Origin of the sequence: Candidatus Pantoea deserta (assembly GCF_003813865.1) — a bacterium.
Classification (GTDB): Bacteria; Pseudomonadota; Gammaproteobacteria; order Enterobacterales; family Enterobacteriaceae; genus Pantoea; species Pantoea deserta.
This window is the reverse complement of record NZ_RMVG01000026.1, coordinates 1-54,652: the sequence shown is the minus strand read 5'-3', so window position 1 is coordinate 54,652 and position 54,652 is coordinate 1. Positions and strand designations below refer to the sequence as shown.

Annotated in this window: 50 protein-coding genes, 2 tRNA genes and 1 pseudogene; 10 read left to right on the top strand and 43 right to left on the bottom strand. The window is 57.6% G+C overall.

What is annotated here, in order from left to right:
* Positions 1 to 11 precede the first annotated feature (11 nt).
* From truA to BBB56_RS21730, 4 genes are all read right to left on the bottom strand, one after another.
* Positions 12 to 818 (bottom strand): tRNA pseudouridine(38-40) synthase TruA, encoded by an 807-nt coding sequence (gene truA, locus BBB56_RS21745; protein ID WP_369409923.1) that lies wholly within the window; start codon positions 816 to 818, stop codon positions 12 to 14.
* Positions 818 to 1,828: an aspartate-semialdehyde dehydrogenase gene (locus BBB56_RS21740; RefSeq protein ID WP_123803004.1), complete on the bottom strand. Its 1,011-nt coding sequence runs from the start codon at positions 1,826 to 1,828 to the stop codon at positions 818 to 820. The genes truA and BBB56_RS21740 overlap by 1 nt, the downstream gene beginning before the upstream one ends.
* Before the next feature lie 104 nt (positions 1,829 to 1,932).
* Entirely contained in the window at positions 1,933 to 3,066 is a 1,134-nt protein-coding gene (gene pdxB / locus BBB56_RS21735; protein WP_123803003.1) for a 4-phosphoerythronate dehydrogenase PdxB, read from the bottom strand.
* A gap of 57 nt (positions 3,067 to 3,123) precedes the next feature.
* Positions 3,124 to 3,903, bottom strand: coding sequence for an AraC family transcriptional regulator (locus tag BBB56_RS21730; RefSeq protein WP_123803002.1), 780 nt, complete (start codon positions 3,901 to 3,903; stop codon positions 3,124 to 3,126).
* Positions 3,904 to 3,997: 94 nt separating this feature from the next.
* On the opposite strand from BBB56_RS21730, the gene BBB56_RS21725 reads away from it, so the two are divergent.
* Both BBB56_RS21725 and flk read left to right on the top strand, forming a co-directional pair.
* Positions 3,998 to 4,894 (top strand): DMT family transporter, encoded by an 897-nt coding sequence (locus BBB56_RS21725; protein WP_123803001.1) that lies wholly within the window; start codon positions 3,998 to 4,000, stop codon positions 4,892 to 4,894.
* Between the two features lie 101 nt (positions 4,895 to 4,995).
* Positions 4,996 to 6,015, top strand: a complete 1,020-nt coding sequence (flk, locus tag BBB56_RS21720) for a flagella biosynthesis regulator Flk (RefSeq protein ID WP_123803000.1) — start codon at positions 4,996 to 4,998, stop codon at positions 6,013 to 6,015.
* 1 nt (position 6,016) lies between these two features.
* On the opposite strand, the gene BBB56_RS21715 is transcribed toward flk, so the two are convergent.
* Entirely contained in the window at positions 6,017 to 6,460 is a 444-nt protein-coding gene (locus BBB56_RS21715; RefSeq protein ID WP_123802999.1) for a rhodanese-like domain-containing protein, read from the bottom strand.
* 87 nt (positions 6,461 to 6,547) lie between these two features.
* Here BBB56_RS21715 and pdxR point away from each other — a divergent pair, with 87 nt between their 5' ends.
* Together pdxR and BBB56_RS21705 are read left to right on the top strand one after the other, a co-directional pair.
* The gene (pdxR, locus tag BBB56_RS21710; RefSeq protein ID WP_123802998.1) at positions 6,548 to 7,969 is read left to right on the top strand and encodes a MocR-like pyridoxine biosynthesis transcription factor PdxR; all 1,422 of its coding nucleotides are present in this window, start codon (positions 6,548 to 6,550) and stop codon (positions 7,967 to 7,969) included.
* Between the two features lie 178 nt (positions 7,970 to 8,147).
* Positions 8,148 to 8,723 (top strand): hypothetical protein, encoded by a 576-nt coding sequence (locus tag BBB56_RS21705; RefSeq protein ID WP_123802997.1) that lies wholly within the window; start codon positions 8,148 to 8,150, stop codon positions 8,721 to 8,723.
* A 50-nt stretch (positions 8,724 to 8,773) separates the two neighbouring features.
* On the opposite strand, the gene BBB56_RS21700 is transcribed toward BBB56_RS21705, so the two are convergent.
* The 7 genes and pseudogenes from BBB56_RS21700 to BBB56_RS21665 all read right to left on the bottom strand — a co-directional run bounded on the left by BBB56_RS21700 (position 8,774) and on the right by BBB56_RS21665 (position 12,817).
* Positions 8,774 to 9,319, bottom strand: a complete 546-nt coding sequence (locus tag BBB56_RS21700) for a hypothetical protein (protein ID WP_123802996.1) — start codon at positions 9,317 to 9,319, stop codon at positions 8,774 to 8,776.
* Positions 9,320 to 9,595: 276 nt separating this feature from the next.
* Positions 9,596 to 10,186, bottom strand: coding sequence for a hypothetical protein (locus BBB56_RS21695; RefSeq protein ID WP_123802995.1), 591 nt, complete (start codon positions 10,184 to 10,186; stop codon positions 9,596 to 9,598).
* Positions 10,187 to 10,210: 24 nt separating this feature from the next.
* Entirely contained in the window at positions 10,211 to 10,441 is a 231-nt protein-coding gene (locus BBB56_RS21690; protein WP_123802994.1) for a hypothetical protein, read from the bottom strand.
* Positions 10,438 to 11,119, bottom strand: a pseudogene (locus BBB56_RS24015) (hypothetical protein); the annotation flags it as partial. The pseudogene BBB56_RS24015 and the gene BBB56_RS21690, both read right to left, overlap by 4 nt.
* 270 nt (positions 11,120 to 11,389) lie before the next feature.
* Complete coding sequence (locus BBB56_RS21675) at positions 11,390 to 12,091, bottom strand: adhesin (RefSeq protein ID WP_233593087.1); 702 nt, start codon at positions 12,089 to 12,091, stop codon at positions 11,390 to 11,392.
* A 20-nt stretch (positions 12,092 to 12,111) separates the two neighbouring features.
* Positions 12,112 to 12,330 (bottom strand): hypothetical protein, encoded by a 219-nt coding sequence (locus BBB56_RS21670; protein ID WP_123802992.1) that lies wholly within the window; start codon positions 12,328 to 12,330, stop codon positions 12,112 to 12,114.
* 148 nt (positions 12,331 to 12,478) lie between these two features.
* Positions 12,479 to 12,817, bottom strand: a complete 339-nt coding sequence (locus tag BBB56_RS21665) for a hypothetical protein (RefSeq protein WP_123802991.1) — start codon at positions 12,815 to 12,817, stop codon at positions 12,479 to 12,481.
* Between the two features lie 57 nt (positions 12,818 to 12,874).
* On the opposite strand from BBB56_RS21665, the gene BBB56_RS21660 reads away from it, so the two are divergent.
* Positions 12,875 to 13,069 carry a SymE family type I addiction module toxin gene (locus BBB56_RS21660; RefSeq protein ID WP_199756288.1) on the top strand — a complete coding sequence of 65 codons (195 nt, stop codon included), beginning with the start codon at positions 12,875 to 12,877 and terminating at the stop codon, positions 13,067 to 13,069.
* Positions 13,070 to 13,113: 44 nt separating this feature from the next.
* Here BBB56_RS21660 and imm45 read toward each other — a convergent pair whose 3' ends face one another.
* The 4 genes from imm45 to fabB form a co-directional block, all read right to left on the bottom strand.
* Entirely contained in the window at positions 13,114 to 13,434 is a 321-nt protein-coding gene (gene imm45, locus BBB56_RS21655; protein ID WP_123802989.1) for an Imm45 family immunity protein, read from the bottom strand.
* Positions 13,434 to 22,886: a hemagglutinin repeat-containing protein gene (locus BBB56_RS21650; protein WP_158673956.1), complete on the bottom strand. Its 9,453-nt coding sequence runs from the start codon at positions 22,884 to 22,886 to the stop codon at positions 13,434 to 13,436. Before BBB56_RS21650 ends, imm45 begins: the two co-directional genes overlap by 1 nt.
* 69 nt (positions 22,887 to 22,955) lie before the next feature.
* Positions 22,956 to 24,668, bottom strand: coding sequence for a ShlB/FhaC/HecB family hemolysin secretion/activation protein (locus BBB56_RS21645; protein WP_199756287.1), 1,713 nt, complete (start codon positions 24,666 to 24,668; stop codon positions 22,956 to 22,958).
* A 269-nt stretch (positions 24,669 to 24,937) separates the two neighbouring features.
* Complete coding sequence (fabB, locus tag BBB56_RS21640) at positions 24,938 to 26,158, bottom strand: beta-ketoacyl-ACP synthase I (RefSeq protein WP_123802988.1); 1,221 nt, start codon at positions 26,156 to 26,158, stop codon at positions 24,938 to 24,940.
* A 155-nt stretch (positions 26,159 to 26,313) separates the two neighbouring features.
* On the opposite strand from fabB, the gene mnmC reads away from it, so the two are divergent.
* Positions 26,314 to 28,326, top strand: coding sequence for a bifunctional tRNA (5-methylaminomethyl-2-thiouridine)(34)-methyltransferase MnmC2/FAD-dependent 5-carboxymethylaminomethyl-2-thiouridine(34) oxidoreductase MnmC1 (mnmC, locus tag BBB56_RS21635; RefSeq protein ID WP_123802987.1), 2,013 nt, complete (start codon positions 26,314 to 26,316; stop codon positions 28,324 to 28,326).
* A gap of 31 nt (positions 28,327 to 28,357) precedes the next feature.
* Here the strand turns inward: mnmC and BBB56_RS21630 are convergent, their stop codons facing one another.
* Genes BBB56_RS21630 through prmB form a run of 6 tightly spaced genes read right to left on the bottom strand, consistent with a single transcriptional unit; the run spans position 28,358 to position 32,949 of the window.
* Complete coding sequence (locus BBB56_RS21630) at positions 28,358 to 28,639, bottom strand: YfcL family protein (RefSeq protein ID WP_033750596.1); 282 nt, start codon at positions 28,637 to 28,639, stop codon at positions 28,358 to 28,360.
* A 31-nt stretch (positions 28,640 to 28,670) separates the two neighbouring features.
* Positions 28,671 to 29,216, bottom strand: coding sequence for an elongation factor P hydroxylase (locus BBB56_RS21625; protein WP_123802986.1), 546 nt, complete (start codon positions 29,214 to 29,216; stop codon positions 28,671 to 28,673).
* A 51-nt stretch (positions 29,217 to 29,267) separates the two neighbouring features.
* Entirely contained in the window at positions 29,268 to 30,065 is a 798-nt protein-coding gene (locus BBB56_RS21620; RefSeq protein ID WP_123802985.1) for a sulfite exporter TauE/SafE family protein, read from the bottom strand.
* A gap of 9 nt (positions 30,066 to 30,074) precedes the next feature.
* The gene (gene mepA, locus BBB56_RS21615) at positions 30,075 to 30,899 is read right to left on the bottom strand and encodes a penicillin-insensitive murein endopeptidase (RefSeq protein ID WP_123802984.1); all 825 of its coding nucleotides are present in this window, start codon (positions 30,897 to 30,899) and stop codon (positions 30,075 to 30,077) included.
* 4 nt (positions 30,900 to 30,903) lie between these two features.
* Complete coding sequence (gene aroC / locus BBB56_RS21610) at positions 30,904 to 31,989, bottom strand: chorismate synthase (protein ID WP_123802983.1); 1,086 nt, start codon at positions 31,987 to 31,989, stop codon at positions 30,904 to 30,906.
* Between the two features lie 27 nt (positions 31,990 to 32,016).
* Positions 32,017 to 32,949 (bottom strand): 50S ribosomal protein L3 N(5)-glutamine methyltransferase, encoded by a 933-nt coding sequence (prmB, locus tag BBB56_RS21605; protein WP_123802982.1) that lies wholly within the window; start codon positions 32,947 to 32,949, stop codon positions 32,017 to 32,019.
* Between the two features lie 160 nt (positions 32,950 to 33,109).
* Between prmB and smrB the strand changes: the two genes are divergently transcribed.
* A complete protein-coding gene (smrB, locus tag BBB56_RS21600) occupies positions 33,110 to 33,658 on the top strand; it encodes an endonuclease SmrB (protein ID WP_123802981.1) in 549 nt (182 codons plus the stop codon).
* Between the two features lie 32 nt (positions 33,659 to 33,690).
* Here the strand turns inward: smrB and sixA are convergent, their stop codons facing one another.
* The 4 genes from sixA to BBB56_RS21580 all read right to left on the bottom strand — a co-directional run bounded on the left by sixA (position 33,691) and on the right by BBB56_RS21580 (position 38,263).
* Positions 33,691 to 34,173, bottom strand: coding sequence for a phosphohistidine phosphatase SixA (gene sixA / locus BBB56_RS21595; protein ID WP_123802980.1), 483 nt, complete (start codon positions 34,171 to 34,173; stop codon positions 33,691 to 33,693).
* Between the two features lie 204 nt (positions 34,174 to 34,377).
* A complete protein-coding gene (fadJ, locus tag BBB56_RS21590) occupies positions 34,378 to 36,495 on the bottom strand; it encodes a fatty acid oxidation complex subunit alpha FadJ (RefSeq protein WP_123802979.1) in 2,118 nt (705 codons plus the stop codon).
* The gene (gene fadI / locus BBB56_RS21585; RefSeq protein WP_123802978.1) at positions 36,495 to 37,805 is read right to left on the bottom strand and encodes an acetyl-CoA C-acyltransferase FadI; all 1,311 of its coding nucleotides are present in this window, start codon (positions 37,803 to 37,805) and stop codon (positions 36,495 to 36,497) included. The genes fadJ and fadI overlap by 1 nt, the downstream gene beginning before the upstream one ends.
* A 161-nt stretch (positions 37,806 to 37,966) precedes the next feature.
* Positions 37,967 to 38,263, bottom strand: a complete 297-nt coding sequence (locus tag BBB56_RS21580) for a YfcZ/YiiS family protein (protein WP_123802977.1) — start codon at positions 38,261 to 38,263, stop codon at positions 37,967 to 37,969.
* Positions 38,264 to 38,624: 361 nt separating this feature from the next.
* On the opposite strand from BBB56_RS21580, the gene fadL reads away from it, so the two are divergent.
* Positions 38,625 to 39,908 carry a long-chain fatty acid transporter FadL gene (gene fadL, locus BBB56_RS21575; RefSeq protein WP_123802976.1) on the top strand — a complete coding sequence of 428 codons (1,284 nt, stop codon included), beginning with the start codon at positions 38,625 to 38,627 and terminating at the stop codon, positions 39,906 to 39,908.
* Positions 39,909 to 40,216: 308 nt separating this feature from the next.
* On the opposite strand, the gene mlaA is transcribed toward fadL, so the two are convergent.
* The 10 genes from mlaA to ccmA are packed head-to-tail and all read right to left on the bottom strand — an operon-like array spanning position 40,217 to position 47,976.
* On the bottom strand, positions 40,217 to 40,981 hold the full coding sequence (gene mlaA, locus BBB56_RS21570) for a phospholipid-binding lipoprotein MlaA (RefSeq protein ID WP_123802975.1): 765 nt from the start codon (positions 40,979 to 40,981) through the stop codon (positions 40,217 to 40,219).
* A gap of 35 nt (positions 40,982 to 41,016) precedes the next feature.
* Positions 41,017 to 42,228 carry a c-type cytochrome biogenesis protein CcmI gene (ccmI, locus tag BBB56_RS21565; protein WP_123802974.1) on the bottom strand — a complete coding sequence of 404 codons (1,212 nt, stop codon included), beginning with the start codon at positions 42,226 to 42,228 and terminating at the stop codon, positions 41,017 to 41,019.
* The gene (locus tag BBB56_RS21560; RefSeq protein ID WP_123802973.1) at positions 42,225 to 42,686 is read right to left on the bottom strand and encodes a cytochrome c-type biogenesis protein; all 462 of its coding nucleotides are present in this window, start codon (positions 42,684 to 42,686) and stop codon (positions 42,225 to 42,227) included. The genes ccmI and BBB56_RS21560 overlap by 4 nt, the downstream gene beginning before the upstream one ends.
* Positions 42,683 to 43,237 (bottom strand): DsbE family thiol:disulfide interchange protein, encoded by a 555-nt coding sequence (locus tag BBB56_RS21555; protein WP_123802972.1) that lies wholly within the window; start codon positions 43,235 to 43,237, stop codon positions 42,683 to 42,685. Before BBB56_RS21555 ends, BBB56_RS21560 begins: the two co-directional genes overlap by 4 nt.
* Positions 43,234 to 45,192 (bottom strand): heme lyase CcmF/NrfE family subunit, encoded by a 1,959-nt coding sequence (locus BBB56_RS21550; protein ID WP_123802971.1) that lies wholly within the window; start codon positions 45,190 to 45,192, stop codon positions 43,234 to 43,236. Before BBB56_RS21550 ends, BBB56_RS21555 begins: the two co-directional genes overlap by 4 nt.
* Positions 45,189 to 45,674 (bottom strand): cytochrome c maturation protein CcmE, encoded by a 486-nt coding sequence (ccmE, locus tag BBB56_RS21545; protein WP_123802970.1) that lies wholly within the window; start codon positions 45,672 to 45,674, stop codon positions 45,189 to 45,191. The genes BBB56_RS21550 and ccmE overlap by 4 nt, the downstream gene beginning before the upstream one ends.
* Positions 45,671 to 45,904 (bottom strand): heme exporter protein CcmD, encoded by a 234-nt coding sequence (gene ccmD, locus BBB56_RS21540; RefSeq protein WP_123802969.1) that lies wholly within the window; start codon positions 45,902 to 45,904, stop codon positions 45,671 to 45,673. Before ccmD ends, ccmE begins: the two co-directional genes overlap by 4 nt.
* Positions 45,901 to 46,641, bottom strand: coding sequence for a heme ABC transporter permease (locus tag BBB56_RS21535; RefSeq protein ID WP_123802968.1), 741 nt, complete (start codon positions 46,639 to 46,641; stop codon positions 45,901 to 45,903). The genes ccmD and BBB56_RS21535 overlap by 4 nt, the downstream gene beginning before the upstream one ends.
* A gap of 58 nt (positions 46,642 to 46,699) precedes the next feature.
* Positions 46,700 to 47,359, bottom strand: coding sequence for a heme exporter protein CcmB (gene ccmB, locus BBB56_RS21530; RefSeq protein WP_123802967.1), 660 nt, complete (start codon positions 47,357 to 47,359; stop codon positions 46,700 to 46,702).
* Positions 47,359 to 47,976 (bottom strand): cytochrome c biogenesis heme-transporting ATPase CcmA, encoded by a 618-nt coding sequence (ccmA, locus tag BBB56_RS21525; protein ID WP_123802966.1) that lies wholly within the window; start codon positions 47,974 to 47,976, stop codon positions 47,359 to 47,361. Before ccmA ends, ccmB begins: the two co-directional genes overlap by 1 nt.
* Before the next feature lie 243 nt (positions 47,977 to 48,219).
* On the opposite strand from ccmA, the gene BBB56_RS21520 reads away from it, so the two are divergent.
* Both BBB56_RS21520 and BBB56_RS21515 read left to right on the top strand, forming a co-directional pair.
* On the top strand, positions 48,220 to 49,137 hold the full coding sequence (locus BBB56_RS21520; protein ID WP_123802965.1) for a formate/nitrite transporter family protein: 918 nt from the start codon (positions 48,220 to 48,222) through the stop codon (positions 49,135 to 49,137).
* Between the two features lie 75 nt (positions 49,138 to 49,212).
* Positions 49,213 to 49,287, top strand: a tRNA-Arg gene (locus BBB56_RS21515).
* Positions 49,288 to 50,218: 931 nt separating this feature from the next.
* Here the strand turns inward: BBB56_RS21515 and BBB56_RS23555 are convergent.
* From BBB56_RS23555 to BBB56_RS21480, 7 genes are all read right to left on the bottom strand, one after another.
* A tRNA-Arg gene (locus tag BBB56_RS23555) sits at positions 50,219 to 50,280 on the bottom strand.
* A 119-nt stretch (positions 50,281 to 50,399) separates the two neighbouring features.
* Positions 50,400 to 50,732, bottom strand: coding sequence for a hypothetical protein (locus BBB56_RS21505; RefSeq protein WP_123802964.1), 333 nt, complete (start codon positions 50,730 to 50,732; stop codon positions 50,400 to 50,402).
* Positions 50,733 to 51,151: 419 nt separating this feature from the next.
* Positions 51,152 to 52,531 (bottom strand): VasL domain-containing protein, encoded by a 1,380-nt coding sequence (locus BBB56_RS21500; protein ID WP_123802963.1) that lies wholly within the window; start codon positions 52,529 to 52,531, stop codon positions 51,152 to 51,154.
* 262 nt (positions 52,532 to 52,793) lie between these two features.
* Positions 52,794 to 53,192: a YdcA family protein gene (locus tag BBB56_RS21495; protein ID WP_123802962.1), complete on the bottom strand. Its 399-nt coding sequence runs from the start codon at positions 53,190 to 53,192 to the stop codon at positions 52,794 to 52,796.
* 106 nt (positions 53,193 to 53,298) lie between these two features.
* Entirely contained in the window at positions 53,299 to 53,763 is a 465-nt protein-coding gene (locus BBB56_RS21490) for a hypothetical protein (protein WP_123802961.1), read from the bottom strand.
* 14 nt (positions 53,764 to 53,777) lie between these two features.
* Positions 53,778 to 54,227 carry a type VI secretion system baseplate subunit TssE gene (gene tssE, locus BBB56_RS21485; protein ID WP_123802960.1) on the bottom strand — a complete coding sequence of 150 codons (450 nt, stop codon included), beginning with the start codon at positions 54,225 to 54,227 and terminating at the stop codon, positions 53,778 to 53,780.
* A partial coding sequence (locus tag BBB56_RS21480; RefSeq protein WP_255420559.1) for an Imm72 family immunity protein occupies positions 54,184 to 54,652 on the bottom strand: 469 nt, incomplete at its 5' end. The genes tssE and BBB56_RS21480, both read right to left, overlap by 44 nt.

Genomic DNA, 54,652 nt, shown 5'->3' with positions numbered 1-54,652 from the left:
GCCCGCCATATTTAACCCGCCAGGACAGGTGGCCCCCAGGGGTGTGGGGGTGACTCAAAAGGCGCGGTGAACCCCGCCGCCACTAAATAGAGTCCTTCCGCTCTGGCTGTCGCCGCCGCCAGCGTGCGATCTTTCGCCGCCAGCAGTGTCGCCATCCAGTCTTCCGGCTGATTTCCGCAGCCGATTTCCATCAAACTGCCCACGATATTGCGCACCATGTGATGCACAAAAGCGTTGGCCTTAATATCCACAATGACAAATGCGCCCTGACGCGTGACGTTAAGGTGCATCACGTTGCGCCACGGCGTGCGCGACTGGCACTGCACGGCGCGAAACGAGGTAAAGTCGTTTTCGCCCAGCAGACACTGTCCGGCGCGGTGCATCTTCTCTGCGTCCAGCGGGTGATAAAAATGCGTCACGCCGCGTCCCAGAATAGCCGGGCGCAGCCGCTGGTTGTAAATCAGATAGCGATAGCGACGCGCCGTCGCGCTAAAGCGCGCATGAAACTCGTCCGGCACCGCTTTCACCCAGCGCACCGCGATGTCTTCCGGCAGATTGGCGTTTACGCCCAGCGTCCAGGCGCCGTCGGCGCGCGGCGAGGTGGTTTCAAAGTGCACCACCTGGCCTGTGCCGTGCACGCCCGCGTCGGTACGTCCGGCGCAGAACACGCTTACCGGATGGTTCGCCACCTTCGAAAGCGCTTTTTCCAGCTTTTCCTGCACGCTGCGAACTTCCTGCTGGCGCTGCCAGCCATAATACCGGCTGCCGTCATACTCAATACCCAGCGCCAGTTTATGCGTCTGACCTTCAGGCAACATTAATAGAAGTACTCCTGCACCAGCTTCTCGGCGGTTTTGACCGCCATCAGCGCGCCGCCGAAGCGGATGTTGTCCGCCACTGACCAGAACTGCAACAGCTCAGGAATACCGTAGTCGTTGCGCACGCAGCCGATGCTGAGCTGCTCGTTGCCTGACGCATCGCCGACTTGGGTCGGGTAGTCGTCCTCGTCGCTCAGGTTGATGTCGGCCGCCTGCGCCAGTTCAGCTCGCGCCTCTTCCGCCGACAGCGGGCGCAGGCTTTCCAGATGTACGATTTGCGCGTTGCCGTAAAACACCGGCGCCTGCACGCTGCTGACCGCAATCGGCAGCCCGTCGTCCTGCAATACCTTACGCACCTGCTCAACCAGACGACGCTCGCTGGCTACGCTGCCCTCCGCGTCCGGCAGCTGCGGCAGCAGGTTAAACGCCAGCTGACGGCCAAAGTAGTGCTCGTCCGCCGGGACGCCGTTAAGCAGTCGCGCGCTTTCGCCCGCCAGTCCATCCACCGCGCTTTTACCGTGGCTGGAGGCCGAGATCAGGCTGGTGACCTGCAAACGCCCTAAACCGGCCGCGTCCACCAGCGGTTTGATCGCGCTCAGCAGCTGACTGGTCAGGCTGTCGGCCACGCTGACCAGATTACGGTTGCGATAGTCCGCCAGCACGTGCGGGTTCACATCCGGCACCACCAGCGGCACATCCGGAGAGAGCGCAAAGAGATCGCTGCTGTCGATGACCAGACAACCCGCGTTGGCGGCCTCTTCGGCGTAGCGCGCCGAGGCGTCGCGCCCGGCGACAAAAAAGGCCAGCTGCGCCTGCGACCAGTCGAAATCCGCCGCATTTTCCACGCGCACCGAGCGCCCGTCGAAACGCAGGATTTCACCGGCGCTGTTTTCGCTCGCCAGCAGATACAATTCACCAACCGGGAACTGGCGTTCCGCCAGCAGTTCCAGTACAGCGTTCCCTACTGCGCCGGTCGCGCCCAGTAGCGCAATATTCCAGCCGTCAGACATGTTGGTTTACTCCAGACAATGACATAAAAACAGAAGGCGGTGATATTCACCGCCCAGGATTCGGAATTATCCCTCGCCATAGCTGGCACGGCGAGAGAATAAATTTAGCTGTTGTTAAGACGCGCGCAAAAGCCGAGGGCATTAAGCAGACTGGCGGTCCCGGCATCGTTGCAGATCACCTCCAGCGATGACCACTCGCGCCGCTCTTCATACTCTTTGCGCAGCCGGTCAAATTCACCGGGTTTCGCGGCCCCTTTACGCAGCGGCGCGTCGTCGCGGCGCACATCATACACCAGATGCGCCAGACGTTTCAGCGTCGGCTGATCGAGCGGGCCATTCAGCGTGACGCTGCTGAACTCCGGCGTCGGCAGCAGCGTGCTGAGCGGCACCTGCTGCGGCTGGCCGAGAAAGTCGCACCAGGCCTCGAACACCTGCGTCGTGCCGCGCGCCTTGCCTTCCAGCGTGTAGCCTGCGATATGCGCCGTGGCGACATCCACCTTCTCCAGCAGGTCCAGCGATAGCGCCGGCTCCGGCTCCCAGACATCCAGCACCACGCTCAGATCATGGCGCATTTTCAGCACCTCCAGCAGCGCCGCGTTATCGACCACCGGGCCGCGACAGGCGTTGATCAGGATCGTGTTGGGCTTCAGCGCCATCAGCAGCGCCGCATCGGCCAGGTGCCAGCTTTTATAAGGGCCGTCTTTAAACAGCGGGGTATGGAAAGTAAGGATATCCGCGTCGGCCACCAGCTCATCGAGGGAGCGGAAATCGCCCGCGTCGCCGCGATCGGCGCGCGGCGGGTCGCACAGCAGCGTTTTGACGCCCCAGGCTTCCAGCCGCTTTTGCAGCCGCCCGCCGACGTTGCCTACGCCGACGATGCCCACGGTGCGGTCGCGCAGATCAAAGCTGTCGCGCTCTGCCAGCATCAGCAGGGCTGAAAAAACATACTCCACCACGGCGATAGCGTTACAGCCCGGCGCGGCGGAAAAGGCAATGCCCGCCTGCTGCAGCCAGGCTTCATCAATATGGTCGGTCCCCGCCGTAGCGGTTCCGACAAATTTCACCGGCTTGCCGGCGAGCAGCGCTTCATTTACCTGCGTGACCGAGCGCACCATCAGGCCGTCGGCATCGTCCAGCGCCTGCTGCGGCAGCGGACGCCCCGGCACCGCCAGCACGCTGCCGGTACGACTGAACAGCTCTTGCGCATAAGGCATATTTTCATCGACAAGAATCTTCACCACGGCTTTCCTGCTGGTTGCATTATTGAGGCCGCTATTCTGGCACAAACAGAAAAATTAGCCCAGGCGCGCGCGGTAGCGATCTGGCGTCGTCCCCGCCTGCTGCTGAAACATGACGATCAGCGCGGAGGCGGAGCTGTAGCCCAGGTCATGGGCAATGGCCTGCACGCTTTTGCCCTGCCCCAGCTGGCCGATGGCGTGCAGAAAACGCAGCCGCTGCCGCCATTCGCTGAATGACATATGCAGCTCCTGACGGCAGCGGCGCGCCAGGGTGCGTTCGGTGGTAAAGACGCGCGCCGCCCACGCCGCCAGGGTGGTATTGTCGCCGGGCTGCGCTTCCAGCGCGTGCAGCACCGGGGCCAGAAACTTGTCCTGCGAGGTGGGCAGATAGCTCTCCTGCACCGGCGCCAGCCGCAGCCGATCGCGCAGCACGTCACACAGCCGCCATGCTTCAGGCGTCTCTGGCTGCTCCAGCCCGGTGCGCGCGAACTCATCCATAATGGCGTGCGCGATCGCGTCGACGTTCAGCAAACACGCCTTCTGCGGCAGGCCATCGCACAGCGCGGCGGCGAGATTAAAGGTACGGATCTGCGTCTGCTGGCGGTTATAGCTGGCGTGCCGCTGGCGCGGCGGGATCCAGACCGGGATGCTGGCCGGGGTGAGCAGCCGCTCTCCCTCAACGTTTATCTCCAGCACCTGACCCGAAACGAAGATCGCCTGTCCCCATTCATGCGCGTGGGAAAGGTATTCGGTTTTTGCGTTGGTTTGTTCGTAGCGCATAAAGTAGCGCAGCTGCCGCGCGTGTTCAGGCGGCTGATAGTTTACCTGGAAATGCATTCTGTCCGGTCTTGGCAAATTTTTGTCTGAATTTAACTATCTCCTTAAAACCGGTCAAACATAAACTGGGCGCACGACTTTTCAGGAGTTCGCTATGAATCTGTTTTTTCCGCTGCTGGCAGTGCTGATCTGGTCGGTGAACACTATTGTCAGCAAACTGTCCGCTGGCAGCATCGATCCCGCCGCTATCTCTTTTTACCGCTGGCTGCTGGCGCTGATGGTGCTGACGCCGTTTGCCCTGCCGGGCGTCTGGCGCCACCGCCAGACTATCCGTGCCAGCCTGTGGCGTCTGCTGATCCTCGGCCTGCTCGGCATGGTGCTGTATCAGAGTCTTGCCTACTACGCCGCGCACAGCGTGTCGGCGGTGATGATGGGCATCCTTGGCGCGACCATTCCGCTGCTGACCATTCTGCTCAGCCTGCTGGTGCTGCGGCTGGCGCCGACGCGCGGCATTCTGTTCGGCGGCGTGCTGTCGTTTGTCGGGCTGGTATGGCTGGTGAGCGAGGGACATCCGGCGCAGCTGCTGAATCAGCGTCCAGGCAGCGGCGAGCTGATGATGCTGGCGGCATCCACCTCTTACGCCCTGTACGGCGTACTGACTAAACGCTGGGCGATTCCGCTGCCGAACTGGCAAAGTCTGTATGTGCAAATCGTTTTTGGCGTGCTGCTGCTGCTGCCGGGCTTTTTACACGCGCCGGACGTGACGCTGACGGCGCGTAATATTCCGCTGGTGCTGTTTGCCGGGCTGTTCGCCTCGATCATCGCGCCCTTTATGTGGATCCTCGGCGTGCAGCGCCTGGGCGCCAGCACCACCAGCATTTTTATGAATTTCGTACCGGTCTTTACCGCGCTTATCGCGGTGCTGTTTCTGCAGGAGCAGCTGCATCTCTATCATCTGATCGGCGGCGGCATGACGCTGGTGGGGGTGATCCTTGCCCAGCGGCTTAAGACTCCGCTTAGCCGTCGCAGCGCAGCGCCCGCTCACGACTGAATATGCACAGCTCCCCGTGGGATTTCGCGGGGGCTTTTGCTATCATGTCGCATCATTTTTTCCGGCGCACCCCACGCTGTTCTGTTTTCAAGGATTCCGCCATGCAACCTCTTAGCGGCCCCGGTGCGCCGATGGGCGATCGTTCTGTTGTCACGCCGTCAGGCGGCGCGCCCCGTCCGGGCGATCAGCCTCTGTCTCCCGTTCAGCGCACCACGCTGGAACGCCTTATCGTCCGCATTATGTCGCTCAGCACGCTAAAAGCGCCGGAGCTATGGGCGGGCGTTCAGCGCGAGGTCGGCGTAAAAAGCGAAGCGGAATTGCAGTCGCGCCATTTTCCCGCGGCGGAGCAATATCTGAGCAACCGTCTGACGCAGGCGGAGAATGGCCGCGCCACGCGCCAGCTGCTGACTCAGCTCACCGATCTGCTGCCGCAGGGCAATAATCGTCAGGCGGTCAGCGACTTTATTCGCCAGCAGTTTGGCCAGACGGTGCTCAGTTCGCTGTCACAGGATCAGCTGCGTCAGGTGCTGACCATGCTGCAAAACGGCCAGATGGCAATCCCTCAGCCGCAGCAGTCGCGCGTCACCGATCGCACGCTGCTGCCTGCGGAGCATCAGACGCTGAATCAGCAGGTGGCCCGACTGGCCGCCGCCACCGGAGAGCCAACCGGCAAGATCTGGGCCTCGGCGCTGAAACTGGCGAACCTGACCAGCGGCGACCCGATTCCCTCGCGTCACTTCCCGCTGTTGACCCAGTATCTCCAGGTGCGCCAGACGCTGAGCCAGCACAGCGCGCCGACGCTTCAGGTGCTGGAAGCGTCGCTGAAACAACCGCTGCATCACAGCGAGCGTCAGCTGCTGGAGGATTACAGCCAGCAGCGTTTTCAGGCAACGCCGCAAACTGTCCTCACCCCGGCGCAAACGCAGGATCTGCTTAATCAGCTGTTTGCGCGCCGCGCGGAAAAACATCAGGAACAGCCGCTGGCCGACAGCGAACTGCGGCCGCAGCCCATCTGGGCGCCGTTTGTTGCCTCTCTGCCGCAGCCGCTGGCGCAGCGTCCGGTGCTGAGCGCCGTTGCGCTGCTCGCCGTCTTCGTTTTTCTACTGTGGCTGTTTCTCTGAACTAGCAGCCGCACTGCGCGCCGGACGCGGACTCAGGCCATTCGCCCGGCGCATCGCCCCATGCCATTGGATGGCCATCCCGCTGCCAGAAATCCAGCCCGCCGATTAACTCTTTGACCCGAAAACCCAGCGCCGCCAGTTTGTATGCCGCTTTCGTCGAGCCGTTGCAGCCGATACCGTCGCAGTAGGTGACATAGACTTTGCTGCGGTCCAGCCGCGCCGTGCTCTCCGCGTTCATCGTGCGATGAGGAAAATTTATCGCGCCGCAGAGATGCCCGGCACGATAATGCTCCGGTGAACGCGCGTCTATCACCACAATCTCCCCAATCTGATGCGCGAGATCCTCCGCCACATCCCAGGCATCGGCATAGTACGCCAGTTTGTTTTGCAGATAGTCGAGACTCTGCTGAGGTGACGGCGGCGGAAACTGTAAGACCTGTGACATAGTGATTCTCCTGTTGTGGTGTCCGGCCAGTTTACGGCAAAGTGGACTGCGCGATCAGACCCATATCAATAGTGAGATAAGACCATTATGAGCACGCCGCTGCTGACCCTTTTTAGCCATCATGCCCAGGGCGGCTTGCGGGAACGCCTGTGCGCCACGCTGCGCCAGGCAATAGCTGGCGGTCACCTCACGTTTGGGCAAAAAGTCCCCTCGACGCGCCAGCTGGCGGGCGATCTCGGCCTGTCTCGCGTGACGGTTGAGGCGGCCTACGCGCAGCTGGAAAGCGAAGGCTATTTACAGCGGGAAACCGGACGCGGCACCTTTGTCGCTATCGTGATGCCGGCGCAGACGGCGCGCGCCGCGACCGTGGATCGGCCGCGCTTTTCCGCACGCGGCGACACGGTGATCGCCACGGGTGGCTGTCAGGATCCCCCTTTTCCGCACGCGTTCGCCGCAGGTTCGCCGGAACTGCGCGCCTTCCCGCATCAGCTGTGGCGACGGCTCTACGCCAGCGTGCAGCGCAGCTACGGCAGTCAGCTCATGGGCTACGGCGATCCGCTCGGCTATCTGCCGCTGCGCGGCGCGATAGCGGACTACCTGGCGCTGTCGCGCGGTATGCGCTGCCGTCCGGAGCAGGTCATTATCCTGACCAGCTCGCAGCAGGCGTTGCAGCTACTGGCAATGATGTTTCTCGATCCTGGCGATGAGGTATGGCTGGAGACCCCCGGCTATCCTGGCGCGCGCAATGCCTTTCTCGCGGCGGGGGCGCGCTGCCGCGGCGTCCCGCTGGACGACGAGGGCGCCATAGTGCAGCGCGGCGCGGCCAGGTTGCTTTATCTGACGCCCTCGCACCACTATCCCACCGGCGTGGCGATGAGTCTGGCGCGCCGCCTGGCGTGGCTGGCGTGGGCGCAGCGCCACGGCAGCTGGATTATTGAAGATGACTATGACAGCGAGTTTCACTACGACGAGCGCCCCACGCCTGCCATGCAGGGGCTGGATCGCTATGGTCGGGTTATTACGCTGGGCACCTTTTCCAAGTCGCTTTTCCCCTCGCTGCGTCTGGCCTGGATGGTGGTGCCGCCCGCGCTGATAGCGCCGCTCGGTCAGGCGCGCAGCCTGATGGACGGACACAGCGCGCTGCTGCCGCAGGCGGTGACCGCGGCGTTTTTGCAGCAGGGTCACTTTGCCAGCCATTTACGGCTGATGCGCCAGCTCTATCGCAGCCGACGTGATTTATTGCTGGCGCAGCTGCACCCCCTGTCGCCCTGGCTGACGCCGATCGCCACGCCCGGCGGTTTACAGTTAACGGTGACGCTAAGGGAAGGTGAAAACGAGGCGGCGCTGAGCGCGCAGGCTGAGAGAGACGGACTGGCGCTGCCGCGCCTTAGCCCGCTGGCGACAGAGGCGCCTGGGCAGGCGGGCTGGATACTGGGCTTTGCCGCGCTGTCGCCCGGCGAGATCGCTACGGGCTGCGCGAAAATGGCGAGTTTATTCAGAGATAACTAAGCGGACTGCGTCAATCTGAGGCGCTATTTTCTGGCGGTGCTGAATATGTTGCTAAATCAGACAGGGCAATATTAAAACCTGTGGCGCGTATATTTATTCTCCGCCCTCTCTTTATCCCGCCTCAGCGTCTTCTCCCGATAAGTGACATGCTGTATTATCGCGCTTTAATTCAATGGAGATGAATATCTTGAAACCCTGTTTTATTCCGGCAATTTTACTTAGCGCTGCGACATTATGCTCCTGCACCACCTTTGATAAGTATGCCAACGCACGTTTTTATGAAATTTATCAAACTGACGGACTTTCCGCCTGCAATTACAAACCCAAATTTACCGATTGCGCTGAAAAAATGGATTTCGACATTAAGATATCCGATGACAACAATAAAATCGCGCTATCAAAGTACATCAACCATAACGACGAGGTGAGCTATGTCGGTTTCACCCGCGATAACTATATTGAACAAACGAAACCGATACGTGATTTTTTAGACTGGGCAAAGAGTCACTCCACCCAGAACCAACATATCGTGATGAAACGCCCGGCAGGGAATATTGCTGGCTATTTGTTTGAAAACAGACAGGTTGATTACGTGTTTGATTTTGTGCACACGCGAGCAGAGGTGCCGATGCTGGTTATCAATGTCGCGCAAAGCACGCGCTATTACGGCTTCACCGTGCAGGAAGCGACAGCGCTGCTGGAAACCCTTGATGCCTGGTACGGCAAGCGCTTTACCGGCCAGCAGTTGACCTGACGCCGCTTGCCTGCGAACCTCGCTGCTGACAGCGAGGTTCGCCTGCTACATCAAAAGTGTTGTAAACGGAAAGAGCCGTCGTCGCAATTCTCCAGCTTTAAATCTTCTACCGGTTTGCGATCGTAGTAGCCTTTGTCCGTTTTATAGACCTCAACTACAGACAGGCTGCGCGGCGAATACTGACTGGTAAAAAGGCCGGTCACGTAATAGTACGAGCCAACTTTAGGGCGGAATGAGACGGTTTGATAGGCGCCATTTGGCTGAATCATGCGGATAGCGATATTATCTTTCGCACTTATCCAAAATTCACGACGCAGTTCAGGGGTCTCAGGGATTTCAGGGAAGCCCATAAGCTTATTATTTAATTTCGTCTGGAAACCAATTGCATTGTTTGTATAGCCGTTATCTTCTGCATCCAGGTTGATACAGCTTTTGGTTTCAGGATAAACGCGAATATAATCCAGATTGCGGTTATCAAAGGTGATGCCAACGCGATCGCCGGTTGTGACATCCTGAAGTTTATGACTATAGGTCGCGACCGAACAACCTGTTAAGTTTACAGCCAACCCCACGGCAAACAGCCATTTTTTAAACACATCAACTCCTTTAATTAATTAAAAATCAATATAAGTCAGGCCAGGCAGGCCTTTGAAATAATAAGGAAGAGATTTATAAATGAAAATTAGCAACAATTCAACAACAAAGGGATTTTACAAATAAAGCGCATGTAAACCGCCGACTTCACAGAAGACAGCGTTGGCTGCGTCCCAGAGAGGCGCTTTGAATTGGGATTCAGACAGCCCTGGCCCCGGATACGGCTCATTCATCACCAGCTGCGCTATCAGTTCGCCGCCTTCAGCGGGTTCTGCTCTTTACTCCCTGTCAAATATCGGACTAATGCTTCTGTCATTCGTGTGCGCCACCTCCCGGCTCAGCACATCTATGGCATGCTGGGTCAGCGCATCCTTCACTTGCTGCTGATTTTGTGCATCAACGCTGGTGATATTCAGCAGGTTTAGGATCTGCCCGTAGGCACCGCCCTTAGGTTCAACGGGCTTAACAATAACTTTTGCCGTCGAGCTTCCGGAAGGAAGGAGCTTCGCTGGTATCGAAGCGCCTGATAATACCCCTGCAACATTCTCTAGCGCCTTTTGATTGCCATTAGCCGCCTTAATAGCCGTAGATTTGATCCCTTCCCACGCATCGCCATTTATGATGCCGTCCAGCACTTTCGCCGCTGCCGCATCTTTTTTAGCGATATCACTTTTCGCCTGGCTACAGTAACTGCCCTCGGTGGCACAGGTAGCCAGCGCCGCTATCAAATCAAACGCCGTATCGCCGGTTTCACTAACCAAACCATTGACAAGCTGTGAAGCAGTGTTTTCTCCCAGCTTCTCCCTGATTTGCTCTTTCCACCATTCCTTGCTTTCTTTAACCGACTCGATGGCCTTATCACCGGCCATCGAGTTATTCTCAACAACAAATCCTTAAAATCCTTTTATACCAAGCAAGCGAAACAAGACTATGCCAAAACCTAGAATTCCCCCTCCCCCACATCCTATCCTTAAACCTCTTAAAACCTCGGACCATCTAAAATCAACTTCCTCATACGCTAAGTATTTAATGATAAGCAATATGAAATAAGACAATTCAGCAATTGTAATTCCTGAAAGCATGGAAACAACCATGAGGAAAAGACTGCAAATAAATAATTTCATTCATGCTCTCTTTTCTTAAGTTTATCATTAATGACTTTTTGTAGTTCAGCCCCCGTCATTTCTGATGTAATAGAAGCCCCCCATATTACCCACAGCGCCAGGGATCTTACTCGGTACCAATTCTTTAGATAGACCTGGCTGCCCTTTGACCTCAGTATATTTTAGTAGAGTAGGATCGAATTTAGGATTCCAGCCACCGGTTATCCATTTACCAACTGTAGTTGCAGCAGGCTTCACCACATAATTGCCAACCCCATATCCAAACCCGGCCCCGGCTCCATTTGTTATTGCCCCTGTAAGGGGATCATCTCCGTTTATGGCGTTGGTTAATGCTCCACCTGCCGCATTCCAGGCTATTGTCCCTTTCCAGCCCAGCCCCATGGTTATCACATTTATCCAGCCTGCTGCCACTGAGTTGACCGGGTTTATTTCACCTCCATCTGCATACTGCATCCCGGCATTTGTCCCGGCACCGAGTAACCATATAGCCTGAGCACCACCCGGTAACAGCGCAACGCTACCTGTCGCTAATGCGGCTGCATAAGCTTTATTTTCAGCCTGCCCCCGCTTACAGGCTTCACCGGAAGGATTATCACGACAGGAGAGAACATCAGCACCATGCTCCCTTGCCTTTTCCGCCTGGAGCCATTCACTGCCACCTGGCAGATTATTCTCAACAACAACCCCGGCAGCAAAGACTGAGATTGTTGTTAATTTCAGTCAGGGGCCGAGGGTGGCTTTTTACGTACGGTAAACTTATCTATCAGATTAAATACTATTGTGGCCAGAGTAATCGCAGAGCCAGCTATACACCCAAAAACAAAAATCCTTTCCACATGGTAGACAGGAAAAAAAAAGCACCCTTTTGCTAAATAGATAAAAAATGCCCCCCCACCAATAAGTAGGAAACCGAGTGCAATACAAAAGACACATGAATATATAAGCAACTTAATATAGGCAATCACTCTCCCACCCCTTATTTTTCTCGGAATATGGCTGTGTGCCATTTACTGCATCTTTTATATATTCACCTAAAACTTCACTACCAAAGGAACCTGTCGCGTCAAATATAAAGCCAGGTATTTCTTTACCAGTTAATGAATTTACAATGCCTGGTGCATATTCCCCAAACATTCCACCGGCCCATGTTCCAGCAGTAGCCCCACCAATAGATCCTGTATCAGGTTCATCGGTGAAAAATGCGCTGCCAGCCGCTATTCCGACGTTTTGTCCGATAGTCCTTCCCGGAGCAAGCATACCCGCAATGCCTGCACTGGCGCTGCTTTTCCAGTCCCAGCTTTTGTTTTCATTACCCGGCTGACTCAGGTCAAACCATTGGTTGCTCCCGTTGGCAATTTCTGCAATGACTCCACCACCAATCACCTTACCAGCTGAGGCTGCTGGTCCCAGATACCATGCTGCTCCAATCATCACGCCATCCTGATAACCTTCTACAATAGCTTTAGTGATATTGACACCTTCCGGTAATTCACCTGTTACAAGTTTATCAGAAGCATACTTAATTTCCTCTGGTGTTGCCGGATTCAGTACTTTGCCATTTTCATCAGTAAGATTGGTATTATTTACCACCGAACCCTGAGCCTGGACATTCTTCTGGAAGCCAGTGCCAAACCCTTCCAGTCCAGACATTTCATTATTCTCAACAAAAACTACTTACGATAACGCCTTCGTATTTGCAGATAAAATATTAGCCAAGTGCCAGCTCCTCCCCACAACCCGACAATAGCACCAATAATCCCATATTCTACATACACATCTAAAGGGATTGATTCTCGAGTGATAAGCCAAATGCTAATTACTATTCCTATAGAAAATGTAACTGCCATAAAAAACATTATTTTCATAAGCTCTAATATAGGATGTTTCATTTATCACCTTCAATTGCTTTTTTTTGAGTCACACTGCTTGCACCTTCGGATATTAATGAACCACCAAATCCACCAAGTGTCCCAGGTAATGGACTCATTTCACCGCCTTTCAGTAAATATCCATGACCATATGACGATTCAGAATATTTTAGGCATTTTTACTAGCGTCCGTTCCCAGCTGGTTTTTGATGTATTGCGATTCAAAATTATTAGTAATTGTTCCGCCTACACCATAGCCTAATGCAGTACCAGCCATACTTCCTGGCACGGCTACTTTACTATCCTGACCAGTTATCTGACTTGTCATGTAGGCGCGACCCGCCCCCAGTAATTGACTTGTATAATAGGATTTTCCGGCAGTTGCCACTCCAGTTGGGCCAGACGCCAAGAATCCAATGTAATCAAATTTATCACCAGTATTACCAGAGATTATCTGTACGGCCCCATTTGCCCCGAAGCTTAAGGAAGCTCTAATCAATTTTTTCACTGTTTGTGGCCGTTTACCCCGCGCGACACGCACCATAAGTCAGAGACATACACACCCATAACCGCCGCCAGCGGATCGCGGGCGCATTATTACAAAGCGGGATACCGGCCTAACAGAGGCCAGCCGAATCTGCTGCCACAGCTCACGATCAAAGGCCGCTGGCTGGAAGCGCTGGGCTTTACGACCGGACAGAAGATCGAGGTGATCAGCGGGCCGGGACAGCTGATCATCCGGCTGGCGACTGAAGGGTAACTGACTGATAAAAGTAAAGTCCCAGCCGGTTGGCTGGGATTTCTTTACTCAATGGGCGTTGCTACATATTCAGCGAGGATATGAACATCTTCAATATTGCATTCAGGATAAATCCATTTAGCCCAATTATTGATAACCCATCGGGTACTTAATCCATGACTTTCATCTGAAATACTTTCAATAGGCAACTTGACTAAAAGCAGCCCTGCTTTATATCCAGATGAAACAATTAAACCATATGGTCGTTCATCGTCTTGAGTTTCAAACAACATAAAATCAACCCATTTTTCATATGGCCAAGTCGCAGGTAATCTAAAAACTGCCCCTCTCGATATAACAGTTTCTTTGTAATCAATGAGCTTCATTACTTCACCTTCAAGTTATGACCGCCAGATGGATCAGCAGGTTTTCTCACTTGCATAGAGAAATCAACTTCACCGAGATGCTTACCTTTCGGACTGACGACTTCAAATCGCCCATGCTGCGTATCAAGCGCATAAAGATTGCCATCCTGCCCACGATACACATCACGGCCACCATTCTTTTTAGTCAGTTGATTATCTTTAACCATGCCGTGCTCTGCGGCCACCTTCGGAGCTGTTTGTTTTATGATGGCTATACGTTCTCCGGGAGGCAGGTTAGCAAGGCTTTTCTCAAAGACCCCTACGGCTTGCCCCGTTGCAATCTTAATCGTCGGATCAACAGCCTTCAGGGTACCTGGCACTTTCTTGCCCGGTAATATAATTCCGGCCAGCATCCCACCCGTGGCTTCCAGCGCCACCTGATTCCCTTCGGATGCCTGTTTGATGGTATCAGCAACCGCAGACCAGGTATCGCTACTCATCAGCGCCTTAACGCTGTCTGCCACCGCCTGATTCTTCCCGGCAAGGTCTTTCAGAGCCGTATCACAGTAACCGTCTCTGGCAGCACATGACGCCAGTGCCATTGCCGCATCAGCAGCGTAATCAGCTCCGCCTAACGCCGCATCGCCGGTATCAGCAAGGCCATTAATTATTGCGTTCGCAATAGCAGAAGTAGTGCCTTCACCCAGCTTTTCTCTGACCTGATTCTTCAGGAATTCTGCGGCCTGCTTCGCCGTTGCCCGCGCCTGGTCACCGGACAGCGAGTTATTCTCAACCGCATTCCGCCCCGCCTGCGCCCCGGCCACCGCGTCTGCTGCGCCGTCGCCCGCTACCGCACCCGCCAGTCCCGCTGCCAGCGTCCCCAGCGCGCTGACAGTCTGCCTTTGCGTCTCTGACAGGTCTCCCGCCGCCTTACCCGGATACAGCTCCTTCATCACCAGCTGCGCCATCAGCTCGCCGCTTACCGCGCCCGCGGCACCCGCCAGCGCAGCGTTGCCCGACGTGTACGACGCTACCGCCCCGACGACCGCATGGGCCATCGCCTTCGCTTCCGGATTGTCTGCCGTATAAATATGTATCTGTTCGGCCAGATACGGCGCGGCCGCGCCGCTCACTGCCTGAGCGATATTGCCGCCCGCCAGCCCCTGCACCGCCGCCGTGGCCGCCTGAACCGCCCGCTGAACGGCGCTGCCCGTACCAAACGGCTTCAGCGCCGTGTCGTACGCCAGCTTTTCTACGTCCCTGTCCGTAAATGCCTTTCCTTCTCTTTCCAGCTGCGCTCTGGCGTCGGCCAGTTTATTCGGGTCGCGCTTCGCCTTTTCTCCTGCGATTTCCCCTTCCGACCGCGCGATGTCCGCCGCCTGCATCCCCGCTTCCGCTATCAGCTGCGCCGCCTTCAGCCGGTTCTGCTCTTTCTCCCGGTCAAATATCGGGCTAATGCTGCCGTCGTTAGCGTGCACCACGTCCCGGCTCAGCGCCGCTACGTCCTGCTGCTGATTGTCCGGATCACGGATAACTATCGTTCCCTCGCTCACCGCCGCGCGCGTGGTGCCTGATGCCTCTCCGCCGCTATTTACGCCCGACAGCACCCCGCCCGCCATGCCCGCCAGCAGGTTCGCTCCCACCGGTCCACCAGTGCTGAACGAGCCGCCGCTATGCTTCGCAGTGTACTCAGCCTGATTGTGAATTTCATTCCAGCCCAGCGTCCCTGTCTCAAGCCGGTTTTTATCCGCCATGGCCGTCGAGCCGATAACCCCGCCGTCCAGCTGCGTGTGCCCTTCCACCCGGATATTATACCCGCCCGCGCCCGCAAACAGCCCGCTCTGCTCTTTGACCGAATCAAAGTTGCTGTGCAGTGCGTCCTTTGTCACGCTGATGTTTGCCGATCCCGAACCAGCTCCGATGGGGATACTAATCCCGCCGCTGACGCTGCTCTGCTTAGCATCATATCGCTCGCTGTCCTGAAGACTCTGCACCGTCAGGTTACGGCCTACGTCGGCAGTGACCGTTTCCCCGCTCACCTGCGCGCCTGACAGCACGGAATCTCGCCCGCTGTGCAGTCTCACCTCCCCGCCGCTGTCCAGTGTGGTCTCGTTCCAGAAGGTGCCATTGCCCGACTCGCTGCCCCGGCTCGCGTTGCCGCTGGCGAACACGCTGAAGCCGCTGTTTTGTCCCACGCCGAGGCTGACGCCTACGCTACCGCCGTGGCTGCTGTTGCTGCCCTCTGTTTGCTGCGTGTCGGCCGCGGCAGACAGACGCAGGTCGCGCGCGGCGTCAAGCGTGGCATCGCCTGCCGCTTTCAGCTGGCTGCCGGTAATATCAATATCGCCGCTGCTGGCACCGCCCTGACGGCCGGTTGCCGTAATGTTCAGATGATGACCGGCGGTCAGGGTCGAGCCGGATGACACCGACTGTTCCTGCCGTTGCGTTGAGGCAGAACTCTGCGCCCCGATGGAGATGCTCACGCCAAAGGTGCTGCCGCTCTCCTGACCGGACGCATCCGCTTTTCTCTGTGCCTGCAATGCCTGCGCACCGGAAAGCCCCGCTTTAATATTTTGTAGCGCACTGAGGCGGCTGTCGCTCTCTTTTCTCGCCTGCTGCGCCGTGCCGACGGCCGTGTTCAGCGCACTGCCTGCCGTACCCGACAGCGCCACACTGACGCCGCTCTGTTTTGATTCAAAGGTTTCAGTGCGGGTGCGCTGATCAAAGCCTGGGTCGATCTTCACGCTGTCCCCTGTGAGGCTCAGATCCCTGCCCGCGATCAGGTCAGCGCCTCCGATGTGCAGCTGATTTCCTGCCGTAAAAGAGACGCTGCCCTGGCTGCTGCCAATCGTGCTGACGCTCTGGCTCTGGGTCGTGTCCTTTTCGTCAACCTCATGTCTTTCCGACCGCGTGCCGATGGTAAAGCCGATACCGCCGCTGCTCAGCAGGCCGCTTTTTTTCTTTTCCTCCAGCAGGTAGTGAGACTCAGTTTCTGTCGCGGCGCGAATATCCACGTTATTGCCCGCCTGGAGACGGACATCCTGGTCGGCGGCGACGGCCGAGCCGTTCACGGTCAGATCGTGACCAGCGAGAACCGTCACGCTTTCACCACTGAGCAGCGATCCTTTTTCTCGCGTGCTGCGGTCGTCGGTCAGAGTGTGGCTGCTGCTGCTGCTCAGACCACCCTTCTTACTGGCATGCGACTCACTGAATTGCATCTCACTTTCTGTTGCGCTGGCCAGCAGGACATCATTTTTTGCCTGTAGCGCAACGGCGCCCTGTTCGCTGTGCAGCGTACTCCCGGTGAGCGTAATATCGCCTTCACGGGCAATCGCCGTAACGCCCTGCCTGCTGCTGAAGGTGCTACCGGTGCTGGATTCACGCGTCGCCAGGCTTTCACGACTGCTTTTCGTTGAGCCTTCGCGCTTCTGCTCGCTGTCTTGATCAGACACAAACTGACGCGCATCGCCAATGTGAATGTCGTTTGCGCTTATGCCAACAGCGCCCTGCTGGCTGTCAACCTGCGCGCCTTTAGCCTCCAGCTGCTGACCTGCCACCAGGCGCACGCCTCTGTCGCCGCTCAGCGTGCTGAGCAGCAATCGATCTTCTTCCCGGCTGTTGCTGACCGACGAGGTGCTGCTGTCGGCCTCAAGATGCGTGCGGTTGGTGGTCGTCTCAGCCATCAGACGAATATCGCCGCCCGCCTGAAGCTGAGCCGTGCCGCCTGCGCTGGCCTGGCTGCCGCGCAGGGTAATATCCTGTCCGGCAGTCAGGGAAAGGTTAACGCCCGCTTTCAGTTCGCTGCCTGACGCCTGCTGCCACTCGCCGCTGATGTGCGCCATGCGCGAACCCGCTTCTTCCATACCGCTGTTGGTACGGTTGCCCATCGCGCCGGAGATGACCTCCAGATCGGCGCTGCGACTGCTTGTCGCAGCCAGAATATCAAGACTGTTGCGCGCACTCAGGTTCAGATCGCCCGTAGCGTCGAGCTTCGCCCCAACCAGTCGAATATCCGTTCCGCCAAGAGTAATATCAGCGGCGTTCATGGTCGCCTGACGTAGCGCATCCTGAAGGTTGGTACTCATTGCCAGCGTGTCGGCCTGCACGCTTATGCTGTCAGCGCTGATATCGCCGCCCTGGTGCAGGAAAGACCCGGCATCCACGGAAAGGGCTTTGTCGGCAAAAAGATTTCCCGCATTCGTCACGCTTTCCGCTGAAAGTTGCAGATTGCCGCCACCGATTACCGCCCCGTCGCCAGTCAGGCGCAGCGTGGTCGGGGCCAGATAAACTTTCGGCAGCCAGACTGTCTGTGAGCCGCTGGCAGTGTCCACGGTTTCGCTCACCAGCCAGACAATATCCTGTTGCAGAGCCGCGATCTGTTCAGGCGTCAGCGCCACGCCAGGCTCCAGATGAAAATCCTGTGCAACCTTGCTGCCGTTATTCATAAGCTGCTGGTACTGCTCCATTGCATCCCATCCTTTAACGGAGGGCTTGCCGGTAAGCGCCAGTACCTGTTCACGCACCAGGCGCTGCTCATAGAAACCGTCCCCCAGGCGTTTATGAGCCTGAGATGGGTCATAACCGACACGACTGAGCAGATAATCGCTGCTGATAAATTTATCGCGGCTGGTGAAACGTTCATCGGTGACCACCAGGAAAGGACTACCCGGCGCTATCTGCTGGCGGAACAGGCTATTATCCGGAATCGATGTCGCCACTTTGTCCAGATGCTGTAACGCTGTCAGCGCCAGCTCGGCGGGCAACAACGGATGTCTGAGGGGAGAGATCGTACCGCCTGCGCCGAATTGCATGTCACCCGTCTGATAAGCCGCCTCCTCTGCCGTAAAGGCCAGCGGATTACGCTCATATTCTGCCCTTTCAGCATCCACGGCTTGCAGGGCTGCTTCAAGCTGGCTGATTTGCGCCTGACTATCCGTGGTGTTGGTAATGCTGGCGCCGTTAATCGCAACATTGCCGTTGCCAGTGATGACGCCGTCTATAGTGGTCAGCGCCGTGGTCTCATCGAGGTTGAACGTGGGGTACCAGTGTTGCGTATCTTTATCATAGTGATCGACAATCACTTCCTGACGTCGTTCATTAACGGAGTAGCCGCGATTCTCAACCTGCCCGCCGCCGCTCTGCGTAAGATTGCCGTTCGCCGTGATGACGCTGGCGTCGTTCAACAGTTGTCTGGAAGTATGCAGCGTCATATTGCCGCCCGCCAGAATACGGGCGCCGACGCCTTCACTCACCAGCCGATCGCGGGCAAGCGTGCCGGTCACAGTACGTTCACGAAAATTGCTGTAGTCGGTAACGAATGGCGCATTGTCGATATCGATATGCTTATCAGGATCCCACTGTTCAAGACGGCCAATATTATGCTCACGCCATACCGTATTTTGGTAAGGTGTTGGGACGTTACGCTGTCGAAAGCCACGAGTCTCATAAAACGTCATAGCATAGCTGCCATCCTCGCTGGGCTTCAGAGCCAGGTAATTAATCCACAGATCGATCATCTGACCCTGAATGTTTTTAACGCGGACTTTGGCGCGCTTACCAGGCTCGTCGATGGCAAGTAGCGTGCCATAGGGGTTAGCTTGCGCCGCGATGTCATCCTGGAAGGTTAGCTGCTGGGTAGTTGACGCCATACTGCTCTTATCTGTATTTACTGCTGAACCATATGAACGCCAGTAGTAGTTATAACGATGCCATTTGTAATCGCTCTGCTCAGCTTCGCGCTCGATAACCAGCCCGGTACGAAGGTTCTCCAGACGCGCGGCTTCTATCGTGACATCCCCATCGGCCTCAATAGAACTGGCCCGGTTTTCAATCAGGTCGTCACTGTGCAAATTCAGGCGATCGCCGCTGTAGAGCAGCGCGCCGTCACGGTTGAGCAACTGTTCCCCAGCCCGTAGCGTCAGGCTGTCGGTAGCGGCAATAACGGCTGCTGCACCGTGGTTATCAATAACGCGACCCTGGACAGTAATGTGATCGCCCATCAGCGCAGCCGCATTGTCCAGAGTATCAACATTCAGCGTCAGCTTGTCCGCTTCAAGCCGTCCGCTGTTTCGCATAAGAGCGGTTGTCAGCGCGACGGTTTTGCCCGCCAGCGTAGCCGGGTTAATAATGCTGGCAGCCGTGAGATTCAGGTTGCCCGGCAGCAGCCAGTCAGCCAGGTTGCTAAAGACGCCGCTGACAGAGAACGCGACTGTGCCGTTGCTGCCAATAGTTTCACCCGCGCTGCGGCTATAGTCCTGCTGCGCACTCAGCGTCAGTGACCGCAGCCCAAGCAGCGTACCGTTCTGGTTATCCAGGGTGCGGGTGCGCAATGTCAGCGCATCACCACTTCTAATCTGGCCCTGCTGGTTGAGCAAAGAGAGCAGTGAATCCGTTGCTGACCATTCAGCAGCAATATTGAGCGCGCCGTTTGCGAGAATCTGCCCCTGACGGTTATCGAGTTGCACCACACCCGAAATCGTCATAGCGCTGGCGCTTTGCATCCGCCCGCCTCTGTTATCTATGTTGCGCGCGGTGACTGAGGTGTTATCAGTGCCCAGTATCAGGCCGCCGTCTCGATTGGTGAGGTAGTCACTCTGCATATCCAGCGTTGTCTGGCTGCTGATCTTTCCCTGTTCACTGTTGTCGAGCGACGCTGTTTTGAGCGTCAGTATCCCACCGCTGTGTACTTTTCCCTGATGATTATGCAGGCTTGCCGCACGCACCCGCGTGTTGCCCTTACCGACAAGCGTGCCTCCGCTGTTATCCCAGTCGCCTGCCAGATCGAGCGAGATGGTCTGCTGGCTCAGCACCAGCCCGGACTGGCGATTGTTGAGCTGTCCTCCGCGTAGTGATAAATCGCTGCCGCTTTGCAGCGATCCGCCATCATTATCCAGTAAATCTGTTGCCGCCCAGTTGACCACCAGCCTGTTCTGCGCGGTGATTTTTCCCGTGCGGTTAATGATGTCGCCTGCGCTGTCGAGCGTCAGGTTGCCAGCGGACTGTAACCGACCGCCGGTGTTATTAAATTCGCGCGCAGAGGCGCTCACCTCACTGCCGCCCTGCGCGGTTCCCTCGTGATTATCCCAGTCGCCCTCGCTGCGCGCGTTCAGGATGCTGCCCGCTTCCAGCAGGCCGCCAGCATTGTTCAGCGACTGCTGCGCAGTAAGGCTCAACGCCTGCCGGGCAATGACTTTCCCCTGCGCATTATTCATCCTGCATGTGGTTAGCGTTAACCACTCACCGCTGATTTCACCGCTGCGGTTATCAAGCCGCTCTGATGCCGTGAGCCTGAGTTGCTGACCGCTAAGTATCTTGCCAGCCTGGTTACTGACGCCTTTTGCCGTAAGCGTGGCCTGTCCGCTTCCCTGAAGCGTGCCGCCGTCGTTGAGGAGTTCGCCTTCGGTATTCACGTTCAGATTTTCACCGGCAATCAGAATGCCCTGCGTGTTGTCGATGTCCTGACGCGCCTTCAGCGTCAGCGCTTTTGCGGAAGATAATGTTCCCTTATTATTATTCAGTCGCTGCGCGCTCAGCTGGATCCTGTCGCCGGTAAGCGTACCGGATTGATTATTCAGCATACCGTCTGCGCTGATGCGCAGAGCCTGACCAGCCAGCAGATTACCCGATGCGTTGTCGAGGTCGCCGCCGGTTATGAAAGCAAGAGACGAACGGCTTTGTATCGTGCCGCCCTGATTGTTGAAACGACTGGCTTCAAGCGACAGATCGCCGTTGCTGCCCAGCTCGCCATGACGGTTATCCAGCAGCCCGCTCACTCGCCAGTTTTGCGCCGCGCCATCGAGTGCCACCAGCCGACCGCGTTGGTTATTCAGCGCCCCTGATGTCAGCGTCAGCGTCTGAGCCTCCACAGTGCCGTCGCTGTTATCCAGCAGGCCGGACAGCGCGAAGCGACTCACCTCACCGCCCGTCTGCGTCCAGACGGCTTGCTGATTGAATAGCTGACTCGCGGAGACATCCCATCGGGCGCTCCTGACCTGCGCCTGTCGCGCATCAACGTCGCCAGCGGCATTAATCAGCAGCTCGCGGCTATCTACTACTGCCTGACGCAGCACCACGTTCCCCTGACGCGCGTTCAGCGTTATGCGGCCGGCGCCAGGCGGCGCGCCGCTGACATCCACCTGCGCGCTGCCTGGCTGAACCTGTTTTTTACTCAGCAGCGCGCCGCTCGCCTGAATATCCCCCTGACTCTCCAGTAGCAGATCGGCATCGCGTACAAGCTGGCCGGTAACATCGCTGCCCGCCAGTAAATTCCCACGGCTTTCAATGCCGCTGGCGGCAGTCAGCTGAACATTGCCGGCTGCCGCCAGCGTGCCGGAGTGGGTAATCTTACCGTTACGGCTCTTAACGCTGAGCATACCGCCGCTGTAGAGTTTGCCCTGATGGTCAATATCATCTCTGGCGGTTAACTGGATATCGCCGCCTGCCTCGGTCATGCTCTCCTGCGCGCCTGGCTGCCAGCTGAGTTTGCCTTCGCTGGTGACAATCAGCGTTTTTGCCGCTTGCAGATGCCCGCCCTGGTTACGTACCCCGATGCCCGCTTCAGTCCCCACCATGCGGATATGGCCGCTGTACATGCCGCCCATCTGCCCCATATCTATCGCCACTTCAGGCCTGGCGCTGCCGTCACTCGCCAGAGACGTCGCCGTCACGCCATCGGCGCTTACCCGGTTGCGACCAGCAACTACCGATACCTGTTCTTTCGCCCAGACGCCCGCGTTAATCTCAACCGCACGCGCCAGAACATCGACATATTCAGTATCGTGGCGCGCATCGCCATTGAGACCGCCGCCTTCGACACGAACGACACCACGCTCAACCTGGTAGCCTGCCAGGCTGCCATCTGCATTGAGCTGTGGTTTGCCGGTCGTCAGCGTCATGCGGCCTGCATTGATGGTGCCGCAGCCGTTACAGACAATCCCTGCCGGATTAGCCACAATCACCTGCGCCCGTCCGCCTGCCACCTCCATAAAGCCACGCAGCTGGCTGGGGTTGTTACTGTTGACTTCGTTGAGAATAATCTTCGCCGGTGCGGCGTCAGGACGCAGGTTAGGGTTACCCTGAATCATCCCCGCCATCTGCGTGGAGGTCATCCTCGCTGAGTTGTTGAGGATGGCGCCTTTCTGATCAACATCGAACTGCTGATACTGGTTATGCGACACACCGGCCTGATTCGGGGCGACAATATTGACCTGGGGTAAACCATTCTGCGTCGCTATCACCTCTGGTCTCTGGCCTGGCGCGGCGCGTCCATCAGCCACAATGCCTGCTGTTGCGGGTCCAGCAAACATCGCCAGACCGAGTAGCCAGACCGTTCGGCGCAGCGTCACCCAAAGACGCGGCGCGCCGGTGCCGCGACGTTGCCCCGGTTCGGTACTGCAACTGCGCGCCAGCTCAGACACGACGCGCAGTTCTCCATGAGTACGGCTGAAGATCAGGCGATAGCAATGTTTGTTCATTTATTACATCCGTGTAAAAAATTCATCCGTTAACCCCACGACAGCAGTGGGCCGCCGCGCGGTTTAAGATTAGATTTCCAGACTGAGGCTAAAGCCCGCCGTGGCACCTGAGGTGTGAAACCCTTCTGGCTTAGAGAGCGGGACGCCAGCAAAAAGGTCATAGCTCAAGTGGCCCCACAGCGCGCCGCGCACGCCCAGCGCGCTCCCCGCCAGATGGCGGCCCGGCAGATAGCGTGTTCCCGGACCATTTACCTGGCCGTAATCCGCAGCCAGATAAAGTTCTTGCCCGCGCGACAGCACATTCCAGGCAATTTCATTGCGCCAGAGCAGCCCTTTTTCGCCAGACAGCATCTGCTCACCGTCAAAACCGCGCACCGTGTAGCGTCCCGCAATCGCCATGCGATCCTGCGGCGTCAGCGCCTGCTTGCTCCACTGACCGCGTAGCGCGGAATAGATTCGCCACGGCTGTTCTGCCAGGGTGAAGGGCTGATTTACACTCACATCACCGAGCAGCATACCGGCTCTCGCGCTGCCGCTATGGGTGTCCTCTTCCGGCGCGCGTAAGGCATTAAACGCGCCAGTGCCGCGCCGCCAGTTGACAGCGGCATCCAGCGTGGCCTGACTAAAATAGCTACGCTGGCTTAGTCCCAGCTCCCAGCCCGCCGTACGGCGCTTTTGCTGGCTTATATCGATACCATTGACTGAATTAGTAGAGTGCTGACGATAGACACGCGCATTAAGCGTGGTTTTGTGCGACTGGTCGCGGTAGAGCAAGCGGGAAAGCGTTAGCTGAAAACTGTCGCTTTTGCCGTTATAACGCAGGACTTCGTTAGCGTTGGGGATGTTCTGATGATAGGTATAGTCGTTGTAACCTGCGGAAACTGCCCAGTAACCCCAGGGAAAAAAGTAGTTAAGCACGTGCGAACGGTTGCCGTAGGGACCGCGATCGAACAGGCTTTTACCCATGTTCACATAAAAGAGATCGTTCTGTGCCAGCGGGGCATCAACCGCCAGCGTAGCAGAGCTAAGATAGCGCCCTGTGCTGGTGGAGCCGCTGTCGTCCAGCCCCAGGTTCAGCCTTACCGGGCGTTTTTCCTGCCAGCTGACCTGTAAATCACTGGTGGCGTCGTGCTCGCCGGGAACAATGCTGATATCGGCGCTGGCGCTGGGAACGCGTTTCAGGTTTTCCAGCCCCTGTTCAATATCACGCAGGTTGAGAATATCCCCCGAAGAAACAGGAATGGCGTTCCACAGACGTCCGCGCCAGGAGACCGGCTCTTTAAAGCGAATGGCGCTGATGCGTCCGGGCTGTAAGGTAAGCGTGAGGACGCCTTGAGTCAGATCCTGCTCCTGCGCCATGACGCGCGTGGTGACGAAGCCTCGCGCCAGGATAACGTTTTGCACTTTGTTAATCGCGAGCCTGATCCCCTTGCCGCCCAGGCAGCGGCCTTGCGCATCTGCCGAGGCATCAAGCGCCCACTGAAATCGCTCGGCTGATTCGCCCACCAGAGACAAGTGATTGATAATAAAGCAAAGCTGCTCATCGGCTGGATAACGAGGTTCTGTCTGGTCTGGACGCGGAAGACGCACATCGGCCTGCGGAGCACGTTGCGCTTGCAGAGCACGTTCACGCGCCTGCTGGCGTAGCTGTTCATTCGCATCCAGAGAAACGGCGTCGACAGCCGCCGCGCCAGATAAGACGGCGGCCAGGGCCGGGCATGCACAGGTTATCAGCAGCGCCAGCATCAGGCAGGGAGAGCCAGATAAAAAAGTCCTTTCCATGGAGGGTGTCTGTCCGTGAATTGCAATATTTTGTAAAATTTTGCGTATTATTCCTTCACGAAAGAATAATGCAAGAACGCCATGCGTTTGCGTTAAACACGAATAGCTCCATCCTGGAATTCATGTAACATCATGAATATTAACAATAATATATCATGCATTTTGCAAACAGAATGACCATCGCTAAAACGGGGAGAAGAGAGCGGGGAAACGAAGGCAGGAAATAAAAAAGGCCGGATTAACCGGCCCTTAAAGAGATCTGACGTAGATTACGCCTGAAACTTACGCATCGTCAGCGTGGCGTTGGTGCCGCCGAAGCCGAAGCTGTTAGACATCACGGTAGTCAGCGCTTTTTCCGTCGGCTTAGTGACGATATTCATGCCTTCCGCCGCCGGGTCCAGCGATTCGATGTTGATGCTCGGCGCGATAAAGCCGTGCTCCAGCATCAGCAGGGTGTAGATGGCTTCCTGAACGCCCGCCGCGCCCAGCGAGTGGCCGGTCATCGCTTTGGTGGCGGAGATAGCCGGGGTGTTGTCGCCGAAGACTTCGCGGATCGCGCCCAGCTCTTTCACGTCGCCTACCGGCGTGGAGGTGCCGTGGCTGTTGAGGTAGTCGATAGGGGTATCAACGCCATTCATCGCCATTTTCATGCAGCGCACCGCGCCTTCGCCCGATGGCGCCACCATATCCGCGCCGTCAGAGGTCGCGCCGTAGCCAACGATCTCGGCATAGATGTGCGCGCCGCGCGCCAGCGCGTGCTCCAGCTCTTCGACCACGACCATGCCGCCGCCGCCAGCGATAACAAAGCCGTCGCGCTCGCTGTCATAGGTACGGGACGCTTTTTCCGGCGACTCGTTATATTTGGTAGAGAGCGCGCCCATGGCGTCGAACTCGCAGGCCATTTCCCAGCACAGCTCTTCGCCGCCGCCGGCGAAAACGATGTCCTGTTTGCCCAGCTGAATCTGCTCGACCGCGTTGCCGATGCAGTGCGCAGAGGTCGCGCAGGCAGAGCTGATCGAGTAGTTGACGCCGTGGATTTTAAACGGCGTGGCGAGGCAGGCGGAAACGCCAGACGCCATCGCTTTGGTCACCACATAGGGACCTACCGCTTTCAGGCCGCGCGGGCTGCGCATGGCGTCAGCGCCGAACACCTGGAAGCGCGGCGAACCGCCGCCGGAACCGGCAATCAGGCCCACGCGCGGGTTGCTCTGATACTGCTCGTCAGTCAGACCGGAATCTTTAATGGCTTCTTCCATCGAGAGGTAAGCATAGATAGACGCATCACTCATGAAACGCACAATTTTGCGATCGATAAGGCCGGTAGTATCCAGTTTGACGTTACCCCAGACGTGACTACGCATGCCGGAATCTTTCATCTCCTGAGAGAAAGTAATACCGGAACGGCCTTCACGCAGAGAAGCCAGCACTTCCTGCTGGTTATTACCAATGCTGGAAACGATCCCCAGGCCAGTAATCACTGCACGTTTCATTCAGTTGTCCTCATTCCACTTCTTTTGGATTGACGTGCACTCTAGCTTACACTTGTACGCCGAACAAGTCCGATCAGCCATTTCCTTTTGTAAATTTGCGTCATGTGACCCTGGTCGCTAAAATCGCGCCACTGCCTGAAAAACGAGCCTTTACCGTGAAATCAACGCCAGTTAAACACGCCCAGCTAAGCTGGAATGAACAGGGTACACCTGTTTCCCGATCCTTTGATGACGTCTATTATTCCAGCGACAACGGTCTGGAAGAGACGCGCTACGTGTTTCTGGGCGGTAACGATCTACCGGCGCGTTTCACGCAGCATCCGCGCGATCTGTTTATTGTGGCGGAAAGCGGCTTTGGAACAGGCCTCAACTTCCTGACGCTGTGGCAGGCGTTTGACGCCTTCCAGCGCGCACAGCCTGACGCCACGCTGCAACGGCTGCACTTTATTAGCGTGGAAAAATTTCCTCTGACTCAGGCCGATCTCATCGCGGCGCACCAGCGCTGGCCAGAGCTTCATCCCTGGGCGGAACAGCCGCAACAGCAGTGGCCCGTCGCCCTGCCCGGCTGTCAGCGTCTGCTGTTTGACGGCGGCCGCGTCACGCTCGATCTCTGGCTGGGCGATATTAATACGCTGATTGACACCTTTGATGACAGCCTGCATCGCCAGGTAGACGCCTGGTTTCTTGACGGCTTTGCCCCGGCTAAAAATCCCGATATGTGGACGCCGTCGCTGTTCCGCGCGATAGCCCAGCTGGCGCGGCCGGGGGCGACTTTCGCTACTTTCACCGCCGCTGGCTTTGTGCGACGCGGTTTGCAGGAGGCGGGGTTTGAAGTCACGCGCCGCAAAGGTTTCGGCCACAAGCGCGAAATGCTGTGCGGCGCCCTCGCCCACGCGCCGGATTTACCCACCACGCGTCCCTGGTATGCGCGTCCGGCAGCGCGGGATGCGGAGGTAGCGATTGTCGGCGGCGGCGTAGCCAGCGCGACCCTGGCGCTCGCTCTGCTGCGGCGCGGCTGGCGCGTTACGCTCTATTGCGCCGATGAGGCCGCCGCGCTGGGCGCATCAGGCAACCGCCAGGGCGCGCTCTATCCGCTGCTCAATCAGCACGATCCGGCGCTGGCAACCTTCTTTCCCGCAGCCTTTTGCTTTGCGCGTCGCCTGTATGACGCGCTGCCGGTCAGCTATGAACATCACTGGAGCGGCGTGTTGCAGCTCGGCTGGGATGAAAAAAGCGCCGACAAAATCGCGCAAATGCTGGCGATGGCGCTGCCAGAAGCCGTTGCGCGCGGCGTCGATTGCGCGGAGGCGGAGGCGCTGGCTCAGGTTAAACTCGGCATGGACGGCATTTTCTATCCGCTCGGCGGCTGGCTGTCGCCTGCGGAGCTGACCGCCGGTCTGCTGGCGCTCGGTGAAACCCAGGGATTGCGCATTCACTGGCTGCATCGTCTGACGCAGCTTACTGAGGATGATCAGAGCTGGACGCTACGCTTCGCCGACGGCAAAACCGCGCGGCATCGAAACCTGGTGCTCGCCACCGGTCATCAGCTCAGCGCGCTGCCGCAGAGCGACAGACTGCCCACCTATGCGGTATCCGGTCAGGTAAGTCATGTGCCCAGCACCCCTGGCCTGAATGCCTTACACACCGTGCTCTGCTATGACGGCTATCTGACCCCGGTCAGTCCGCAGTTCGGCACTCACTGCATCGGAGCCAGTTATCATCGCGGCGACACCGCGACCGCCTACCGCGAGGACGATCAGCAGCAGAACCGGGCGCGTCTGCTTCACTGTCTGCCCGACAGCGGCTGGCCGGAAAAGGTGGACGTCAGCGCGGGCGAAGCGCGCATTGGCGTGCGCTGCGCCACGCGCGATCACCTGCCTATGGCCGGAGGCCTGCCTGACTATGCGGCGACGCTGGCCCAGTACGCGCATCTTCCCGACCAGCGCGCGCGCGGCGAAACCATCGCTGACGCGCCGCACTATGCCGGATTGTTCGTCCTGGGCGCGCTGGGTTCGCGTGGCCTGTGCAGCGCTCCGCTCGCCGCCGAGGTGCTGGCAGCGCAGATGAGCGGCGAACCGCAGCCGCTGGATGGCGCAACGCTGGCCGCGCTCAGCCCAAACCGCTACTGGGTGAGAAAGCTGCTGAAGGGAAAAAAGGCGGAGAAATAGCACGCGGGCGGCATCACGCCGCCCGGCTGGCTCAGGCGGTCTGACGCGCCTGGAGGAACAGGTTGTCCCACATGCCGACCACCAGCACCTGATCGCGCGGCGACAGCTCGCCGGCGGCAATGGCGTTTTGCAGGCTGTTGGCGACCTGAATCTGTAATGCTTCTGGCGTATGCTCGCCCGACTGTTCAATTTCAGCAACCGCGAGCGTCAGGTGACCGCGCAGATAGCCGCTGGCGAACAGCTCGTCATCGCTGGCGTGATCGACCATATCGTCAATCAGGGCCAGAATACGCGCTTCAAATTCTGCGATCATCTCTCTTCCTCTTTAATAGTGTCTGCACTCATCACAGATCGTCTGGCCAGGGAAACTGTGCTGACGTCAGTGCAGGCGTGCCGTAAAAGTCCGCCAGAGCGGTAATAAAACGCGCGGGCCGCGCAGGAATGCCCTTGTCCAGATAGGCCATAACCTGAGCATGCACCTTGCGCTGAAACGCGATGCGATCCGGTTCACAATCTCCGTCGAGATTGTCACAGCTAACATTAAACGGGAAGCCCGCCGCGACGCAGAACATCCACTCCAGCGCCTGCGGCTTGATTTCCACTGATTCAAACTGGCCTTGCGTTTCGGCATCACGCCCGTCCGGGCAGTACCAGTAACCAAAATCGACCAGCTTGCGTCGCGCCTCGCCGGCGATACACCAGTGAGAAATCTCGTGCAGCGCGCTGGCGTAAAAGCCGTGCGCAAACACGACGCGATGCCACGGCGAGCTTTCATCTGCCGGAAGATAGATGGGTTCGTCATCGCCTTTAATTAGACGGGTCTGAAACTCGTCGCGAAAGCAGCTATCGAAAATGGTAATCAGTTGTTCGTAATGGTGCGTCGTGTTCATGGTGTCATCGTAAAAAACGGCGTCATGATGGCAGCGCCGTGAATGAATGTATTACAGCGTGGCGATCCACGCCAGCAGCGCGCTGCCGTGAGCGTCCCACAACAGCTTCGCGCTCATAACGGCGGAAACGATCACGACCATTGGACGGATCAATTTTTGTCCGCGGCTCAGAACCAGTCGCGCCCCAAGCCGCGCGCCGCAGAACGCGCCAAGCAGCATAATAAAGCCGGTTCCCCAGATAACTTTGCCGCCGAACATAAAAAACAGCAGGCTGGCGAAATTAGAGGTGAAATTCAGAATTTTTGCATGGGCGGTGGCTTTGGCGAGGTTAAAACCGCACAGCGTGACGAAGGCGAGCGCGTAGAACGACCCGGCCCCCGGCCCGAAAAAGCCGTCGTAAAACCCCACGCAGCCGCCGCCGACCAGCGCATAAGGCAGGCCGTAGAGGCGGCGCGCGCGGTCCTCTTCGCCGAGGCGCGGCATCAGCAAGAACCACAGACCGATGGCGATCAGCAGCAGCGGCAGCACCTGGCGCAGCGCGTCGGCGTTAAGGTGCTGGATCAGGAGAGTGCCCAGAACCGCGCCGATAAAGGTCATGGCGATATTCAGCCGCTGCTCGCTGAGCTTTACCGCGCCGCGTCGAACAAAGTAGAGACTGGCGGAGAAAGAGCCGCCCATTGACTGAAGCTTATTGGTCGCCAGCGCCTGCGCAGGCGAAAAACCGGCCGCCAGCAGCGCGGGGACGGTGAGCAGCCCGCCGCCGCCGGCGATAGAGTCAATAAAGGCTGCCAGCACGGCGACCAGAAACAGCACCCCGACAACCATCGGGCTGACGACAAACCACTCCATGGGGATCCTTTATAGCAGATGGTTATCCAGTAAAGCCTGACAGGCCTGCGGCAGCGGCGGCGGTTCGCGCTTCACCGGCGGCGCGCTGCCCGGTTTTTTCGGCAGGAACCAGCTCTCCAGCTCGGCGCCGCAGCCGTCGCCAGGCGGCGGCGCAGGCTGATCTTCACAGCCGATACTGTTGGCCGGGCAGCGCAGACGCACATGCATATGCGCGCGGTGGGCGAACCACGGACGCACCTTGCGCAGCCAGTCGCGATCGGCGCCGGCATCGGCGCACAGCTGCTTTTTAATGGCCGGATTGACGAAGATGCGCGTGACATCGTTGTCTTTTGCCGCCAGCTTGATCAGGCTGTCGATTTCTGGCTGCCAGTGGCGCGCCACCACCTGCCTGTCATCGGCCGTGACCAGGTCGAGCGGCTGCGGCTTCAGCAGCTGCTGCGCGCTCCAGCGCGTTTTCGGCAGCTGGAGCCAGATGTCTACGTCGAGCCCGGTCTGATGGCTGGCGTGTCCGCCGTTGAAGCGTCCGCCTGCCGGCATCCCCATATCGCCAATCAGCACGTTGCCCAGTTGCAGGCTATGCGCCTGGGTGCTGAGGCGCTGAATAAACTGAATCAGATCGGGATGGCCGAAATAGCGGCGCTGATCCTGACGCATCACCTGATATTCCGGCGCGTTGAGCGGCAGCGCCTGCGCGCCGACGATACAGCCGTTAGCGAAAGAGCCGATAGACTGCGCGTTGCCGGGGACCGGCTGCTGGATACGCTGCCACGGCGTCGCGGCCAGGGCTGAGGCGCTGACCAGCAGCGCCGACAGAAGGAGAAGAACGCGTTTCATGGCATCACCAGCGCGGTACGCTGCTGTTGACGTCAGCATTTTGCGCGCGCTGACGCAGCAGATGATCCATCAGCACGATCGCCATCATCGCTTCGGCGATCGGCACGGCGCGAATGCCGACGCAGGGATCGTGACGGCCTTTGGTGATCATCTCCACCTCTTCGCCGCTGCGGGTAATGGTCTGGCCCGGCACGGTGATGCTGGAAGTGGGCTTCATCGCCAGATTGGCGCTGATGGTCTGGCCGCTGCTGATGCCGCCCAGAATGCCGCCCGCATGATTGCTCTGGAAGCCGCTGGCGCGGATCTCATCGCGATGCTGGCTGCCGCGCTGGTTGACGACGGCAAAGCCATCGCCGATTTCTACCCCTTTTACCGCGTTGATGCTCATCAGCGCATGGGCCAGATCGGCGTCCAGGCGGTCAAACACCGGCTCGCCGAGACCAGGCGGGACGTTTTCCGCCATGACCGTCACTTTCGCGCCGATAGAGTCGCCCTCTTTCTTCAGCGCGCGCATCAGCTCGTCCAGCGCCTCCAGTTTGCTGGCGTCGGGGCAGAAAAACGGGTTCTCTTCCACGATGCTCCAGTCTTTCAGCTCGCACGCCACGTCGCCAATCTGCGCCAGATAGCCGCGCACCACCACGCCGTGCTTCATCTGCAAATACTTTTTGGCGATCGCGCCCGCTGCGACGCGCATCGCGGTTTCGCGCGCGGATGAGCGTCCGCCGCCGCGATAGTCGCGCACGCCGTACTTCTGCTCGTAGGTATAATCGGCATGGCCGGGACGGAACAGATCTTTGATCGCGCCGTAGTCCTGCGAGCGCTGATCGGTATTTTCAATCAGCAGGCCGATTGAGGTGCCGGTAGTGACGCCCTCAAACACGCCGGACAAAATTTTCACCTGATCCGGCTCGCGGCGCTGCGTGGTGTAGCGCGAGGTGCCGGGACGGCGGCGATCCAGATCCTGCTGAATATCCGCTTCGGTCAGCGGAATGCCCGGCGGCACGCCGTCAACGATGCAGCCCAGCGCAATGCCGTGGGACTCGCCAAAGGTGGTTACGCGAAAAAACTGTCCGATGCTGTTTCCGGCCATGGTGGTTCCTTGTTACGAAGCGTTTGCTCAGTCTTTATAAAAAGAGAAGTGATGTTGTGCGTCGACGATCTGCTGGCGCGTCAGCATAAAGACGCCGTCGCCGCCGTTGTCGAACTCAAGCCAGGTAAAGGGCACGTCAGGGTACTGCTCGATCATATGAACCATGCTGTTGCCCACTTCGCAGATCAGCACGCCCTTGTCGCTCAGGTAGTCAGGCGCGCAGGCAAGGATACGGCGCACCAGCTTCAGGCCGTCGCTGCCCGCAGCCAGGCCCAGCTCCGGCTCGTGGCGATACTCGTTCGGCAGATCCGCCATATCATCCGCATCCACATAGGGCGGATTCGTGACGATCAGATCGTATTTCAACGGCGGCAGTTCGCGGAACAGATCGGCGCGGATCGGCGTGACGTGATGGATCAGGCCGTGCTCTTCAATGTTCTGCTCGGCCACGGCCAGCGCGTCATAAGAGATGTCGACCGCGTCCACTTCGGCTTCCGGGAAGGCATAGGCGCAGGCGATAGCGATGCAGCCGCTGCCGGTGCACATATCAAGAATATGGCGCGGCGCTTCGGGGAGTAAACCGGCAAAGCGGTTTTCGATCAGCTCGCCGATCGGCGAACGCGGCACCAGCACGCGCTCGTCGACGTAAAATTCATGGCCGCAGAACCAGGCTTTGTTGGTCAGGTAGGCGACAGGAATACGCTCGTTAACGCGGCGGATCACGCGCTCAACGATGCGATGGCGCTCGCTGGCGGTCAGGCGCGCGGTGCGCATCTCTTCGGGAATATCCAGCGGCAGCCAGAGCGTGGGCAGGACCAGTTGCACCGCTTCGTCCCACGGATTGTCGGTGCCGTGACCATACCAGATCCCGGCGGCGGAAAAACGGCTGACCGCCCAGCGCAACATATCCTGAATGGTGTGCAGCTCATTGACTGCCTCATCGACGAAAATTTTGTCCACGTAGCCCTCCGCAGGCCCAATTGCTAAATCGGCCGATAGTGTGCCATGAAGCCGGGGAAAATTCAGCGCAGCCGGGTGAAAAAGCTGACAATTAGCGGATCGGAGGGTAAGGTAACGCCATTCGCTGTTTTTCAGCCTTTTCAGACAAGATTCGCCTGTAATGAGTAAAAAAACGCCTCTGAATGACGACGACAAGGCGCTGTTTCGCCAGCTGATGAGCGGCACGCGCCAGATAAAACAGGATACCGTGGTGCATAAACCGGCGGTGAAAAGTCGCGAGCTGCCGCTGAAGCGCCTGATTTCCGAACAGGTGGATAACAGTCACTACTTCTCCGATGAATTTCAACCGCTGCTGGCGACCGAAGGCGCGACGCGCTATGTGCGCGCCGACGTCAGCCATTTCGAACTGAAAAAGCTGCGGCGCGGCGACTACACGCCAGAGATATTTCTCGATCTGCACGGTCTGACGCAGCAGCAGGCCAAGCAGGAGCTGGGCGCGCTGATCGCCGCCTGCCGTCGCGAACATCTGTTTTGCGCCAGCGTCATGACCGGCCACGGCAAACATATTCTCAAGCAGCAGACGCCGCTCTGGCTGGCGCAGCATCCGTACGTGATGGCCTTTCATCAGGCGCCAAAAATGTTCGGCGGCGATGCGGCGCTGCTGGTGTTGATTGAGGTCGAGGAGTGGCAACCGCCTGAGCTGCCCTAGAGGGGATGGGCCGTCTGCGCGGCCCGCGGACATTACATGGCTTTCGCCAGTTTTGAGGGGCTGACCTGCCATAAAAGCTTGCCTTCGCAGCTGGCGGGATCAAAATCCACACAGGCGATGGCGGAGGTGGCGAACATCGGCGGCGCTTCCTGCGGGCAGAGTTCAGACACCAGATAGCCCACCAGCGGCAGATGCGAAATCACGATCGCCGATTTCACCCCTTGCGTGGCCAGAGTCTGAAGATAACAGGCCACCAGACCGGGATCGCCGCCTGGCGTCAGCTCCGGTAAAACCTCCTGCCCTTCCGGCAGATTCAACACTTCACGCACTGTCGCCAGCGTCTGCTGGGCGCGAAGATAGGGACTGACCAGCACACGTTCTACGTCCACCGTCTGGCTGTTGAGCCAGCTTGCCATCTGGCGTGATTCATCACAGCCACAATGGGTAAGAGGACGGACCGAATCACTGGCGGCTTCAAGAGCAGCATCGCCGTGACGCATGATAAAAACTTGCATAAAGCACCGCTGTTGTTTGTCGATATCGCCCGGCGCGTCAGCGCCAGACTCTTCATTCTGCGAATGAACGCTGTGTTGTACCTTAATGGCTTGAGTATAGTCAACCGGTTGTTTATTAAATAAGCGTTTCTCAGAATCGTGCCGCGCCGCCTGTTTTGACGGCGCTTTTCTAACCCGCTGAATCGGAGCGGTTATTCCACATCATCAGGAATTGTAAAATTTCTTTTGCTGCTGTTGCGCCTCCAGTAGCGCGTCGCAGGGAGCGAAACGCTCGCCGTACTGGCGCATTAGCGCGCGTAATGTTTGTACAACGTCCGCCGCGCCGCGCTGATCCATATAGCGAAAAGGTCCGCCGAGGAAAGGCGGAAAGCCGATGCCGAACACCGCCCCGATGTCGCCATCGCGCGCGCTGCGGATCACCCCTTCGTCAAGACAGCGCGCCGCCTCGTTCAGCATCATCATGATACAGCGGTCGGCAATCTGCTTTTCACTCTGCTTCGCCACCGGCTTTAGCCCAAGCAGCGCGTAGAGCGTGGGGTCGGGCTTTTTGCCGCCGCGCCGACCCGCGTCATAGCGATAGAAGCCTTTGCCGTTTTTGCGTCCTTTACGCTCGTCTTGCAGCACCGCTTCAAAGGCCGCGGGCGCAGCAAAGCGTTCGCCATACGCCTGCTGCAAAATCGGCGTGATTTTGCTGCCGACATCAATGCCGACTTCGTCCAGAAGCTGAATCGGGCCAACGGGGAAGCCCGCCTTCACCAGCGCGCGATCGATATGTTCAATGGGTTCCCCTTCCAGCAGGCAGCGCATCGCCTCATTTATATAGGGAGCCAGAATGCGGTTGACGTAGAAACCCGCACGGTCCGCCACTACAACAGGGGTTTTGCCCTGCTTTTTCGCCAGCGCGACGGTGGTCGCCAGCGTTTGCGCCGAGGTGCCCGCATGGGGAATCACCTCGACCAGCGGCATCTTGTCGACCGGACTGAAGTAGTGCAGACCGATGACGTTCTCTGGCCGCTGCGCCTGCGCGGCGATGCTGGCGATCGGCAGTGACGAGGTGTTGGAGGCGAAAAGGGTATGCGGCGCGCAGTGCTCTTCTACCTCACGCACCATCTGCTGTTTAAGGGACAGATCTTCAAAAACCGCCTCAATCACCATATCGCGCTGCGCGAATCCCTGATAATCGATACCGCCTGTGATACGCGCCATCTGCTGCTGACGCTGCGCCGCGCTGATATGACGCCGCTTCACCTTCTCGCTCAGCCCGTCCCAGCTGGTCTTCAGCGCATGATTAATGCCATGCAGGCTGATGTCTCTGATGCGCACGGGCAGCGCCGCATTGATCGCCGTTACGCTGGCGATGCCGCCGCCCATGAGTCCGCCGCCCAGCACCCCGATCTGGCGTAGCTCGCGGGGTTCCGCGTCGGCGCCTGGCTCTTTTTTCAGCGCCGTGCTGGCAAAGAACAGGCCGCGCAGCGCGGCGGATTCCGCCGTCATCGCCAGCTCGCCGAAGGCGCGCGCCTCGGCCTGATGCCCGGCCTGACTGCCCTGCTCAATCCCGATGCGCACCACCTCAATAATGCGTTGCGCCGCCGGATAGTTGCCGTGAGTTTTACGCGCCGTTTCGCGTTTCGCCAGCGCGAACAGGGCGTGGCGCGCCAGCGGCGCCTGCATGACGCGGTCGCGCAGCGGCAGTTCCCGACGGGCGTGCTTGCCCTTTAATACCCGCGCGACGGCAGTTTCCAGCAGGATCGCCTGGGGGACGGCATCATCCACCAGCCCCAGCTTGCGCGCCTGCTTCGCCCGCAGCGTTTTGCCGGTGAGGATAAGCGGCAGCGCCTGCTGCAAACCAATCAAGCGCGGCAGCCGCTGCGTGCCGCCCGATCCCGGCAGCAGCCCCAGCTGCACTTCCGGCAGGCCAAGCCGCGTTTTATCATCCAGCGTGCAGATGCGCGCATCGCAGGCCAGCGCCAGCTCCAGCCCGCCGCCGAGGCAGGCCCCGTGAATCGCCGCAACCACCGGAAAAGGTAACGCCGCGATCGCCGCCATCGTCTCCTGTCCCTGACGCGCCAGCGTTTCCGCCTGCTGCGCGCTGCGGCAGTCGGCGATCATGCTAATATCCGCGCCCGCGATAAAGTTGTCGGGCTTGCCGGAAATCAGCACCAGCCCGGCAAGCTGCGTATCGCGCCGCGCCTCATCGATCGTCGTCGCCAGCTGCTGCGCAAAGGCGGCCCGCAGCGTATTCATTTTTTCGCCCGGCACATTAATGGTGATGATGCCGACGTGATCTGGCCGCATCTGTAAAGAGAACGCGCTCTGCTCCATTATTCCGCCTCCAGAACCATGGCCGCGCCCAGGCCGCCCGCCGCGCAGGCAGTGACCAGCGCCAGCCCGCCGCCGCGCCGCTGTAGCTCATGCAGCGTTTGAGTAATCATGCGCGCGCCGGTAGCGGCGAAAGGATGACCGTAGGCGATAGAGCCGCCCAGCACGTTAAAACGTTCTGTCCTGACCTCGCCCAGCGCATGCGGACGATTAAGTTTTTCGCGAGCGAAGCGCTCGTCGGCAAAGCAGTGCAGATTACACAGCGTTTGCGCGGCAAAGGCTTCATGCATATCGATAAGCGTCAAATCGTTCAGGCTGAGCCCCGCACGCTCCAGCGCCAGCGGCGATGCATAGGCCGGACCCAGCAGCATATCCTGCTGAACATCAATCGCCGTAAAGGCGTAGCTGCGCAGATAGCCCAGCGGCCGAATCCCCAGTTCGCGGGCGCGTCCTTCGCTCATCACCACCACCGCCGCCGCGCCGTCAGTCAGCGGCGTGCTGTTGGCCGCCGTGACGCTGCCGTGCTGGCGGTCAAATGCCGGACGCAGACGCGCATAGTCTTCAATTTTCGCCTCCATGCGCACATTGTTGTCCTGCTCTATCGGCGCTTTCCACGGCGGCACAAAGGCGGGCATCACCTCTTGCTGGAGCACGCCAGACTGCCAGGCCCTGGCGGCGTGCTGGTGCGACCGCAGCGCCAGTTCGTCCTGCGCCGCGCGCGTAATGCCGTGGGTTTTGGCCATCTGCTCCGCGGTATCGCCCATGCGCAGTCCGGTGGAATACTCCGCCACGGCGGGCGGCACGGGCTTCAGGTCGCGCAGCCGCAGGCGGCGCAGGATCTGCATTTTCTGACCTGCGCTGCGCGCCTTGCTGAGATCGAGCAGCGCCCGCGCCAGAGATTTACTGACGCCGATCGGCAGTACGGATGAGGAGTCTGCGCCGCCCGCAATCCCGGCGCGCACGGTGCCTGCCATCAGGCTTTCCGCGACGTTAGCCACCGCCTGGAAGCTGGTGGCGCAGGCGCGGCTGACGCTATAGGCATCGGTGTGCACGCCGAGTCCGCTGCTGAGCACAATTTCGCGCGCAATATTGGGCGCTTCCGGCATCTGAATCACCTGTCCGAAAACCAGCTGTTCGATGACCTCTGCCGGAAGTTCGCTACGCGCCATCAGCTCACTGATTACCATGCGGCCAAGCTCTACGGCAGGAATGCCGTGAAAGCCCGTCGCCTGACGCAGGAACGGCGTTCGAAGTCCATGAGTGATGGCGATGCGATCGCCGGCACGCGTCAGCAGCGGCTGCGCTTTACTCATCTGTTTCACCTGTGAATGTTGACCGGGCATCATTGCCCTGAGAGGTCTGACCTGATCCACAGTGTTAACGACAAGCGGGTGCGTCGCCAATCAGCAAAGAAAAAAAGTGCGAGGGGAAACACGAAAATGAAAAACGCCGTTAAGCAACGGCGTTTACAGGATTAGCGCAGACCGAGCTGGAAAATCAGGGTTTCGGCCTGGCAGGCAAAGGTAAAGTCGATAGTCAGCTGTACGCCATTGTCCGCTTCTTCGACGCGGGCGGCGATCTCACAGGGTTCCGATTCAATCTGGCGCGCCCTCTCCGTCAGGCTCGCCAGCTTTGCCTCCGCTTCGCTGCGCTGAGCAAACCACTCTGACCAGCTGGCCGTGCAGTCGCTGTTGTCCATCACGGTGCCGACATCCACGCAGCAGCAGGCAGCAGTTTCGGTGGCGCTGCATTTATTCATGGTATTGGTCATTGTTCTCTCCCGGCGATAAACCTGTTCAGGGTCTGGATTCACGACCAGAATTTTACGCTTCCTGCCGATGGCGCGCTATGTCAGACTCGCTAAGTGACGAATATCACAATAAAATTTGATCCAAAACAAATTAGAGCCGCTATGCTGGGCACTGCTCCCTCTATTTTGTTAAGCAGATCGTAAATCTGCTGATCATTTTAGAAATATTTTAAAAACAATATTGCAACATGCACACAGGTCAGACCTATACTTGCGGCACTGGTCTGATTTGTATGCTTTTGGTCAGTCCCTACAATCCGCCGACCCTTGTTACGCCATGTAACAATTACAGTTTAATAATAATTCATATGAGGTTGTGGTCATGAGCCATAAAAACCTGTTCGCAAAATCGGCCGTAGCGGCCGCAGTGGCGCTTGTTTCTACACAGTTATACGCAGCGGGCTTTCAGCTAAACGAATTTTCCTCTGTGGGGCTGGGCCGCGCCTATTCAGGCGAAGGGGCGATGGGCGATACCGCCGCCTCGGCCAGCCGCAACCCGGCGACGATGGCGTTAATGGATCGCCCGGCGATTTCGGTTGGCGCGGTATTTATCGACCCGGACGTGGATATTACCGGCACCAGCCCGACCGGCCGCAGCCTCGATGCCAGCAATATCGCGCCGACGCAGTGGATCCCCAATATTCACTACGTGCAGCCCATTAACGATCAGTGGTGGATTGGCGCGTCCGCAACCTCTAACTACGGTCTGGCGACCGAATTCAATGACGGCTATACCGCAGGCGGTTACGGCGGCAAAACCGATCTGATGACCGGCAATTTTAACCTCAGCACCGCCTATCGCCTGAATGAGCATTTTAGCGTCGGCGTCGGCTTCGACGCGGTCTACGCACGCGCCAAGATTGAACGCTATGCCGGTGAAGCCGGCGCGGCGCTGCGCCTTCCTGCGGATACCCAGGTGGCGCATCTGAAGGGCGACGAATGGGGTTACGGCTGGAACGCCGGTATTCTGTATGAAGTCGATCAGAATAACCGCTTTGGCTTTACCTATCGTTCGGAAGTGAAGATCGACTTTGACGGCGACTATAAGAGCAGCCTGCCGACCGCCATCAACGCCGTTAATCAGGCCGCGAATTTAGGCCTGCCCTATGCCACCGGCGGCTCCACCATTCCGGGCGCGCTGACGCTGAACCTGCCGGAAATGTGGGAAGTATCCGGCTGGCATAAAGTGGCGCCGCAGTGGGCGGTGCACTACAGCCTGGCCTATACCAGCTGGAGCCAGTTCGAGGAGCTGAAAGCCACCGGTTCCAGCGGTCAGACGCTGTTCTATAAAGATGAGAGCTTTAAGGACGCCTACCGTATCGCGCTGGGCACCACCTATTTCTATGATGAGAACTGGACCTTCCGCACCGGTATCGCTTTTGACGACAGCCCGGTTCCGGCAGACAAACGCTCTATCTCTATCCCGGACCAGGATCGCCTCTGGCTGAGCGCCGGCGCGTCCTACGCCTTTAATCAGGATGCCTCGGTCGATGTGGGCGTGTCTTATATGCACGGCCAGCACGTGACGGTGGAAGAAGGCCCTTACACCTTTAACTCCGTCGGTAAAGCCTGGCTGTACGGCGCGAACTTTAACTACAAGTTCTGACAAAAGAAGTCTGGAAAAATGGCGACCTGAAGGTCGCCATTTTTTTAACGCCGGCAAGGTGCCTGCGCGAGCGGCACGGGCCGATCGCAAAGACGCTAAACGGCACCCCGGCCAGCGCGAATACGCACCCTGTCCCTGAGGTGCGCCCGTTACCGGGCCACCGCCATGCGTTTTTAAAACGCTCCCGGCGTTTATCTCCCTGGCGCGGGACGCTTTGCTCTTCGGCCCGTGCCGTACGCGTTTTACTTTCGGTGCAGGCATAAAGAAAAATGGCGACCCTGAGGTCGCCATTACTGTATTTATCGCCGTTACTGCGCGTCGATGTCTTTTAAATCGTCCTGTATCGCGCCTGCGTTTGGATTCTCTTCGGGCTTCAGACGACCGCCATTCGCCAGAAAATCATGACGCTGGAAATAGGCGTTGCGAATAAAGGCGTAGGGATCGGACTGCTGCCTGAGCAGCGCATCCGAGTCAAGCAGCTGCGCGCGCGTCTCAACGCCTTCCAGCGTCCACTTCGCGATCGACATCGGCCAGGTCAGCCAGCCCAGCACCGGATAGAGAGTATCGACGTAGTCGCCGCCATCTTCGCGAACGGTAAAGCTGCCGTAGGCGGGCAGCTCTACATAAGGACCATAGCCGACGCCATAACGGCCGAGCGTGCTGCCGAAACGGTGCGGCTCTTCACGCGCCAGTTCCGGATTCGCCTTGCCTGCGACATCGATAAAACCGCCCAGCCCCAGGATAGAGTTCAGGAAGAAACGGGTAAAGTGAACCCCCGCCTGGCGCGGCTCGCCGACCAGAATAGAGTTCACCATGCTGGCCGGCTCTTCCAGGTTGCCGAGGAAGTTGCTCAGGCCGCTGCGCGCCGGCACGGGCACATAGTCGCGCCACGCCACCGCGACAGGACGCAGCACGTACGGATCCAGCACGTTGTAGTTAAAGTTAAACATCGTGCGGTTAAAACCCTCAAGCGGATCGCTGCGCTGCGCAGGCGCCTCGCTGTCGGGTTTTGAACTGGCACATCCGGCCAGAATGACACTGGCCAGGACCAGGCTGGTCAGGCGGTAAGCCATTGCTATCTCCCTGTGCGGTTTAATAAAGTATCGCTTCAGGGCTGCTGTTGATTAATTTCTACAGCCATGTGCTGATGACCGTCCCAGGGCGTCACTGCGCTCAGGCCAAACCAGTCGCCCGATTGCGGACTGGCGCTGCCGTCGCGGGAGATTCGCACCCGAACCTGTACCTGATGCTGCGCCGAAAGCAGGCGCTCCGGCATCATGGCGTTGCTGTCATCCAGCGTAAGCGATAACGGAAAGTGGCTCAGCGGCAGGCGCTTAACGGCCACGGGCACCGGTGAAACACCGTCAGAAACAGAAATATACATGACTCCGCCCGGCGGTAACATTTTTTCTGCCTCTGGCGTCAGCGTCACCGTCAGCCCCAGCTGGGTATTCTGCTGGCCCGCATCGGTTTTTGCTTGCTCAATGCTGCGCGCAATCAGACTGCGCCGTGGGTCGTCCGCAGGAATATGCTTCAGCATCGTCTGCCAGGCCTCTATCGCCCGATCGTACTGCTGCTGCTGATAAGCATTAAACGCCAGCAGACCGAGCGTGCGCAGATTGCCGCCGTCCTGTTGCAGCATATCCTGCAACATCAGTCCCGCCTGGCGGTTATCCTGCGGATCGCTGGAGCGCGTCAATACTTCAGCATAGTCCTGTTTCAGAGAAAGATTGTTCGGCGCGAGCTGCAACGCGTGCTCAAAGGCCTGACTGGCGCTGGCGGCGTTGTTCAGCACCATGCCGAGGCGTCCCAGCATGGTCCAGTCGTTGAGATTATCAGGCTCCGACTGCAAGGCGGTGCGCAGGCCCAGTTGCAGGCGCGCCAGCTCTTCCATGCTCAGCGGTTTTCCCTGCGGGTCCATTACCCGCGCGCGCAGCTCAGGATATGCCTGCTGCACCTCAATCCAGCTGGCGACCTGCGTCAGCCCGCCGCTTTTCAGATACATACCAAGCGAGGCGACGATCAGCACCACCACGCCAGGCAACAGCGCCAGCCGGCTGCTGACGCGCGGCTGCGCGGCGTCCTGCTGCGGGACATCGGTTAGCAGCGTCTGCTGTAACTCACTGACCATGGTTGCGCGCTCGCCGATAACGCCCTGCGCCTCATCCTCTTCCAGCTCGCGCAGGCGCTGATGGTAAAAGTCGGTATTAAGACGATCGCGATCGCGATGGCTTGCCTGACGCTGACGCCAGCCCGCGGCGAGAAACAGCGCGCTGGCCGCCGCCAGTAAAATAATAATGCTTAGCCACAACACGCTCATTTCAACTTCCCGTCGTCGCGTTTGAGTATCGCCGCAAGGCGCTGTTGATCGCTGTCGTCCAGTTCGCTGCTGGTTTTACGCTGACGGCTGCGCAGAATAACAATCAGCCCGCCCAGTACGGCGAACAGCGCTGGTCCTACCCACAGGATCAGCGTCGACGGCGTGACCGGCGGTTCATAGGTGACGAAGTTACCGTAGCGGGCCACCATATAGTCGATAATCTGCTGGCGGCTCTGTCCCTGCTTCATCAGCTCATAGACCTTCAGACGCATATCCGCCGCGATCATGGCGTTCGAATCGGCAATGCTGTTGTTCTGGCATTTTGGGCAGCGCAGCGAGGCGGTGAGATCGCGGTACTGCTCTTCCTGCGCCACAGAGTCAAACTGGTAGGTGTCAATGGCCGCCCACAGGCTAACGCTGAACAGCAGGCCGCCTAAGAGAAGGATAAAGCGTTTCACGCGCCCTCCTTGCTGTATTTTTGCCACAGCGGCAGCACTTCCTGCTGCCAGACGCGCGCGTTCATATCGCCCGCGTGGCGGTAGCGAATAATGCCTTTGCCGTCGATCAGAAAAGTCTCCGGCGCGCCGTAAACGCCGAGATCCAGCCCCAGCATGCCGTTGCCGTCGTACAGGCTGAGCGCATAGGGATTGCCCAGCGTATTCAGCCAGGTGACCGCTTTGGTGCGATCGTCCTTATAGTTAAGACCCACCACGCGGATGCCCTGCTCTGCCAGCGTATTCAGATACTGATGCTCTGCGCGGCAGGTCGGACACCAGGTCGCCCAGACGTTCAGCAGGATCGGCTTGCCGTCGGTCAGGATCTGCTGGTCATAGATCTTGCCTGGACGATCGAGCGCTTCCAGTTTAAATACCGGCACCGGTTTGCCGATCAGCGCCGACTCAAGGCGCGTCGGATCGTCGCCGCTGGCGTTGCGCGACAGCTGCCACAGCAGCGCCGCCGCCAGCAGTAAAAATAGCATCAGCGGAATAAAGAGAATTTTCTTGTTCATGCCCGTTCCTCACGCGCCGCTTTCTTTCGCGAGCGGTAGCGTGGATCGAGCAGGCACAGCAGGCCGCCGATCGCCATAAACACGCCGCCGAACCAGATCCAGCGTACAAAAGGTTTGTAGTAGATACGCACTGCCCAGGAGCCGTTGTCCAGCTCTTCGCCCAGTGCGGCATAGAGATCGCGCGTAAAGCCGCCGTCAATCGCCGCTTCGGTCATCATGGTGCGCGCGGCGGTATAAAAACGTTTCTCGGCGTGCAGCACCGCCTCCGGCTTGCCGTTACGGCTGACGTCGATAATACCTACGCCGCCGCTGTAGTTCGGGCCTTGCAGGTTATGCACATCGCGGAAGACAAAGTGGTAGTGATGAATATCGACGCTGTCCCCGGCTTTCATGCGCACGTCGCGTTCAACGCTGTACTGGGTGCTAAAGGCGATGCCGATCACTGTGACGCCGACGCCAAGATGGCCCAGCACCATGCCCCAGTGGCTGCGCGACAGGTGACGCAGACCGCGGAAAAAGGCGTGGCGATGGGTCGCGCGCTCGTGCAGCTCCATCAGCGTCAGCACAATGATCCACACCGACATTAACAGCCCCACCACCGTCATCGCCTCGATGCGATCCTGCAACCACCAGGGCAGCAGCACCGAGCAGGCCAGCGTCACCACCAGCGCCAGCGCCAGGCGCTTCCACAACTTCTGCGGTTCGTCGCGACGCCAGCGCACCAGCGGCCCGATGCCCAGCATCAGCGCGAACGGCGCCATGAGCCAGCTAAACAGAGTGTTAAAAAACGGTTCGCCCACCGAAATGCTGCCGAGACCAAGCTGTTTGTGCACCAGCGGCAACAGCGTGCCAAGCAGCACTACCAGCATCGCGGCGATCAGCAGGACGTTGTTGCCGAGCAGAAAGGATTCGCGCGACCAGGTGTCGTTTTGTATGCGGCTGCGCACCTGGCCGCCTTTAATGGCGTAGAGCAGCAGCGAGCTGCCGATAACGATCACCAGGAAGGCGAGAATAAACATGCCGCGAGCCGGATCGGACGCAAAGGAGTGCACCGATACCAGCACGCCAGAGCGCACCAGGAAGGTGCCGAGCAGGCTGAGAGAAAAGGCGGTAATCGCCAGCAGCACGGTCCAGGCTTTAAAGGTGCCGCGTTTTTCCGTTACCGCCAGCGAGTGCATCAGCGCGGTGCCCGCCAGCCACGGCATAAAGGAGGCATTCTCCACCGGATCCCAGAACCACCAGCCTCCCCAGCCAAGCTCATAATAGGCCCACGCCGAACCCAGCACGATGCCGATAGTGAGAAACACCCAGGCCGCCGTGGTCCAGGGACGCGACCAGCGCGCCCAGGCGGTATCCAGCCGTCCGGCCATCAGCGAGGCGATAGCAAAGGCAAAGGCCACCGAAAAACCGACGTAGCCCATGTAAAGCAGCGGCGGATGGAAGATCAGGCCGATGTCCTGCAACATGGGATTCAGATCGCGGCCATCGATGGGAAAGTCCGGCAGCGTGCGGGTAAAGGGATTGGAGGTGAGGATGATAAACAGCAGAAAGCCGAGGTTGATCATGCCCATCACCGCCAGCACGCGCGCCAGCGCATCCTGCGGCATACCGCGACTGAATATCGCCACCAGCAGCGTCCAGCTACTGAGCAGCAGCACCCACAGCAGCAGCGAGCCTTCGTGCGCTCCCCAGGTGGCGGCGATGCGGTAATAGACCGGCAGCAGCGTATTGGAGTTAGTCGCGACGTAGGCCACGGTAAAGTCGTTAACGACAAACGCGTGCACCAGCACCAGAAACGCGGCGGCAACGCAGAGAAACAGCCCGGTGGCGAGCGGACGCGCCAGCCCCATTAAACGGGCATCCTGGCGCAGCGCGCCCCACAGCGGATAAACGCTCAGCAGCAGCGCCAGTCCCATCGCCAGACAGAGCAGAAAACTTCCGATTTCCGGCATCATTGCGAGATTCTCGCCTGTTCCGCCAGCGCCTGCGGGCTGTTATGGTTCTTCTTCATCGCATCCTCAATTTCCGGCGGCGTATATTTCTCGTCGTGCTTCGCCAGCACCTCCCTGGCGTTCACCAGATTGCCCTCTTCCAGCACGCCCTGAGCGACAACGCCCTGCCCTTCGCGGAACAGATCCGGCAGAATGCCTTCAAAGTTAACGCTTACCACGCCCCTGGCGTCATAGAGCTTAAAGGAGACGGCAAGCGTATTGGGATCGCGCTTCACGCTGCCCGGCATCACCATGCCGCCAACGCGCAGGCGCTGCCCGGTTTCCGGCTTCTGGTGCTCTTCGCCTTTGCCGTAAAGAATTTCGCCTGGGGTGTAGAACAGGTCGATATTGGAACGCAGCGCGTACATAACCAGCGAAGTGGCGAGGCCCAGCCCCACCAGTATCGCCACAACAACGTACAGGCGCTGACGACGACGAGTATTCACATTGGATCTCCTGCCGCTTCACCGGCGGCTTGTTTCATTTTTGCCGAACGGATGCGGCGTTCCCTGGACTGACGCTGGCGGATCTCCGCCAGCAAGCGGCGGCGCTGCGCCAGCGTATGCACAATCAGCGCGCCGAAAGGGATTAAGGTGCAGATTACCGCCAGCCAGACGTAAAAGGCGTAACCGCCCATGGCGAAAAAGGCGGACAGAGAGGCGAATGCCGGCGTCATGATTCAGGACCTCCGCTGGCGACATCAGCCACCCAGGGGCGATGACGTTCGGTATAGAGAATCAGATTGCGCAGGCGCATCAGCGTCAGGGTAACGAACACCAGCAGATAGCCAAGGATCGCCCAGCGCAGCGGCGTACGCATGCTCGGCGCGATGGCCTGCTGTAAAATGCCTGACGAGCCTTGATGCAGGGTATTCCACCACTGAACTGAAAAATGGATGATCGGCAAATTGACCACGCCAACCAGAATCAGAATGCCTGCCGCGCGTCCCGCCGTGCGGCGGTCGTCAAACGACTGGTAGAGTGCCATCACGCCCATATAAAGGAAGAGCAGCACCAGCTCTGACGTGAGGCGCGCATCCCAGATCCACCATGTGCCCCACATCGGTTTGCCCCACGCGGAGCCGGTAACCAGCGCAATAAAGGTAAAAACCGCGCCGATCGGCGCCATGGCGGCTGACACCAGATCGGCCATCTTCATCTGCCACACCAGACCGATAAAGGCGGCGACCGCCATCGCGGCGTAGACGCCCATCGACCACATCGCCGCCGGAACGTGAATATACATAATGCGGAAACTGTCGCCCTGCTGATAGTCGGCTGGCGCAAAGCCAAAGCCCCAGATCCAGCCGAGCAGCAGCGTCGCCGCTCCCGCCGCGCCAGACCAGGGAATTAAACGCCCGCAGAGCTGATAAAGCCGTTCCGGCCTTGCCAGCTGGTGTAACCATTTCCACATGTTGTATTGCTCACAGGTTATCAATCAGGATGTCCGACATGTCTGACGCATGTGCGGCTTAGTGCAGCGCGATACGCAGCGCCGCAGCGGTGGCGAACGGCGCAAGGGTCGCGCTGGCTGCCAGCATCGCGCCGAGGATCGCCAGATAACCGCCGATGGGCAGTCCCTGGCTCGCCGCGTCGATCGCCGCGCTGGCAAAAATCAGTACCGGCACCGCCAGCGGCAGCACCAGCAGACTGAGCAGCACGCCGCCGCGCCGCAGCCCCACCGTCAGCGCCACGCCAATGGCGCCGAGAAAACTAAAGGTCGGCGTGCCGAGCAGCAGCGTCAGCGCCATTGCCAGCCAGCTGTTGAAGTCGAGCGACAGCAGCAGCGCCGCCAGCGGCGACAGCAAAATCAGCGGCAGCCCGGTAATCAGCCAGTGGGCGATCACTTTGCCCAGCGCAATGACCGGCAGCGGCGCTGGCAGCAGCAGCAGTTGCTCCAGCGAGCCATCAATAAAATCGTCGCGAAACAGGCGCTCCAGCGCCAGCAGCGATGAGAGCAGCGCGGCGACCCAGACCACGCCAGGGGCGATACGCGCCAGCTGCTGCGGTTCCGGCCCGATGCCGAGCGGGAACAGCGTAATCACAATCAGAAAGAACCACAGCGGGTTAACTACTTCGGCGCCGCTGCGAAAGGCAATGCGCAGCTCGCGCTGGATAACGCGCAGGGACATCAGAGTAACTCCGCGCCGGTAAGACGGATTTTGCGTACCCGCGCATGACTTTCTGGCAGATCCTGGTGCGTGGTAAGAATGACTGCCCCACCTTTATCGGCATGTTGCGTAAATCGCGCCATTAATTTTCCAACACCTTTTTTATCTATCGCCGTCAGCGGTTCATCAAGGATCCACAGCGCGGCCTCGCTGAGCCAGAGCCTCGCCAGCGCCACGCGCCGCTGTTGCCCGGCCGAGAGCTGCGCGACCGGCACCTCTTCGAAACCCAGCAGATCGACGCACTCAAGCGCGTCGAATATCTGCGCCGCGGTGTGCTCAGGATGGTAAAAGTTAAGATTTTCCAGCGGCGATAGTACCGCTTTTACGCCTGGCTGATGGCCGAGAAAAAGCAGGCTTTGATGCCACTGTTCGCGCTGTTGACGTATGGACTGGCTTTGCCAGCGCACCTCGCCCTCTTCCGGACGGCTGAGTCCCGCCAGCAGGCGCAGCAGCGACGTTTTTCCGGCGCCGTTCGGCCCTTCGATCTGCACGATGTCGCCCGCCGCCACGCTGAACGACAGAGCGTGGAACAGGGTGCGTTCGTCGCGAACACAAGTGAGATTAATGACTTCGAGCATGCAGGAGGAGTCGCACCAGAAAAAAAGTGGCCAGGATAATACCACAAGCTTGCGGTGGGCCGAAGCTCATGCGGTGCGGTGCGGCGCGTCTGTGATGAGGGTTATGCCTCTTTTCCGGCATAAATGTTTAAAAAGCGCGCAACGTTAAAACTTTGTAACGCTTGCCAGGAAAGATAGTTACATTTCGTCCTTGCTAAAAGCAGCTACGCTTATTACGCGCAGCGATAATAACAAGGAGCAAACATGAAGTCTTCCCCATCCATTCACCAGGATCACAACGACGTCGACAGCGAAGAGAAAGAAGAAGGAACAGAAATTGAGGTCGATGAGGACGCCCTGCCCTCGCGCGCGGCGGCGATACATGAAGAGATACGCCAGGATGGCGAAAAGGAGTTAGAGCGCGACGGGATGGCGCTGCTGTGGTCAGCGATTGCCGCCGGCCTGTCAATGGGGGCGTCGCTGATGGCGAAAGGGATTTTTCAGGTACATCTTGACGGCATTCCCGGCGCTTTCTTGCTGGAGAACCTGGGCTATACCTTCGGCTTTGTTATTGTCATCATGGCGCGCCAGCAGCTGTTCACCGAGAACACCGTGACGGCGGTCCTGCCGGTAATGCACAAGCCGACAATGGGCAATATTGGCCTGCTGCTGCGGCTGTGGGGCATTGTGCTGCTCGGCAACCTGATCGGCACCGCGCTTGCTTCTCTCGCCTTTGCGGAGATGCCGATATTTGATGACGCCACCCGCCAGGCTTTTAGCGCCATTAGCCAGAAGGTGATGGAAAACTCCCCAGGCGAGATGTTTGCCAATGCGGTGATTTCCGGCTGGATTATCGCCACTATGGTGTGGATGATGCCGCAGGCGGGCGCCACCAAGCTGTTGGTGATCGTGATGATGACCTGGCTGGTCGCGCTGGGCGATCTGGCGCATATCGTCGTCGGGTCGGTGGAGATTTTCTATCTGGTCTTTACCGGTCAGGCAAGCTGGCAGGAATTCATCTGGCCGTTTGCTCTGCCGACCCTGCTGGGCAATATCACCGGCGGCACGCTGATTTTTGCCTTAATCAGCCATGCGCAGATCCGCAATGATATGAGCGAAGCCGCGAAAGCCGAAACAAAGGCGAAGCAGCGCAAGGCGCAACAGCAGAAAAAGCAGGGCTAAGCTGTTGAGGAAATAAGCAAACGCGCCGCCGCTGGGTGATTCTTGCGGCGCTTTTGCGCTATACTGCGCGCCGCGGTCCCCTTAGTTAAATGGATATAACGAGCCCCTCCTAAGGGCTAGTTGCAGGTTCGATTCCTGCAGGGGACACCATATGTTAGCCTTCCAGTGTACCTTAACCTCTGCTTACTCCCTGATATTCAATGAATTAACTCGTTTTTTTCGTCTACCTGCGTCTCCATTCGTCTCGCAAAAGCAGAGTGTCAGTTGGAATGTCTGGTTCGATAATGCAGATACCGCTACTTAAGGATTTTTTTCTATGGCGATCAGTGTGTTAAAGCTTAGAAATATCAGGACTGCTGTTAACCTGTGACCTCACTGGTGCAGTAATCTCTAAAAGTATTCACCGCCCTGCCCCTCCTTCACAACACCTGACAAAACTCATGCAACGCATTGAGGCCTACAGAGGCAAAGGCGCCACATAAATTGCGACTCAGCTTACACTCATAACATTTGTATGTTCGAGTGAATTAAGATTTGTGCGCCGGTCAGAAGTGAATTCAAAAACGCGCTCTGGATTATACCCGCAGAGCGACAAACACTTGCTGGTGTTAACTATTCTGCAAGAGGGGCGAAAATGAAAAAGTGCTCGCCTGGTACCCTTGAGTAAACAAGCCAGAGAATGGTTGTTACAGCCGCATGCAGTCAGTGGTGATAAGGGTTCTTCGGGTTTAGTAATAACGACAAACCGATAAGCGAAAATAGTGTAAACAAAGCTCCCAGGACAAGGAGATAAGATATTCACAATAAAGTTTGTGGGCATGGTTTCAGAACTATGACTTGCAGCACGTTGATTGAGTCCGGGCTTTGGTCAAGAGACGTTGTAGAGAGACGAATGAGCCATTAAGAGCCTGGTAGCGTTAGGGCAGCTTACAACCATAAAGCACAGCATGTAGAGGAACGGAAACTTATGCTGCATTGGTGGGCTGTCTATCTGGAAGTCTGTAAGGTAAGAACACTGACGCCCTATAACTTCTCTAAAAAGCTATAAATCAATGTTTAAGTCCCCCGAAAGATAATTAGATCCGAGCAGGATTCAAACCTGCGTCTACTGTTTCGAAGCCAGTTACTCTATCCAGCTGAGCTAAGGGCGCGTATTGAAATCATTTTAGACACCAGGGTTTTAAAAACAGAAAGCTGCTATCAAAATATAATTCTTACTTACATCTTTCTGTTTTTTCATAACTTATATCAGGAAAAGATAATTACTTTTCAATATATGCTTTACCCTGATACCACGCCCCACAGTAACCAACAGATCCATTATTTATATCACAAGCATGATAGCTGCCATCGGTCTGCTTAACGGGGAAACCCTGTCTTTGACTCCATGTGCCACAAAAGCGTACTGAGCCATTACTAATGTCACAGTCGTGATATGAACCGTCGTTTCCCTTTACAGGATATCCCTGAGCCTGTGCCCATGATCCACAGTAACCCACAGAGCCATTACTGATATCGCATTCGTAAAAATCAGCCATACTGGAAAAACTGAATACCATTGTTAATGCTAAAAGAGAACGAATCAACGTTTTCATCACTACCCCTTATTAATCCTTTTAGATGGCATGGGATTGTATCTGGAAATCACCCGCGAGGCTCCAGCCCGTAACAGGAAAAAAATACCGGCACGGACTTTACAACGTTTACAATCTGACCTTTCGCCGCATATTATTTCCTGTGAAAAACTCCACGGCCGAAAACATATGGAATGTATCACACTGGCTGCACTACAGCTTCCCTGCACCATGTTAAAACCCCAAAATAGATGGACGACTACAGTGCCAGTCACTGATGGTATCGAACTTACACATGGCCAGAGCCAGTAACTGAGCAACCAGCCCCTGATCAAAACTCTTCCACCCCAGGAAACACCAGCCCGACATCTTCGAATGCGCAATAATTTTCCTGGCAGTAATGGTCCTTCTTAACGTTAAGGTCTCAGAGTAAGCCTGGCTCAGCGCGATGCCGTCTGTTTTATCTCTGCGTAACGCGCGATTAACTGCTTCAGATGAATATCTAACTGTGTCTGATCGGCAAAAGGCAAAGGCTGCCCGGCCGGATTTTGCGACAAAATACGCAGCTGCTCCTCCGCCGGTATCGTCTGATTAAAGGACTGCATAGCGGAAAAGATGACGGATTTCAGTTCGCTGACCGTTATATATTTTCCTTTATGTTCATCCAGCGTGTTAAGCCGTTCACTTAACTGGTTGAGCTTCGCCATCCCCTGATGCCATCCCTCCCGCGCCTCTGCTGGCAAGGTGTTGGCGCTCAGCTGTTGCTGCCACTTTACTCTCAGAGGCTTAGCCTGCTCCGACCATAACACCTCAGCCTGCTCGATTAGCTGCTGGCTGTATTGCTGACGCCAGTCGGGAGGAAGCGCGTCAAGACGTGAAAGTTGTTGTTGCGTTTCAGTGAGAAAAGCGTGGGGCAGAGCCTCTCTCTGTTTTAGCGCATTCCGCTGCGCGGCTGACAGTACCGCAGGTAACGGCGCCAGGGATGCAGCAAGCTGAGCTTCCAGCGGATCAGGTCGATGGAAATATTGCCAGCCCGCGAGCGCGACTACGTTTATGGTCAGCATAGCGGCCATCCCGGCGATAAAGCGTGTCCATCTGTTTACCTGCGCTGGCGATGCCGTCAGAACCCGCACATTTTGCTGGGGTTCCGTCTGGGGGACATATACCCACTTTTTGATGCCGCCGGATTCATTTTCATCGGGGTCTGGACTGGCGTTTGATATTTCTGCGCCGCACCTTTCTTGCGCATTTAGAACTATGCCAGGCTGGATAACAGTGGCTGAACTGGACACGTCATCGCTGTTTTCCAGCCGGACCGCACTGTTATGCATCATAGTACGCAAGGTATCGAGCTGGCTGAGATGTTTTAACTCCAGGCGCTGTAATACGGTGGTTAGCCGGGTAAGCTGTTGTTCTGCCAGATAGAGCCGGCTGAGATCAGAGTAATTTAGCGGGAGTGCGCGTATAAGCTGCTGTAAGCGTGCACTCAGTCCGCTGAGGATTTCCATTCGGGCGTGCACCGGCTGCGGCCAGAGCACTCCCCACTGATGACTTATCAGGGCTTCCAGAATGGACAATCCTTCATTTAAACCGAATAATCCGGCCAGGTGCGTACGCGCCAGCGTGTACCAGGCAGCGGTCTGGAGTTCCACACCGTTTTGCTCAAACAATGCAAGACAGAGCTTTTCAACATAGCGCCAGCTCACATCCGGACGCGCCGGATGGGTCAGCTTACTCAGTTCGTCGCGCAAAGAGCCATAGTCTGGCAGCGTGCGCGGATCGCCGCCGGTTTTTAATTTACGTGGGGTAATGTCATTCATGACCGCTTGTCCATTAAATCTGTTTTCCGCCAGGTAAGGTAATTACTTAAGCGGTTTATTTTCTGCCTGTTTAAACTATATAAAGTGTCGCTTGCCGAGGTGAATGTGGTACCTGCCTGTGGGTCAGTCTCTGTTTTAATTACTCGGCCAAATCAGCTCCGGAAAAGCACCAACGATAGTATCGTCGTGTTACAGACTTTCATTTTTTACACTTCTTATTATTCAACATGAATAACAAATACATGATATTTACCTGTTCAGGTCAGTATTGATTTCCCGAACAAATGGGTAAATGAGTGAACCCAGGCTTGCTGGACATATAAAGAGGCGCGCAGGTTGGCTGTCGAGCCTTTATGTTGGCCGATTCGTCAATATTTCCAAAACTTTGTGCTTCTTGTTTTTTATCGGCCAGCGCCTTTTTTGTCTGTGTTTTTCTGGCTGGGACAGAAGGCTTAATCTGCTGGCGGGTTCTGGCTTCACCATACCCGGAGCAAAATCGTTTTGACTGACTCAGACTGCCGTCATTACAGACAAAATGTCCATCCGAGGTACAGTGTGCGATGCCGCCTTTTGCGCCTGAGCAAGGCTGCCTTCCACGGGCTGCCTCAGCCTGCTGATTAAATAGCACGCTGCACAATAGCAAGAGTATTATTTTATTCATCTCTGTATTCCTGGGTTATTTGAGGAATGTGATTCCCGTTAGCTTTCAGGCGCTTCGCCAGAATGAATCGTGTTTAAGAAACAATTATTCCTGTTTCGCCCCCTCGCTACGACAAAAGAACTAAAATCAGGCTAAAAAAAGTGGTTTCATCAAATATCTTTTTCGACGAGGACAACGCCTCTGGCGGAGTATAAGTCCAGTTGCTCAGATTTCTGGCTCGCATGTACAGGCGCCCCAGCGGAGTGATGCACCCTCCGGTATAGAGGGTTGCCTCCACGCACCCCGCTACGCCCTGCCCGTACAGGAATATCGGCATAAATCTTACGGCCCGGTTTTCATAACGCAGGATAATAGCGGACATGCTAAAAGCGCCGTCCTCCACCAGCAGATCCGAAACGGATACGATCAGCTTATCCACATTCAGTCCGGTACCTACCAGCCATTCATTCATCTGTTCATGAAGCTGATCCATTCGCAGACGAAACTCTGCAATATCGGCCTGGCTCTTGTTGATGAACGGGGCGGGCTGGCGGGCCTGTAATTTTTTCAGGAACTGTGATTTTACTGACATGAGATTATCTGGCCTTACATCCGGGGTGTCGTATTGAGATAGTGCTGTTGCTTCAGATGACGTAACAGAACCCGTCCCTCCGGTATAAAATCAGTGCCATAGCGCACCAGACCAATGCCTTTAAGCTCAGCGTCAATGGCGTAGCGCAGTTCACCAGGAATTTCCTGGTCAAGCAGCAGTACCTCAATAGACTTCAGGCGCGGCTCATATTTCAACAAAGCGGCTGACAGAGTCGACATCAGCTTATGTGCGGTACCGGGAAGTCCCTGTAGAACGGTGGTCATATCCGGCAACCCATAATCTGGAATATGTGCCAACGTTCCGGCACGACAATTCAGGATACGTTGCATATTATCGAGCACCGACAGGATGACCTGATTTTCTTCACTGACCTGTTGAAGATCGAGACCACCGACAAAGTTACCATATAGCATCTCGCACAGAGAAGGGGGATTTTGATTCATGAGTCACTTCCTTGATATGTTCAGGTTTTAAATAAATATCCGCGCCAATAAAACTCCACTCCGCCGGGATGCGTATTTCAGGTGCGTACATATCACGCCGATATTTCGTGGCCTCTGGCATCAACATGCCTGCCTGAACTTCAATAAACTGCTGGTGTCCACCAGCCAGTGTGGACCATTGTCCAGAATAAGGGCATTGTTCGCCAGTCCGGCAGGTAATACGTTTACCCGGCTCATCATCCAGGAAATAGTCCAATTCATCAGGAATGATACCATCGCAATAGCGGGTGTCCTCCCAGACAAGACGCCATTCAACGTCCCGGTAACGAATCGGGTCGTCCGGTATTAATATTTCCGTATCGCTTTCAATCAACACATCGTAATAAATCTGCCGGGGAGCAGTCATACCGCGAATAAAATAGTTA

Excerpts from the sequence above, each read along its gene's own strand:
- truA (WP_369409923.1), bottom strand. The coding sequence starts at position 818 with ATGTTGCCTGAAGGTCAGACGCATAAACTGGCGCTGGGTATTGAGTAT.
- BBB56_RS21740 (WP_123803004.1), bottom strand. The coding sequence starts at position 1,828 with ATGTCTGACGGCTGGAATATTGCGCTACTGGGCGCGACCGGCGCAGTA.
- BBB56_RS21730 (WP_123803002.1), bottom strand. The coding sequence starts at position 3,903 with ATGCATTTCCAGGTAAACTATCAGCCGCCTGAACACGCGCGGCAGCTG.
- BBB56_RS21725 (WP_123803001.1), top strand. The coding sequence starts at position 3,998 with ATGAATCTGTTTTTTCCGCTGCTGGCAGTGCTGATCTGGTCGGTGAAC.
- flk (WP_123803000.1), top strand. The coding sequence starts at position 4,996 with ATGCAACCTCTTAGCGGCCCCGGTGCGCCGATGGGCGATCGTTCTGTT.
- BBB56_RS21715 (WP_123802999.1), bottom strand. The coding sequence starts at position 6,460 with ATGTCACAGGTCTTACAGTTTCCGCCGCCGTCACCTCAGCAGAGTCTC.
- pdxR (WP_123802998.1), top strand. The coding sequence starts at position 6,548 with ATGAGCACGCCGCTGCTGACCCTTTTTAGCCATCATGCCCAGGGCGGC.
- BBB56_RS21705 (WP_123802997.1), top strand. The coding sequence starts at position 8,148 with ATGAATATCTTGAAACCCTGTTTTATTCCGGCAATTTTACTTAGCGCT.
- BBB56_RS21695 (WP_123802995.1), bottom strand. The coding sequence starts at position 10,186 with ATGGCCGGTGATAAGGCCATCGAGTCGGTTAAAGAAAGCAAGGAATGG.
- BBB56_RS21690 (WP_123802994.1), bottom strand. The coding sequence starts at position 10,441 with ATGAAATTATTTATTTGCAGTCTTTTCCTCATGGTTGTTTCCATGCTT.
- BBB56_RS21675 (WP_233593087.1), bottom strand. The coding sequence starts at position 12,091 with ATGTCTGGACTGGAAGGGTTTGGCACTGGCTTCCAGAAGAATGTCCAG.
- BBB56_RS21670 (WP_123802992.1), bottom strand. The coding sequence starts at position 12,330 with ATGAAACATCCTATATTAGAGCTTATGAAAATAATGTTTTTTATGGCA.
- imm45 (WP_123802989.1), bottom strand. The coding sequence starts at position 13,434 with ATGAAGCTCATTGATTACAAAGAAACTGTTATATCGAGAGGGGCAGTT.
- BBB56_RS21650 (WP_158673956.1), bottom strand. The coding sequence starts at position 22,886 with ATGAACAAACATTGCTATCGCCTGATCTTCAGCCGTACTCATGGAGAA.
- BBB56_RS21645 (WP_199756287.1), bottom strand. The coding sequence starts at position 24,668 with ATGGAAAGGACTTTTTTATCTGGCTCTCCCTGCCTGATGCTGGCGCTG.
- fabB (WP_123802988.1), bottom strand. The coding sequence starts at position 26,158 with ATGAAACGTGCAGTGATTACTGGCCTGGGGATCGTTTCCAGCATTGGT.
- BBB56_RS21630 (WP_033750596.1), bottom strand. The coding sequence starts at position 28,639 with ATGATCGCAGAATTTGAAGCGCGTATTCTGGCCCTGATTGACGATATG.
- BBB56_RS21625 (WP_123802986.1), bottom strand. The coding sequence starts at position 29,216 with ATGAACACGACGCACCATTACGAACAACTGATTACCATTTTCGATAGC.
- BBB56_RS21620 (WP_123802985.1), bottom strand. The coding sequence starts at position 30,065 with ATGGAGTGGTTTGTCGTCAGCCCGATGGTTGTCGGGGTGCTGTTTCTG.
- mepA (WP_123802984.1), bottom strand. The coding sequence starts at position 30,899 with ATGAAACGCGTTCTTCTCCTTCTGTCGGCGCTGCTGGTCAGCGCCTCA.
- aroC (WP_123802983.1), bottom strand. The coding sequence starts at position 31,989 with ATGGCCGGAAACAGCATCGGACAGTTTTTTCGCGTAACCACCTTTGGC.
- smrB (WP_123802981.1), top strand. The coding sequence starts at position 33,110 with ATGAGTAAAAAAACGCCTCTGAATGACGACGACAAGGCGCTGTTTCGC.
- sixA (WP_123802980.1), bottom strand. The coding sequence starts at position 34,173 with ATGCAAGTTTTTATCATGCGTCACGGCGATGCTGCTCTTGAAGCCGCC.
- fadJ (WP_123802979.1), bottom strand. The coding sequence starts at position 36,495 with ATGGAGCAGAGCGCGTTCTCTTTACAGATGCGGCCAGATCACGTCGGC.
- fadI (WP_123802978.1), bottom strand. The coding sequence starts at position 37,805 with ATGAGTAAAGCGCAGCCGCTGCTGACGCGTGCCGGCGATCGCATCGCC.
- BBB56_RS21580 (WP_123802977.1), bottom strand. The coding sequence starts at position 38,263 with ATGACCAATACCATGAATAAATGCAGCGCCACCGAAACTGCTGCCTGC.
- fadL (WP_123802976.1), top strand. The coding sequence starts at position 38,625 with ATGAGCCATAAAAACCTGTTCGCAAAATCGGCCGTAGCGGCCGCAGTG.
- mlaA (WP_123802975.1), bottom strand. The coding sequence starts at position 40,981 with ATGGCTTACCGCCTGACCAGCCTGGTCCTGGCCAGTGTCATTCTGGCC.
- ccmI (WP_123802974.1), bottom strand. The coding sequence starts at position 42,228 with ATGAGCGTGTTGTGGCTAAGCATTATTATTTTACTGGCGGCGGCCAGC.
- BBB56_RS21555 (WP_123802972.1), bottom strand. The coding sequence starts at position 43,237 with ATGAACAAGAAAATTCTCTTTATTCCGCTGATGCTATTTTTACTGCTG.
- BBB56_RS21550 (WP_123802971.1), bottom strand. The coding sequence starts at position 45,192 with ATGATGCCGGAAATCGGAAGTTTTCTGCTCTGTCTGGCGATGGGACTG.
- ccmD (WP_123802969.1), bottom strand. The coding sequence starts at position 45,904 with ATGACGCCGGCATTCGCCTCTCTGTCCGCCTTTTTCGCCATGGGCGGT.
- BBB56_RS21535 (WP_123802968.1), bottom strand. The coding sequence starts at position 46,641 with ATGTGGAAATGGTTACACCAGCTGGCAAGGCCGGAACGGCTTTATCAG.
- ccmB (WP_123802967.1), bottom strand. The coding sequence starts at position 47,359 with ATGTCCCTGCGCGTTATCCAGCGCGAGCTGCGCATTGCCTTTCGCAGC.
- ccmA (WP_123802966.1), bottom strand. The coding sequence starts at position 47,976 with ATGCTCGAAGTCATTAATCTCACTTGTGTTCGCGACGAACGCACCCTG.
- BBB56_RS21520 (WP_123802965.1), top strand. The coding sequence starts at position 48,220 with ATGAAGTCTTCCCCATCCATTCACCAGGATCACAACGACGTCGACAGC.
- BBB56_RS21505 (WP_123802964.1), bottom strand. The coding sequence starts at position 50,732 with ATGAAAACGTTGATTCGTTCTCTTTTAGCATTAACAATGGTATTCAGT.
- BBB56_RS21500 (WP_123802963.1), bottom strand. The coding sequence starts at position 52,531 with ATGAATGACATTACCCCACGTAAATTAAAAACCGGCGGCGATCCGCGC.
- BBB56_RS21495 (WP_123802962.1), bottom strand. The coding sequence starts at position 53,192 with ATGAATAAAATAATACTCTTGCTATTGTGCAGCGTGCTATTTAATCAG.
- BBB56_RS21490 (WP_123802961.1), bottom strand. The coding sequence starts at position 53,763 with ATGTCAGTAAAATCACAGTTCCTGAAAAAATTACAGGCCCGCCAGCCC.
- tssE (WP_123802960.1), bottom strand. The coding sequence starts at position 54,227 with ATGAATCAAAATCCCCCTTCTCTGTGCGAGATGCTATATGGTAACTTT.